The sequence below is a fragment of the Photobacterium kagoshimensis genome (assembly GCF_050337045.1).
GTDB lineage: Bacteria > Pseudomonadota > Gammaproteobacteria > Enterobacterales > Vibrionaceae > Photobacterium > Photobacterium kagoshimensis.
Genome location: NZ_JAKJSO010000009.1, coordinates 288358 through 346028, shown reverse-complemented (window position 1 = coordinate 346028; position 57671 = coordinate 288358). Strand labels below are relative to the sequence as shown.

Sequence of the window (57671 nt, the reverse complement as noted above, 5' to 3'; positions counted from 1 at the left end):
GACTGACTGCTGTTTTTTCTCCAGCAATGCTTGTTCTTCATTTTCTTGGTTATCTTGGCCGATACCCGCTTCTGCTAACAATTGCTTCATGCGCTTGTTCGATACACGTCTATGTTTCATTCAACCCTCCAATGTTAAACGGCGCTAGACTATTTTTGTCCAACACTAATAAGCATGGCACAATTTGTGCGTGTCTCAGCCCACTTTTAATAACAAAAAAGCATAAAAAAAGTTTCAATAGATTAACTTTTCACATTGCTGTTTTTCTGTGAAATTCAAGTACCTGCAGCTACTCAATAACGCTACTATCAAAACTGAGAGTCGCATTAAGAGTTTTCCTGGCTTTTTCTGCCTTTTCTCATTCCGTTCCCGTTCCGAAAGTAGAAGTCGAGAGTTAACTATGAGACCAGCAGGTTGTTTCTCACGCCCGAGTCCTTCCCGTGTTCGTCATGGCTACGTGCCACCAGCACATAAAGCGAAAGACGAAGCAAACGGTGCTAAATAAGTTATTCATTAACACATGCAGCACAACCTCGTAGCCCCTGAATATCAGGGGCTATTTTTTGTAAGAAACACCAGCTCTCTCTACTCCAGCTTGTCAGGCACATACTCTAGAATATCACCAGGTTGACAACCTAGATGAAAGCAGATGGCTTCAAGTGTAGCGAGCTTTACCGCTTTGGCGCGCCCGTTCTTGAGTACAGACAAATTTTGCTCAGTGATCCCCACTCTTTTGGCAAGCTCATTTGAACGCATTTTTCTTTTGGCTAGCATGACATCCAGATTGATTATTATCGCCATTTAGATTGTTAACTCACTGTCTTCATGGAGTTCTACCGCCCTTTCCATAACCACTGCAATAACCCGTACGATCAAACCTATCACCATCATAGTAATATCCGCATCGTTGGTATTTGCTGATAATTTAAAGCCTTTATCATCAAGTGTTAAAGCTAAGCTCACAAGCACATCACTAAAAATGCTGGCAAATGGCGAGGCGATCAAAAGGTAACTTAGCTTCTTATAGCAATCTACATTTTTACGCTCGAAAATCGCCCCTTGCTCGTATAGACGAAATAAAACAATAAGTTGCCACAACAATGCCATAGTCAAAAAGGCTGAAAACATACTTGGGATAAACCCTAGTAAAGAGCGCATCACAGGTAAGGGTAAAGTCACCTCGACAGGAAATGTAACTGTAAGCCAATCAAATTTATCCCCCACTAAAGTAGGAATGAACCAAAACGCAGTGTTCAATACCGCAACAAATATTAAAGAAAACCAGAATAAAATAAGTAACTTGTGGCTAAATCTGCTTATCGAGAGTTGCGACATAATACACCTAACACCAACATAATTTGCGTTTATCTTACAAGAAGAACATCAAATAACAATAAAAACTTATCGCAAAACGATAAGTTTTTATTGACTGAAGTGACGCTAATTATTAGCCTAATAAATAAACAAGTAAGAAGAACCTAAGATTGCCCTATGAAAGTACTCACTTTATTGTTAGCTATTACATTCATGACACCTTTAACGGTATATGCATCTATTCTGGATTCAGGTGAAATATCAAAAGAGCAATACTCTGTCACTCTCCCCTTTAAACTCGTTAATAACATGATGATTGTCTCTTTACCGATTAAGGGCAAAAACTACCATTTCATGTTTGATACAGGCTCTGCAAACGTACTCAGCAATCAAGCCATTAAAGAACTCGGTCTAAATAAACGCAGTTACACCATGAAGTTTCATGATATTAGTGGTGAAGAGCGCAAATCAGAATTGTATCAAGGGCCAGATTTGCACATAGGTGATGTCTCTTTTACAAATTTCGACTTTATTGCACTCGATACACTAAATGATTTTCCTATGTCATGTTTTAAACTCGATGGAATACTTGGGTATAACTTACTACGCCACTCTGCAGTGGCTATCGATTATCAAAAAAAGGAAATTACCTTAAGTAATACCTACAAAGGAAACCCAGTCTCAGAAGGCTATAACCCCATAGGGTTCTCTTTCTATAATGATGACGCCCTTCAAGTAGCAATATTCCATCAGTTCGGTGATCTTCTTCTTGGTATTGATACCGGCAAAAATAGCGGCATTACTTTAAGTCATCCTAAAATGCTATCGGTATTAGAAGACCTTGGATATAAACCAGACAATAGCTATACAGAAAATACACTTGGTCTGTATGGCTTAAAAGAGTATGAAGTACGTGACTATACATTAAGTAATATGAGTATCGGTCGTGTTGTGTTAAACGACACAAAGGTCACAGTTGAAGCAAAAGAAGGGCTATCTCTCGCTGGTGTCGGCTTTCTCAGCTACTTTAAAACCATTATTGACTTTCCATCCCGAGTGCTATGGCTCAAGCCCATCAATAAAGAAGAAGATGGGCTTTCATTGCCCAGTTATGGCTTCAACTTAGATCTAACACCGAATGGCAAACTATTAACCTCACAAGTTGCTGAAGGAATGCGAGCTCATCAAGCTGGACTGAAAAATGGCGATCAGATCATCGCTATCAATGGTTCGCATAAGTCTATTTTCTCTCAAGATGATTACTGCAACACCTACCTAGATAAGTCCAATAGCCTGTATATCAACCGAAGCAAAAGATTAAATTTAACCATTCTTCGAAAAGGTAAACAAAAAGACATTAGTATTTCTTACACAAAATAGTATCGGTAAAAAGTATTAACAATACAAAAGTGTTAGAGCGACTTAATTACACCTACTCACTGGTGCCAAACCTTTACCTAATAAAAATAAACCCAAGGAACACCTATGAAAACACACACTTTATTAGCCTTGTATTTAGCACTATCGACCTGCCCTACTTTTGCTGGTGAAACATTTCTAACAGCGCTAAGCAGTCCAGCTACAATTGCAAAACCCAAAGAGCTTGTAGCATTAAGCAATCAAACGCTAGCCGCAGAATCCACAGACTGGCAACCTTCTGCGTATTCAACCAGCACGACACCAACGCAGCAACAGCTCAGTGGCGATGACTGCGTATACATCACAAGAGATCAATTAAGCACTAAACATAGCCAACAGAAAAAAAATGATAGCGCATGTTATATCACCCAATTTCCGGGCCAAGGTATAGAAACTCACATGCAATCAAATCAAGACGGTGAAATGAGCATGGGTGTGACATGGGAGTTTGACTAAAAGACTTTGGCTATATTGTTTCCAAAAAAAAGGCCGAATAATCGGCCTTCTTTATATAGACAGAGTCCCGCCCTAAATAAGGCTGGCGCTTTAATGCACAGGGATCTTAGCAACCCATATTTCATGCTTATCTTGAATAAACTCATTATTCTCAGATAAGTTCTTTAAATAGGCGAAACGGTGATGCCCTTCCAGCAAGTTAAATGGCGCTTTCAGTACACGACCATTGGTTGCGTATAAATCGCGCTCATACTCAAGCACAATCGGTGCGACAGGCCAAGTTCCTGTGTCTTGCATATTCTGCACAAGCCAGCTGCGCTGAAAAATAGGATTACTCATTCGACGTGAGAGTTTATCAATTACATCGTTATGTGGCGTACAGATCTCAGATAAGATCTTATCACTGCTCCATGACTGCTTAGTAAAACTCATCGCGTTGAAATCTAGCCATCCCCAATTACACAATACCCCTTTCCAATGACGGTATAACCATTGCTCTAATACTTCATCAGGAAACTGTGGCAGCATGGTATGTGCTCGCACGCGCCAAGTATCCCAAGATTCACAATGACGTTCACCAAAGCCTTCTGGGGCAATGTCGTAGAGTAAGCGATCGCTCCTGATCATAATATCTCTCCTTCTATTGCATGATACTTAATCACGTAACACATTTAACACACTCGAATAAAATATAACCATTCATATATACAGGTTATTTATGCTGTTAAATTGAACATAGCACAGTGTTTTGTGAAACAAAACCCGAATAAACAAGAAAGATTATTCACACATGTAATTCCACCTTCAAAAGGCCATAAACAGGGGTTTGCGGGCGCAAACATAGAGCCTTGAATAAGCGTAATAAATCATCTAAAAGCGTCTTATCTATTCATAAAGCGTGTAAAAGTGAAATGAATGGTTATCTAAATAACAGTTCAGATCATTTTCCACAGAAAAAGAAACAAATGAAAATATAGTCAAAATAACATTCAAAAATTCGCTGACTAAGTCGCTTCGACTCAGGTTTGGATATGCTTAGGAAGGAAAATAAAACAAAAAAAGGAGCCATAGGCTCCTTTCTCAATGTAGCAGATAACGGTTAGTCTTGGTTCCAGCGATCCGCTGCACTTGTATCAGTATCACGCGCATCAACCCAGCGTGTTGCTTCAGTTGTACGTTCTTTTTTCCAAAATGGCGCTTGTGTTTTCAGGTAGTCCATAATGAACTCACAGGCTTGGAAAGCAGCACCACGGTGAGCACTGGATACACCAACAAAAACAATTTGATCGCCAAGCTCTAAATCACCAACACGGTGGATGACGCGCGTCGCTAATAATGGCCAACGCGCATTCGCTTGCTCCACAATCTTTTCTAACGACTTCTCTGTCATACCAGGATAATGCTCAAGCGATAAGCCAGTCACATCGTCACCTTGGTTAAAGTCGCGTACTTTACCGATGAAAGTCACAACCGCACCCGCGCTAGTACCTTGCGCTAAACGTTCGTATTCTTCAGCAACCGAAAAATCAGCTTCTTGTACTGAAATCATGCTTAACCCCCAGTAACTGGAGGAAAGAACGCAACCTCATCACCATCTGTAATTGCACTGTCTAGCGCACAGATAGTTTGGTTAACAGCAACTAACAACTTGCCTTTCTCTAAAGCCAGTTCCCACTTATCACCACGCTGTGATAAATGTTCACGCAATGCGTCAGCAGTGGCAAATTCAGCCGCTACTTCAAGTTTATCTGTACCCACAAGTTCTTTCACTTGGGCAAAGAAAAGAACGTTAATCATGCTTCCACCTTAAAATGACCTGATTTACCGCCTGTTTTCTCAAGTAGACGCACCTGATCAATCACCATGTCTTTCTGAACGGCTTTACACATATCGTAAATGGTCAGGGCAGCAACAGACGCCGCTGTTAGTGCTTCCATTTCCACACCGGTTTTACCCGCTAACTTACAGCACGATTCAATGCGCACTTTGTTTTCCGCTTCAATCGCTTCTAACTGTACTTCAACCTTAGATAGCAGCAATGGGTGACAAAGTGGGATCAAATCCCAAGTTTTCTTCGCCGCTTGAATACCTGCAATACGTGCCGTTGCAAATACATCACCCTTGTGATGATCGCCAGAGACAATAAGGGCTAAGGTTTCAGGAGCCATGTGGACAAACGCTTCTGCGCGCGCTTCACGTACGGTGTCAGTTTTCGCAGAAACATCCACCATATTTGCTTCGCCTGAAGCATTGATATGTGTAAATTGAGTCATGTTTTGAGTTCTCAGAATGATGTTCGCACAGAGTAAGCCATCACTTACTCTGTGAAAGAATTAACCGCCAATAGAGGCTAAGTGCGGGGTCATACCCGTGTTTCCGTCTTGCAAAAAGTGACTTACCGATTTTTGTTGTAAGCCGCCCTGAATACGGGCAATTAAAGCATCACGTTGTTCGTCTTGCTCTAATAAATCACGTAAATCGATACCCTGATCACCAAAGAGACAAAGGTGAAGCTTACCTTTTGCAGAAACACGTAGACGATTGCAGCTTTGGCAAAAGTCTTTTTCATACGGCATGATGAGGCCAATCTCACCCATATAGTCTGGGTGACAAAAAACCTGTGCGGGGCCATCATTGCTACTTTTGAGCTTCAAAATCCAGCCATTCGCAATCAGGTGATTACGAATACTTACCCCAGAGACATGATGTTTTTTGAACATGCTGTCCATTTCACCGGTTTGCATCAGCTCAATAAAGCGTAATTGAATTGGACGCGTTTTGATCCAATCAAGAAACTTAGGCAGCTCTTGTGAGTTGAGGTCTTTCAGTAAAACGGTATTGATTTTCACTTGCTCAAAACCAGCATCAAAAGCAGCATCGATCCCTTCCATCACCTGATTAAACATGTTCTCCCCAGTGATCTGGTAGAACATTTTAGGATCAAGACTATCAACACTTACATTAATGTTAGTTAAGCCAGCTTCACGCCATTCATGCACATGCTTCGCCATGCGGTAACCATTGGTTGTGGTAGCAACTTTGGTAATACCAGGCTGATTGGCAACAGTACGAATAATATCGGTAAAATCACGGCGCAAACTAGGTTCACCACCAGTGATTCGGACTTTACTGGTACCACACTGTGCAAACGCGCCAGTGACACGCTCGATTTCATCAAGCGTTAAGAATGAGGGTTTCTTATGACCTTCCGGACGGTAACCGTCAGGCAGGCAATAAGTACATTTAAAGTTACACACATCGGTAACAGACAGGCGTAAATAGTAAAATTTACGCTGAAAACTATCTTCAAATTGTATTGCCATTGGACACCTTTCCAAATACGGGAGGCCGTTTCATTTCTAAAACGACCCTGGTGACATTCCGTCACTGGCATTGATCACTTATCGCACTGTGTCCGTAGAATCCAAAGTAACGCTATTCATCGAACTAAAACAACTTAGCAATCAATGCTCGGAGCTATGGCTGCTACCGCAGAGTAAAGAACCAAGCAAAATCAGGTTCAAAAGTGAGCGATAACGGCTAAATCTTATTATTAAAAGTATCAGAGATTTTGTGTTATTGACAAAACCAATGAAAAAAACGTGCTGCATTCTACCTTTCATGATGATTCACGACAATACTACTAAAGTGAATATTGACAAATTTTCTTAGCAAAAGTGAGGTTATTATGGTCAACATTATTGAGTCTGCGACACTGGACGACATCGCGCTCTATTTACAGCGGGAAGATGGCATCGAACCACAAGCGGCCTATCGCGAAGCACAAGGCATTATCAACAACTTTAATGACATGATGGACAAGGGACTTATCAAGGGGTGGTATTTTGATGAATTAGGCCACCTTGAACTATTACCCACTGAAAATGCGATGCGACTCATTGGTAATAATAAATAGTTCGCATTATGCATAAGCTTTCTTAAATTGCGATTGCACGTTGAGAATAAAAAGGATTTTTATGGGCTAAATAACCGCTAAGAGAGGGAATACCGCTTTTAGCCGTTTCGGCATCACTTATGCATTGTCTTTAATATCTAGAATTAATAATAAGAATTGGAGCAGACAATGACTAATTTAATCCCTTTATTATTTCAAAAACGTCATGTATTACCAAAAGGCAAAATGCCAATGCGAGTTGCTCCAGGATCGCAAATGGAAGCCTTTAAACACGCGTTAAACTCCGATATTGGTTTTGGTGTATGCATGATAGATGACAGCAAGTCATCGCACTGCAGTCAAATTGGCACCCGCGTAACAGTAGAAGACCTAGATACTTCTAAAAATGATGGAGCCTTGATCGTTACTCTTTATGCCCATGAAAACTTTGGCATTAAATCACTTGAACAACACAGTAATGGTGGCATATTTGCCGAATTTCACCCCTTACCGCTGTGGCCTGAAATCAAAATTGATAACGACCAACAATTACTGGCTGACAAACTGCAAATTATGTTCGACAAATATCCTGAACTTGCGGGTCTTCATCAGCACAAAGAATTTAATAACCTAAGTTGGTTATGCCAGCGTTGGCTTGAAATATTGCCCGTACCCGCGCAAGAGAAGCAAGCGCTGATCAACACACCCAACTGCTTCAATACCTGTGACTACTTAATGAGCATGATGTTGGACCCGCACTAACCTCTGCCCAAGCGTCATTACTGCTGCTCTTATATCTAGCGACTACCAATACCCTTTCTGCTAGCCCCCCTCCATGGGGGATTTTTTTGTTCTTTTTACTCCACTTCACCGCAATCAGTGACACCATTATCATATTAAAGACAGCAAGATGTATTCTGCTCAAGGATTAGGTACACTAATTTACGTTTATGATCACAATTAAATGCAACACTATGACAAATACAAGACTTAAAAATTCTACTAAGATCGTTGCCATTGGTGGCGGCCATGGTTTAGGCCGCATGCTATCAGCGTTATCGGATCATGGTTCTCGCGTAACAGGTATAGTAACAACAACCGATAATGGCGGTTCTACGGGTAGGATCCGAGCTTGTCAGGGTGGTATTGCATGGGGAGATACCCGTAATTGTATCAACCAATTAATTACAGAACCGTCTGTGGGTTCAATGATATTTGAATACCGCTTCAAAGGGACGGGGGAACTAAGTGGTCATAATTTAGGGAATTTAATGCTAACCGCGTTAGGTAACCTGAGCATCCGCCCGCTTGATGCCATTAACCTTATCCGCGACATGCTAAAGGTAGAGACACAGATAGTCCCTATGAGTGAGCACCCAGCCGATTTGTCAGCAATGACACCGACAGGTGAAGTGATTTATGGCGAAACCAGTGTTGATGAATTAAAAGAAGTACCACAACGTCTTTACGTTGAACCTGCGGTGCCTGCGACTAAAGAAGCAGTATCAGCTATTGAAGCCGCCGATTTAATCTTACTTGGCCCAGGAAGCTTTTTAACCAGTGTGATGCCTCCGCTACTGCTAAAAGAAATTGCAGCCGCATTGAAAGCCTCTTCAGCACGCATTGTCTTTGTTACAAACTTAGACAAAGAAAAAGGTCCAGCAGGAATGATGAGCCTAGAGACAATGTTGCACTGGTGCGAACGCGCAATGGGTGGACGTTATGTTGATGGGATCATCACTGAAAAACAACTAACAGATATTGAACCCCGCTATGAACAATTCATAGAAGAGCTGGCGGCCAGTAACCATAACTGGCGACATGACCGCACCAAACTAAAGGATGCGATCAATAAGCTGCTCGTCTGCCGCTAACGCTTTATATTCTATCGCCATGCCTTGCACCATTTGTCTGAATTCAGGCAAATGGTCATTCATCCACTCATCTTGACCTTGCTTAACCCGCGATTCGCACTCTTGTGCCATTGCAGCTAACTCATCAGCACCAAAACTAGCAGCACTACTTTTTATTGCATGGCTGATTTCGCCTACCTGACTCACAGACGGCTTATCAGAAAGTTGGTGCAAATATTGATGTAATTCATCACTGAATACATTGAATAAGAGCGAGACAGTTTCCTGACCGACTTCATCAGCTAGTCGCTTAATTGTTTCTGCATTAATTGCTGTCGCCATAACTCGCTCCCTATTTACTGCCCGCGACTTCTTGCCAGGTCTGTAATTTTCGATAAATGGTAGAAGGACTTACTTCCAGTAAGCCTGCTGCGCGTGGAATATTACCATTACAAGCATCAATAGCAGCTTCAATGGCTCTTTTCTCAACAATCCATAACGGTTCAATGGTTTGCCGTTCGTCACCACTCGCGGGCACTGTTGGCTGTGTTGCCATAGATGCTGGCGATACGCTTTCATGAACTGATGCAATTTCAACGCCATTTCTCAATTTGAGTTGTGGTGGCAACATCTCAAGTGTCACCTCATCACTGTCATTAAGTACCACAATATTTCGGATAACATTCTGCAACTCACGAACATTACCTGGCCAGTTGTATTGATTGAAGAAATTTGTCACTTGATCAGCAAAGCGGCTAAAGTTTTTACCTTCCTCTAGCGACATTAACGCCAATAACGCATGTGCAATTTCAATCACATCCTCCCCTCGCTCACGTAGCGGTGGCAAGGTTACTGGGATCACATGCAAACGATAATACAAATCCTCTCTAAATCGCCCTTCTTGTACTTCAATCCAAGGATCACGATTAGTTGCACAAACAAAACGTACATCAACGGTTTGTGTCTTTGACGACCCTACTTTTTGGTACGTCCCCGTTTGAATAAAGCGAAGCAACTTACTTTGCAAATCCAAATCCATTTCACACAGTTCATCAAGAAAAAGTGTTCCTTGATGTGCAAGTTCAACCGCACCTTGACGCTCGGTTGAAGCACCAGTAAATGCACCTTTCATGTGGCCGAATAATTCGCTCTCAATCAGCTCCTTTGGGATTGCTGCACAATTTAATGCTACAAAGGGCTTATCGTTACGCGGGCTCGCAGCATGAACGGCTTCTGCACACACTTCTTTACCCGTACCGCTTTCCCCAGTAATAAATACCGTTGCTTTACTTGAAGCGGCAGATTCAATCACTCGATAGACGGCCTGCATCGGTAAACTATTACCAATAAAACCTTGGTACTGAGCCCCCCCCTGTTTGGATTCAGTGCTCTTAGATGTTTTTTGTTCTTGCTTAAGTGCGTTATTTACTGTGATACGTAATCGGTCAGCTTCGCATGGCTTAATTAAAAAGTCCTGAGCACCATAACGCATCGCTTCAACAGCGACGTCAATCGAACCGTGTGCCGTCATGATCACAACCGGGATGTCATCATAATCGCGCCGTACCGATTCAAGTACTTCCATCCCGGTCATATCGGGTAATCGAAGATCAAGTAAAATAAGGTCTGGAACGGTTGACGCGATCATCTCCAGCGCTTCTTGCCCTGTTCCAACGATATCAACCTGAAGGCCAAGTGGATTAAGATATGATTTATATAAGGCAGCGACTGATGCGGTATCTTCAACCATAAGCACCTGACGCTGTTTATTTTTGCTTTCCATTGCGACCTCCTAACGTCCTTAAATTAATTGTAATCAAAACCAAAAAACTATGACTATTAATTTTTTGGTTTCCAAAATTCTCATTTCAGTTTGCAATTCAATTCGCAAAATGCGAATGCAATTAGGAGTGTAGAATAAATTTAGGCTAAAAACATTACAAACCCCCTGAAAAAAGTACATTTCCATGTCCACAAAAAAATTGGCACAAAGTCTGCAATAAATACTATGACTCGTAAGAGTCAACCTAGCCAACTGACGTTGTTTGTGAATACTTTCACTAAAACAATGACGCCAACCGAATTCATTACGGTTGGCTTTTTTTTACCTACTATTTATGAAAACGGCTTAAGCTTAGCCTACCATCGAACCGAAAGTTGAAAAATAAAGCGCTAAAAAGAAGAGAGATAGGGTTAGAACAATAAGAAAAGCTACCCGCCAATTTGTAAACTAGCGGGCATAATGCATTAGCTATTAGCAATAAATTGCTGACGTAATGTATGAATTTTATCGCGGGTTTCAGCCGCTTTTTCAAACTCTAAGTTCTGGGCGTAATCATACATAACAGATTCAAGCTCTTTGATTTTAGCATCCAGCTCTTGAGGGGATAATGACGAATAATTCCCTTTTTGTTCTGCAACTTGATGAAGTTTAGCGGCTTTATTCGCCGTCTTGCTTTGGCCCAATTCCAGAATATCAGCAACCTTTTTATTCAGTGCTTTAGGCACAATGCCATTTTCTTCATTATAAGCTTGCTGCTTTTCACGGCGACGGTTTGTTTCGTTCATTGCGCGATCCATCGAGCCCGTTATACGATCAGCATACAGGATCGCTTTACCTTCTAAGTTACGAGCTGCACGACCAATAGTTTGGATCAGAGAGCGCTCTGAACGCAAAAAGCCTTCTTTATCAGCATCTAAAATCGCCACTAACGAGACTTCAGGCATATCAAGCCCTTCTCGTAACAAGTTGATACCTACCAGCACATCAAACTCACCCAATCGAAGATCGCGAATAATCTCAACTCGCTCTACGGTATCGATATCTGAGTGTAAATAGCGCACTTTCACACCATGCTCAGCTAAGTATTCGGTCAGATCCTCAGCCATGCGCTTGGTCAAGGTTGTTACTAAAACACGCTCACCTTTCGCTTCGCGTATCCGAATCTCTGACAGTAAATCATCAACTTGCGTGGTGACAGGCCTCACCTCAATTTCAGGATCAAGTAAACCTGTCGGGCGCACCACTTGTTCAGCAATATCCGTGTCACATTTTTCAATCTCGTAATTGCCAGGCGTCGCTGAAACATAAATGGTCTGAGGCGCTAACGCTTCAAACTCATCGAATTTCATTGGGCGATTATCCAATGCTGATGGCAGACGGAAGCCATACTCCACTAAGTTTTCTTTGCGCGAACGGTCACCTCGATACATAGCACCTATCTGTGAAACAGTGACGTGTGATTCATCAATGATCAGCAAGCCGTCTGCTGGCAAGTAATCAAACAAGGTTGGAGGCGGCTCACCTTCTGCACGTCCACTCAAGTAGCGGGAGTAGTTTTCAATACCAGAACAAAAGCCCAGTTCGTTCATCATCTCTATATCAAACTGTGTACGTTGAGAGATACGCTGCTCTTCTACTAGCTTATTGTTGTCCATCAATTGCTTACGACGGTCAACAAGCTCTTCTTTAATGCTCTCTATCGCTTCGAGAATACGTTCACGAGGCGTCACGTAGTGCGTTTTCGGATAAATAGTGCAACGCGGTAAATCACGCTGAATAATAGCGCCAGTGAGCGGGTCGAAAGAGCTAATGCAATCCACTTCATCATCGAAAAGCTCAATTCGAATAGCATCTTTCTCTGATTCAGCAGGAAAAACATCAATCACTTCACCACGGACTCGGAAAGTACCGCGCTCAAAGGCCATGTCGTTACGCTTATATTGCAATTCCGCCAAGCGTGTTAATACATCACGCTGATCAAGCACATCACCACGACGCACATGCAGCATCATTTTCAGGTAGGAATCAGGATCGCCCAGACCGTAAATCGCAGAAACAGAAGCAATAATAACGACATCACGGCGCTCTAATAGTGCTTTTGTCGCAGATAATCGCATTTGCTCAATATGCGCATTCACTGATGCATCTTTTTCAATGAACGTATCCGTTGTCGGGACATATGCTTCAGGCTGGTAGTAGTCATAGTACGAAACAAAATACTCCACCGCATTTTCAGGGAAGAACTCTTTCATTTCGCCATAAAGCTGAGCGGCGAGGGTTTTATTGGGTGCTAAAATCAAAGTTGGACGATTACTCTCAGCAATCACATTTGCAACAGTGAAAGTTTTACCCGACCCCGTCACGCCAAGTAAAGTCTGATGAGCTAGACCTGAATCAAGCCCGTCTAATAATTGATTGATGGCTGTCGGTTGATCACCTGATGGTGAAAAAGGCGACGAAAGCTTAAACAGTTTACTCATCTTCACTACTCGAACTGAAATGATTGAAAGACATTGTCCGCGCTCTCCTATTGAAGTCAATCCATTGAAGCCAGCCCATGAGTATCAATATTGGCCATAGTGATAAGCAATGCAACTAGTATCATTAAAATAAGCGATCTTGAAGGATTGACTTTATATAATGGATCGCGTAAATTTCACGCCCCTGATGACAATAACGCCATCAGCCCTCTCTTTTTGCTAAAACAGCGCTAGCCATTAACTTTGGTTAATCATGGACAAATTTTATCCTGATAATTTGTCATAATGCGTTCTTAATCCACAGTTTATTCAAGTTTTGATGTAAATCAATTCACATACTTATTTTTGCTACTTTTCCTGACTTATCCAGCATCGCAACTTGTGAATGAAACCTGATTATTATTCTGTAATAACAAGTGATATCAGCGTATTAGTCCCTCACGCCCAATCGAACAAAAAACAATCAAATCGTGACAATCGCTCTCATTTTTTGACTTCCTAAACATCCATCAACACACTTATCCACAGTTTTTGTGGGTAAGTCATGTAAACCCTTGCTACGTCTGGGTTAGCGGAAATCAAGAATTATTTTCATCACTTTTTAGCTGCTATTGTACACATTGTTAAAATTGGCTCGCCCTTAATCACCCCGAACAAAAAACAACCAGCCTGGTTTCATTTGCAAGCCTAATTGCACTGTTTCAACGTTACCGTTACTATTTAACGCTATTTTCTTATTTCAGACATCGCATGCAAACGTTGAAGTATCTACAAGGCTACCCTGCTCACTTAACTGAACAGGTCAATCAGTTAATCGAGAAAGAACAACTCGCTGGACTGCTACTGAAAAAGTACCCGAAACCACACGCCGTTACGACAGAGAAAGCACTTTATGATTATGTGGTCGAGATTAAAAATCAGTATTTAAAAAAGTCAGCGCCAATTAGCAAGGTCGCCTTTGATAATAAAATCAATGTGATTCATCACGCGTTAGGGCTACATACTTTCGTTTCACGCGTTCAGGGCGGTAAACTTAAAGCAAAACACGAAATCCGTGTTGCAGCAATTTTCAAATCTGCACCTGAAGCTTTTTTAAGAATGATTGTGGTGCACGAGTTAGCGCACTTAAAAGAGAAAGAGCATAATAAAGCGTTTTATCAACTTTGTTGCCACATGGAACCCAATTATCATCAACTTGAGTTTGATATGCGTTTATACCTGACTCAACTCGACAAGTTTGGTTCTATCTACAAATAGACTCTTTCTTAACTAGATCGAGAATTTTCTTTGCTTTCTCAAAATGATCGAGCTGGTGTGTCTCTATCCACCAGCTTGCTGCTTCCATCAGTAAAGCAGGATCATCGTTCTTATTTGCAAAAAAAGCATAAAACGATACTCCTACATTATCCCCTTTTTGCGCTATCTTCTTATTACAGACCTGAATCACTTTTTCTCTCAAAGACACCCTCATCGTGCTCCTCCTTCAGCATTCGCATCATCTTACTGCCTCATTGTTTTTACGTCCACAAAATACTGGGTATTTAAACAGCCTGTTTTTATGCCCAGCCCTCTTTTTTGATTAAGCTATTGTTATTAGTGAAATTACATTTAGATACGAAAAAGCCAGCAATTAAGCAGGCTTCTTTGAATATAGCGGAGTGCTTTGGGTTTAGAGGATTTGGTACAAATCCCTTACCTTTAACCCAGACGAAAAAAAACCGCTGAATGTCAGCGGTTTTCTTAAATGTGGCGGAGCGCTGTGGGTATGGCGGATTTGATACAAATCCTTTTCACGTTTGCTCAAACGTAAAAAAGGCGCTAATAAATTAGCGCCTTTTCTGAATGTGGCGGAGAGATAGGGATTTGAACCCTAGATACGCTACAAACGTATGCCGGTTTTCAAGACCGGTGCTTTCAACCACTCAGCCATCTCTCCTAATTTGTCATCACCTTAAAAGATGATGGCGGTGAGGGAGGGATTCGAACCCTCGATACGTTGCCGTATACACACTTTCCAGGCGTGCTCCTTCAGCCACTCGGACACCTCACCACATTTCTGTTAAGCATGTCGCTCAACAGGACGGCTACTATAGTGCTAAGCCGTTATTGGGTCAATAAAAAATATCAATTACTATCACGACCGTTCAAATTTACAACAATAACCTTATTTAATGATTTTATGCCTCTATTACTGCTGATAGCATTTAGGGCTACTGATACAATGTAAGCATCAACAAAGAAGGTGCGGCGGTAGTATCCGCAATCTACTAATAACTGAGAGTGCATTATGTCTTCACAATTAAGTGTGATCCTCGAAAACCCAGAACTAGCGGAACAATTGCTACCAGAAGCGCAAACTCGCGGTTTTGTAACAGCAATGGCAGCTGCCCCACACGTATTAGATCCTGCTGAATGGTTAGCTTTCTTATGGGGTGGTGAAGAAGTATCACCATTTACTCGCCAAGAGGATCTTGAAAGTTATGCCAATGCTATCATCAATCTTTGGAATGAAAGCAGAGAAGCACTGCTACTTAATACTTGGGCCTGGCCTGAAGGCTGCGCACTAGACGATAAAGAGTTAGTAACAGAGTCGACTCGTGACTTCTCTGAAGGTTTACTACAAGGCTGGCAACTGGCTCGTGATGATTGGGAAACTATCATGCCAGAAGACACTGAAGACAGCGCCTTGCTTGGCGGTGTCTTACTGTCTATCAGCCTGCTATATGATCCAGAAAATGCGATGCAAGCATTATCAGATGAAGGCGCTGATGGCCTCGCACAATTTGAAGAAATCTTCAAATCTGTGCCTATGATGCTTTGTGGTCTATCGCAGCGAGCGCATGCATTAGTGAATAACTAATTAGCCTATCACTATTACGAAAACGGCAGTCTCATGAGGCTGCCGTTTTTTATTCGCGGTATGTTGCTAGGACTGACTCACCGAATCAACCCTCTATCCGTGCACTTCTTTACACTGCGACTTTGGGTTGTTGCGCGCGGTGCCAATAAATAAGAGCGAAGGCTGGAATATTCATTAAGATCCCATAAAGCAAAGGCGTTATCGCAAATTCTGGGCGCCCAAGTAATATCACTGCAGCAAAAATTGCCGTACCCGCATTTTGCACACCAACTTCAATAGCAAATGTTTTGATTATCGCGACTTTTTCACCCAGTACTCGCGCAATCAAGGCTCCAAGCACCATCCCTGACACACACAACACAATAACGGCAATTGTCGCTTTCGATGCAAACAAGTGGAACACTTCTGTATTAGCACTCACAGTGATGATAACGGTGAAACATAACGCCCAAAGTGCGCTTTTACCCGCCTTTTCAGCAAAAGGTGTAAACCAAGACTCATCCGTATAATGTCGCAATGCCATACCTAATAACACAGGTAAAATAGTCACTGCGGTTAACTGCAAAATAGCCGTTTTTAACGGTATCGCTAATGACAATTCAGGCATAAATACACTGAGTAATACTGGCATAGAAAAAGGTATTACCAGACTACTTATCGCCGTAATGGTAATAGACAGTGCAGAATCACCACCACTCAAGTGTGTTATTGCATTTGATGATGCGCCACCAGGCGCAAGCGCTAATAGCCAAAGGCCAACGGCTATCGGTTCGGGAAGGCCAAGCAAAGTGATAATGGCATAAGCCAGCAGTGGTAGCCCAACAAGTTGCGCAAGTAATGCAGCAATAACTTTAAAAGGATACTGGGACACACGTTGAAAATCAGAGAGTTTCAATGTCATACCGACGCACAGCATCATCCATGCAAGTGCCATTGGCAGTCCAACAGTCAATAAAATTTGGCTCATGCTATTTCCTTAGCGGTTATTTTATTTATCAGTAGTGGCTTGATTTATATTTACTAAGAGTCGCAGATAAAAGTATTACTATACTAAAAAAAATAGCGACCCTAAGATCGCTATTTCTTTAATTAGTGCCGCTTTATTTATGCGTTGCCTTTTACTTTCAATTGCAGTTCAGCCGCAAAATCAAGCATACGGTTTAATGGAATCAGTGATTTTTCACGCAGTGCTTCATCCACAAAGATTTCATGCTCACTGCCACCATCACGAAGTGCTTGCTCAATCGCCTTCAAGCCATTCATTGCCATCCAAGGGCAATGCGCACAACTACGACAAGTCGCCCCCGCACCAGCCGTCGGCGCTTCAACCAACTCTTTCTCTGGTACCAACTGCTGCATTTTGAAGAAAATGCCTTTGTCTGTCGCCACGATCAGTTTCTGATTTGGAAGCGCTTTCGCAGCTTTGATGAGCTGGCTAGTCGAACCGACTGCATCCGCTAATTCCACTACACTGGCTGGCGATTCAGGGTGAACAAGAATAGCCGCTTCCGGGTGTAAGTGCTTCATGTCGCGCAGTGCTTTAGCGGAAAACTCGTCATGAACCACACACTCACCTTGCCATAACAGCATTTCAGCGCCTGTTTGATTAGCAATGTAAGACCCTAAGTGACGGTCTGGGCCCCAGATAATCTTCTTATCTTCACTATCAAGGTGCTCGACAATTTCAAGAGCAATACTTGAGGTAACAACCCAATCTGCCCGCGCTTTTACCGCCGCGGACGTATTCGCATACACTACGACAGTATGGTCGGGATGAGCATCACAAAACTCGGTAAATTTATCGGCAGGACAACCCAGATCAAGTGAACACTCAGCTTCAAGTGTTGGCATTAATACGTGCTTTTCTGGGGTCAGGATTTTTGCAGACTCGCCCATGAAGCGTACGCCACAGATAATCAAGGTTTTAGCAGGATGTTGATTACCAAAGCGGGCCATTTCAAGAGAGTCGCCAACAAACCCACCTGTATTTTCAGCTAGGGCCTGAATTTCGGGATCGGTATAATAGTGGGCAACTAAAACCGCATCTTTTTCCTCAAGAAGGGCTTTAATTTTTGCGATGTATTCCTGCTTTTCACTGTCACTTAATGGCACAGGTTTGGGCGGGAATGGATAGATTGTTTCTGACGGATCGAATGTTAAGCTCATTACTCACTTGCTCTATCAGCTAGTCCTTACTATCCGAACATTATACACAGCAGCGTACTATTTTCCCTCTTTTCTTGTTAAGGCTAAACGTGCTACTGCGCATCGCTAACAAAAGTTACTGATAGATAAACAAAAGGCCAGCATAGTGCTGGCCTCTAGAAGTCTGACACGGATTATTTCCCGAGTTTTTTCAAGCTTGCTTGCGCTTGTCGCGAGCTGGTTGAATCAGGGTATGTTTTCACAATTTCCTGATACATTTTCTTCGCTTCTTCAACGTTGTTACTGCGCTCAGCAATCACACCGAGTTTAAGTAAGGCATCGGCGCGCTTATTGGAATCACTGTAATTCGCAACGGCTTTAAACTGCTCACCGGCTTGCTTCAGTTGATTCTTAGTAAAGTAAAGTTGTCCCAGCCAATAATGGGCATTCGGTCTGTAAGCCGATTGAGGATACGCAACTAAAAAGCCCTCAAACGCTTTAACTGCGCCATCGTAATCCTTTTCTTTAAGAATAAGGTTTACCGCTTTTTCGTAGTCAGCGTTCTCGCTAACATTACTTGTATACGTTTCTGTGGATTTTGGTTTGCTATCCGCAGGCTCTGCTGCTTTTTGCGGTTGGCGGCTAAGTGCATCGACTTCACGGTATAGTTCACGTTGGCGCTCTAACATCTGACTTAAGTCATACGAGTTACGCTCAACAACACCGCGAAGTTCATCCATTTCAGAAGCCAATTGTTCAAGTTGACGTTGCATGTCAATCTGAATTTGGTTTCTAGCCTCAAGCATCCGCTCCAATCGCTCAAGGCTATTTCCCTGAGCACTGCTACTGTTTAGCTCAGTAACGGGAGCAGGAGCGGCGACCACTTGGGTCGCCGCACCAACCAGCAACGCCAATGCGGCAACGCGCATCTTGTTACTGTTCATAATCATGTACCTATTACTTGTACACTAGAACCGAACGACGGTTCTTCGCGTAATCTGCTGCAGTGTGACCAAGCACTAGTGGCTTCTCTTCACCGTAGCTAACGATTTCAAGTTGAGATGCAGATACACCTAGCGCTTGTAGGTATTTCGCTACAGCATTAGCACGACGCTCGCCTAGGGCGATGTTGTACTCTGGCGTACCGCGCTCATCAGCGTGGCCTTCAACAGTCACTTGCTGACCTGCGTTGTTACGTAGGTATTCAGCGTGAGCTTCTAGCATCGCTTGGTAATCTGGTTGGATTTCTGCGTTATCAAACTTAAAGTAAATAGTTTGTTCTTGACGCAATTCTTGGCTACGTAGCTCTTGCTCAGAAAGAACAGGCGTCGTGTTCTCTACTGGCGTTGCTACTACTGTTTCTTCAGCTGCCTTGTTTGTTGTATCAGAAGCAGATGTTTCAGTACCTTCAGTAGAGCTACAAGCCGCAAGAGTCATCATTGGCAGCGCAATTGCCAGCCCCTTTAAAACTTTATTAAGTTGCATTTTATTTTCCTTGTTTGCTAATTACGTGAACGTTAGAGGTATGGGCCCCAAGAAGGAGCTCGTACTCGCCCGTTCGTCGCAGGTAAACGTGCTTTAAAGCGCCCGTCAATCGACACTAACGACAGTTCGTTTGATTTATTATTCACTGAACTGTAGATCACCATGCCGCCGTTCGGTGCAATGCTTGGAGACTCATCCAAAAATGTTTTGGTTAAAATTTGAAGAGCTCCAGTCTTCAGGTCTTGCTTAGCAATGTTGTACCCAGAATCAGATCTGTGCACCATCACTAAGTAGCGACCGTCAGGTGTAAGCTGACCACCAAGGTTTTGACTTCCCTGCCAAGTCAAACGTTGGGTTTTGCCATCAGCTAAATTTACTCGATATATCTGAGGTTTACCACCTCTGTCTGAGGTAAATACCAAAGACTGCCCATCAGGATCCCAAAATGCTTCGGTGTTATTCGCACGTCCTCGGGTGATCTGCGTGAGTGCCTTAGTTTCTAGGTCTTTTACATAGATCTGTAAGCTACCACTTTTGGATAGTACGATAGCTAACTTCTTGCCGTCAGGTGAGAAACGTGGCGATCCATTATGACGCGGGAAAGACGTGATCATTTCACGCGTTCCCTTATAGATGTCCATCACAAAAACCTGAGCTTGTCCGTTTTCAAAGCTAACATACGCTAACTTACTACCATCTGGTGACCATGAAGGTGACATCAGCGGTTGCTGTGATTTCAGCACTAAACGCTCGTTAAAACCGTCATAATCCGCCACGCGAAGCTGGTATGGATACTTCGCTTTATCATCGATAACAACATAAGCAATACGCGTTAAGAATGCACCACGTTCACCGGTTAGTTTTTCGTAGACATAATCAGAAATAAGGTGCGCAAAATGACGCATGCGCTTACCTTCAACTTTTGCACGGTTATTCAGTAATAAGTGATCTTTTGTGAGTACCAACTCACCACCACTCAAACCACGGCTTTGACCACTCGTCAGTTGACCACGAACGATATCAACCAGCTGATATTCAACAATATAGTTGCCATCTACATCTTGGCGGATCTTACCTGTAACTAAGGCATCAACCCCCATCGATGTCCACGCATCGTAATCAACTTGCGATTCATCGTACGGAGTCTGCGGCATTTTACTGGCTGCTATTGGGCTGAACTTGCCACTGCGCTGCAAATCAGAAGCTATTACGCTTGAAATATCTGCAGGTAACTTGCCATCACCATCCCACTTAAAAGGTACAACACCGATTGGGCGTGCTGAGTTAACACCTTCGGTTATAACAAGTTCAAGCTCAGCATGTGCTAACTGGCTAAACCCCAGAAAAGCAACAAAGAGCCCTATAATCCAACGTTTCATAATTCTTCCTTCTACTCTGGGCTTACTGTTAGGCGGATTGCACGTAGTTTCTCGATAACTTCAGGATCTTCAGGCATAGGGAACTGGCTCACTTTTACTACCGCTGCTTTTGCCGCGCGGCACAGTGTTCTTTCTCCCCCATCCTCTGTTGCATCTAACAATAAACCATTCGCCGACAAGCGCATGCGAATGACACACTCTTTGCCTGAAAAGCTTTGATCAACTAAGAGGTTCTGCTGGATCATTTGGGTAAAGATCGCACTGTATCGTGCCACTTCATCACTCACAAATTGCCCTCTAGCACCACCTCGTTGCTCCGTTTCAGCTTCAAGACCTGCGAACATATCATTCAATGCGGCTTCTTGCTGGCGCTGCAATGCTTTTGCTTCTGCCGCTTTACGTTCAGCTTCTATGCGAGCTTTTTCTGCTTTTTTCGCAGCGGCCTCTGCCCGTTTTTGTTCTGCGACTTTCGCTTTACGCGCTTCTTCAGCCTTACGAGCAGCTTCTTCCGCTTGGCGTTGTTGTTCAACTTTACGCTGACGCTCTTGTTCCGCTTTTCTCGCTGCTTCTTGCTTAGATTTGCGCTCAGCCTCTGCTTTCGCCGCTTGTGCTTTAGCCACTTTAGCTGCGGCATCGGCTTTACGTTTTTCTTCCGCTACTTTTTGCTTTTCAGCCGCAACACGTTGGCGTTCTTTTTCCGCTATACGTGCTTCTTTTTCCGCTTTCAGTTTATTGGCTTTTAGCTCGCGTATACGCTTCTCTTCAGCTTGACGCTGCTTCTCTAATTCTTCAGCTTGTTGCTCTAAACGACGAAGACGATCACGTTCAGCTTTTTTCGCACTCTCACGCTCTTGACGAATACGTTGTGCTTGCTGATTCACTAAAGCAGGATCAACCACTACAGCTTGAATCGTATTGCCTGATTGCTTAGGTTTAGACATGGAAAAGTCTGCGCCCCAAAGCAACGCAACGAGTAGTAAAGCATGAAGTAATAACGAAACGATGACAGCGACGCTGTAGTTATTATTTCTCATCTGCTTTATGGCTCCTACTGCTCTAACGGTTCAGTCATTAGACCTACCGAAGCCACACCTGCACGGTTTAACGCATCGAGTGTTTCTATGATGTAAGCATATTGCGCACGGCTATCACCGCCAACTAACACGGTTGATTTAGGGTTTAACTGCAACTCGGCACGCACACGCGTCAACATGGTGTTCATATCAAGGCCACGAATCACATCGGCATTATTAACGCTGATCCCTAAATTGCCATGTTGATCGACTTCAATAATGATCGGTGCACCGCTGTCATCTTTAGATAATTCAGCAACCGTTTTTGCCGTTGTTGTACCTGGTAACTCGACATCTACCCCTTGGGTCACAAAAGGTGCAGTAACCATAAAGATGATGAGCAGTACCAACATGACATCAATATAAGGTACGACATTAATTTCAGCCGTCATCTTACGTTTCTTAGGTTGGTAAGCCATGGCTTATTGCTCCTGATTACCAGCGAAAGCTTGGCGGTGCAAAATGCTAGAGAACTCTTCCATAAAGGTCGCGTAAGTGTGCTCTAACTTAGATACTTGGTTTGTCAGCTTGTTATAGAACATAACCGCTGGAATCGCCGCAAACAGGCCCATCGCGGTTGCAACAAGTGCTTCAGCAATACCCGGTGCAACCATAGCAAGTGTTGCTTGTTTAACCGCACCTAGTGCAATAAATGCATGCATGATGCCCCAAACGGTACCAAACAAGCCGATATATGGACTGATCGAACCGACTGTCGCTAAGAAAGGCAAGTTAGTTTCTAAGCCATCAACTTCACGAGACAGCGATACACGCATCGCGCGGCCAGTCCCTTCCATCACAGCTTCTGGTACTTTGCCATTACTACGATGTAAACGAGCGAACTCTTTAAAGCCCGCGTAAAAAATCTGTTCTGTACCAATCAAGCTATCTTTGCGCGCTTGAACTTCTTGGTATAACTGTGACAAATCATTTGCAGACCAGAAGCGATCTTCAAAGCGAACAGCTTTTGAACTGGCTTCTGATAATACTTGCGAGCGTTTAATGATCATTGCCCACGAGACCACCGACATGCCCAATAAAATGAGCATTACGATTTTTACCAACAGGCTGGCCTGTAAAAACAGGTCTAGAATTGATAATTCAGCAGTCACTAGATATCTCCGACTTAATATTTTCTGGAATGGCTGTTGGTTTCATGGTGCTTGAACGGATACAGGCTACCTTAACCACGGCTTTACACAAGATTTGGCCTTCATTGTTAACTAAATCCTGACAAAATTCGATAGATGCGCGACGTAATTCGCTGATTTTTGTACGAACTATAAGCTGATCATCCAACTTAGCACCCTTGATATAATCAATCGCAAGGTGGCGAACGACAAACCCTAAATCGCACTCAAGCAATGCTTGTTGACTGACACCAATATTTCGCAAAAGTTCCGTTCTTGCGCGTTCGAAGTATTTGAGATAGTTGGAATGGTACACCACCCCACCAGCGTCAGTATCTTCATAATAAACAGTGATAGGCCAATTAAAGGTTTGAGCTGTTTCCATGGTTTTTCTCATATTAAACGGCGAACTTTACTATACCTAACTTAATGAGTTTTATGAAATTAAGCTGCATAAATTTGATGTTGGTATACGGTGAATTGTAAATAAGTTCGTCGGTGGGCTAGCGATTATCGAGGTCGCATATAGACGATGATTATAACTCGCGCGGCTTAATAAAAAAAACGGCCTACTGTGTTTCCACAATAGGCCGTTATTATGCTGGGATGCGCTTAATAAAAACGCAACCAGTAGATGTAGGTTAATACAGGCAATGATATGTATGGCGTGAAAAACACTTGCCAATACCAATTACGGGGAACAAAGCCCACACCGTAAATCATTGTTGTACAGATCGCCCAAATCAATGCTGGCGAAATAACAGGGCCGAAACCACCGATTGCTTGCGCAAACAAGGTTGGATCCCAGACAACAAGGGCGGTCAACCCTAGTCCTGCCAGCATAGCAACAAGGCGTAAAGCCCCGATATCCAAATGCTGGTGTACTGCTTTAACCCACGAATCTATCTTACTCACCAGACTCATCCATGTTTTCGGTTGTCTCTAACCAAAGTGCATTAATAATGCCGAATGAACACGCAAGTAGAACACCTAAAATCCAAGCAAAATACCACATGGTGTCGTCTCCTTAGTACAGTGAGTTTTTGTTTTCTTCGATGAACTTGTCATCAAGACGGCCAAACATTTTGTAGTAAGTCCAGATAGTGTAAGCCAAGATAATTGGCACCATCACGAACGCTACACCAGTCATAATGTTCAAGGTTAGCTCAGAAGACGTCGCATCCCATACCGTTAGGCTGTGACCCGGGATCAAGCTTGAAGGCATAATGAATGGGAACAGTGCGAAACCAAATGTCAAAATAACGCCAGCCATTGTTAGGCTTGATGTTAAGAAGGCAAACGCACCACGGTCAGCTTTGGTTGCAACTACAGTAAGCAGTGGCATCACAACGGCTAATACAGGCGCAATCCAAAGTAATGGGTAAGCCTCGTAGTTAGCAAACAGTGCGCCAGATAGGCGTGCTACTTCTTTGGTTAATGGGTTAGACGGTGCATTCGTTACGATTTCAGATGTAATCACGAAACCTTCAATGCTTTGTGCCCATACACCCGCAATAGCAAACAATACCGCTGTAGCAATCGCTGTAATTACAGTGACGTTACGTGCACGAGTGTGAAGTTCACCGGTTGTTTTCATTTGCAGGTAAGTTGCGCCTTGCGTGATGATCATCATTGAACTCACTAAACCACAAACAAGTGCAAATGGGTTTAGTAGACCAAAGAATGAACCTTTGTAGGTTGGTACAAGGAATTCATTAAGCTCAAACGGCACACCTTGCAGCAAGTTACCGAAAGCAACACCAAAGATCACTGGCGGTACAAAGCTACCTACAAAGATTGCTTTATCCCATGCGCCACGCCATTGCTCATTCGGCAGTTTAGAACGGTAGTCAAAACCGATCGGACGTAGCCATAACGCCGCAAGTGTTAGGATCATGGCTAAGTAAAAGCCCGAGAATGCCGTTGCGTAAACCAAAGGCCACGCAGCAAACAGTGCACCACCAGCAGTGATAAGCCAAACTTGGTTACCATCCCAGTGTGGGGCAATCGAGTTAATCATTACACGGCGTTCGTTATCAGTTTTACCGATAACAGGTAATAATGCGCCAACACCCATATCGAAACCATCTGTTACTGCAAAACCGATGCAAAGCACACCAATTAATACCCACCAGATGAATCGCAATACTTCATATTCAAACATTGCTTAATCTCCCTATTACGCTTCAACCTGACGAGATACCACGTTTTGTGGTGCGTCATTTTGTTCAAAGTGGTAGCGACCTGTTTTCAGGCTGCTTGGACCTAGACGAGCAAACTTGATCATCAGGTACATTTCAGCAATCAGGAATACAGTGTATAGGCTGATAATTGCAACTAGCGACGTAATAATATCAGACGCGGCTAAGTTAGAGGCTGCCATTGATACAGGTAGGATTTCACCAACTGCCCATGGTTGACGGCCATACTCTGCAACGAACCAACCCGCTTCAATCGCAATCCAAGGAAGTGGAATCGCGTAAAGCGATGCTTTAAGCAGCCATTTCTTCTCGGTGATTTTGTGGCGGCATGTTTGGATAAATGCAGCACCGATGATCGCTAGCATGATAAAGCCCGCAGCAACCATGATACGGAAGCTCCAGAATAGCGGCCATACGGTAGGGATTGAATCATCAGCAGCTTGAGCAATGTGCTCTTCTGTTGCATCTACAACGTTGTCAGCATAAGGCTTAAGCAAGAAGCCGTAGCCCAAATCGTGTTTTACTTCATCGAACGCTGCAATGTTCTCTGGTGTTTTGTCACCCGCACGCAGTTTTTCAAGCAGACCGTATGCAACCATACCGTTACGGATACGTGCTTCGTGTTCAGCTTTCAGATCACGTAGACCCGTTACTTCGGTGTCCAATGATCGCGTTGCGATAATACCCATAACATAAGGGATCTTAATCGCGTAATCCGTTTCCATTGTTTCTTGGTTTGGAATACCAAAAGCCGTAAAGGCTGCTGGTGCTTCTTCTGTATGCCATTCAGCTTCGATTGCTGCTAGTTTAGTTTTTTGAACATCACCTAGCTCGTAGCCTGACTCATCACCAAGGATGATTACAGAGATGATTGCTGCCATACCGAATGAAGATGCAATTGCGAAAGAACGACGGGCAAATGGAATGTCACGGCCTTTCAGCAAGTAGTAAGCACTGATACCCATTACGAACATTGCGCCACATACGTAACCCGATGCTACTGTATGAACAAACTTCACCTGCGCTACTGGGTTTAGGATAACTTCAGCGAAGCTCACCATTTCCATACGCATGGTTTCGAAGTTGAACTCAGCGCCAACAGGGTTTTGCATCCAGCCATTTGCGATCAGAATCCAAAGCGCTGAGAAGTTAGAACCTAACGCAACTAACCAAGTTACGGTTAAGTGCTGGCGCTTTGATAGGCGATCCCAACCAAAGAAGAACAGACCAACAAAAGTGGATTCTAAGAAGAATGCGACCAGTGCTTCAATCGCTAGTGGGGCACCAAAGATGTCACCAACGTAGTGGGAGTAGTAAGCCCAGTTTGTACCAAACTGGAACTCCATGGATAGGCCAGTTGCTACACCAAGAGCAAAGTTAATACCAAAAAGCTTACCCCAGAACTTAGTCATGTCCTTGTAGATTTGCTTTCCAGTCATTACATAAACAGACTCCATGATGGCTAGTAGGAAAGCCATACCGAGAGTCAGTGGGACGAACAAAAAGTGATACATCGCAGTTAATGCGAACTGTAACCGCGATAGTTCGACGATATCAGTGAACATTGTGAACTCCTTTTTTCACCAGGCTGAGTGGTGACAGTACTTCGTATGTGTACCTATGATTGGGCTTAGCAAAATGTAGCGAGCAACATATGGCAACTCATAAATCTTCCTGATTACCACAAACTACATGGGTCCTCTCTCATGTTGCGATTATGTTTTTATTTGGTTGCCTTATTGTTAAGCTACAGCTAATAAAGTCATTGCTAATATTACTGACAATTACCTCGAGCGGCAAAGGTTTTATCAAACATTTTGCTTTGATAAAAATCAATAAACACTGCTCATTTTTTAACCCACACAAGAGCAGTTGATATAGATCAAGTTTTGCGCCCTTTTATGCATGAGGGAATAAGGTAAAAAAAGACATTATCTTTCGGTTCAATTCAAAGAAGATCACACTTATTCACATTCTGTTTTTAACTACTCACACCCATTGCTATTACACTTAGAAAAAAGAAGGATATTACTCACATCTCTGTGCCTATAAGGTTGGGATGAAGCGAATAAACTCTTTTATAGGTATGAATCCCAGCCTTAACTCCATCAGATAATGCATTATTTTTTCTAATCCTAAACTGTAATTTTAATCGCTTTTTCTTAATGAAAATATTCCTATAATCAGCGTCAGAAGATTGATAAACACCCCACGCTGTAAAATATGTGTTTGGCTGAATAAACGCGAGATTACAGCTTTGCTCTTAACTTGATTGAGGTTGTCGTTATGACACGTATTTTTGAAAAAATTATCGCTTTATACCAACCAAGTTTCTCTGAACTGTATAAACGCGCTTACTAAAACACGTTTTTAATGCGTCACAATTGCAGCTTTTTTTATATTGCTGCCATAGCAATTGGTGATATTGTCATAAAGATGTAAATAGAAACCTGTTTATAGCACTATGATCAACGGCTACTTTGGTCGTTTTTATTGAGTGATAAAAAAAAGCGAGGCTAATTAGCCTCGCTTTTTTACATTTAATTTACGCGTTACTCCGCGAATACATGTGATATTGCGGTTTATCGCTCACACTCTTATTGCATTAACTTTCAGGTAAATCTAAACCAAAGTGTAAATATGCACGATGAGTGGCAATTCGCCCTCTCGGTGTACGCTGCAAATACCCTTGCTGAATCAGGTAAGGTTCTAACACATCTTCAATCGTGTCTTTCTCTTCACCAATCGCTGCTGCTAAGTTATCAAGCCCAACAGGCCCACCCATGAACTTATCAATAATGGCCATTAATAACTTACGGTCCATATAATCAAAGCCACTGCTGTCGACATCTAGCATATCAAGCGCTTTCGCCGCCACATCTGGGCAGATATGGCCATCAGCCATCACTTCAGCATAATCTCGGACACGGCGTAGTAAGCGATTGGCAATACGCGGCGTACCACGCGCACGGACAGCGACTTCCATCGCCCCTTCTTCTTCCATCGAAAGTTCAAGGCAATTAGCACTGCGTTTTACAATGTCTTTCAGATCTTCAACTTTGTAATACTCTAAACGCTGGGTAATACCAAAGCGGTCACGCAGTGGTGAAGTTAGAGAACCTGCACGCGTTGTTGCGCCGATTAGGGTAAATGGTGGCAAGTCGATCTTAATTGAGCGAGCAGCAGGTCCTTCCCCGATCATGATGTCCAACTGATAGTCTTCCATCGCTGGGTAGAGCACCTCTTCGACTTGAGGGCTTAAACGGTGGATTTCATCGATAAACAACACATCGTTTTCTTCAAGGTTCGTCAGCAATGCCGCAAGATCACCGGCTTTCTCAAGCACAGGTCCTGACGTTGTACGAATGCTGACACCCATTTCATTCGCGACAATATTGGCTAGCGTTGTTTTACCTAAACCCGGAGGGCCAAAGATCAATAAGTGATCCAGTGCTTCATGACGAAGCTGCGCCGCTTTGATGAATATTTCCATTTGGCCACGAACATGATCTTGGCCTTGGTAGTCTTGCAGCAATTTAGGGCGAATAGCTCTGTCTATCACATCTTCATCACGGGATGGTTCAAAGTTATTCGAGATAAGGCGATCTGCTTCAATCATTATTTAGCTATAACCTTTCTTAAACCATAGAACGCAGTGCATCACGAATAATCGCTTCACTTGTCATCTCTGGTTGAGCAACTTGTGATACCACTTTCGATGCTTGCTGTGGTTTGTAACCAAGCGCAACTAACGCACTTACTGCTTCATCTTCAGCACGTGCTGATGATTGTGCCGCGATCGCTTGTGACGCTGCTGTATCTTGTGCTGGCGTAAAGAGATCACCTTCACCCCACCCTTTCAAGCGATCTCGCATTTCAATCACTAAACGTTCTGCAGTTTTTTTACCAACACCAGGGATTTTCACCAGGGTTGTGACATCTTCGTTTTCAACACTCAATACAAATTGACTTGCTGTCATCGCAGAGAGAATAGCAAGACCCAGTTTAGGGCCAACGCCATTAGCTTTAATCACTTCGCGGAACAATTCACGTTCGCTCTTTTTATTAAAGCCATACAGTAATTGTGCATCTTCACGTACAACAAAATGCGTAAAGATAACCGCTTCTTGGCCGACTTCTGGCAGCTCATAAAAACAGCTCATTGGCATTTGAATTTCATAGCCCACACCACCACTTACTTCAAGTAAGACTTCAGGCGGTTGTTTTTCAAGTACGGTTCCACGTAGACGACCAATCACAGCTTCATCTCTATCTTTGAATCAATAATTGGCACTAGGATAGTCAAATACTGGATGGACATCCAGCTATTTATACGGATTGAAATAGGTTGCAGGCACAAAAAAAGCAGCCTCGGCTGCTTTTCCTAAATATAACGGCTTAGCGATAACGGCCACGGCGGGCACCACTCGCACGTCCAGCCATCGCAATTAATGTTTTATGCGTATGGGCATGACAAATTGCCACTGCCAATGCATCGGCTGCATCCGCTTGAGGTTTTCCCGGTAATTTCAATACCGAGCAAACCATGTGCTGCACTTGCGCTTTATCTGCGCCACCAGTACCAACAACGGCCTGCTTAATTAATCGCGCGGCGTATTCACTCACAGGTAAATCTGCATTAACCGCAGCCACAATGGCACTGCCTCGCGCCTGTCCCAGCTTAAGTGCTGAGCTGGCATTTTTTCCCATGAAGACTTCTTCAATCGCAAAGGCGTCAGGCTGAAATTGAGTGATCACTTCAGACACGCCTGCGTATATCTGCTTTAGCCTTCCAGGAATATCCTCAGAAGAAGTACGAATGCACCCACTGCCAAGGTATTCAAGATGTCGACCTTGTTGACGTATCACACCATAACCTGTGATACGAGAACCAGGGTCAATACCCAAGATAATGGACATATTTCGCCTTTATACAAACAACTTATAGCTGCTCTGCAACCTCATCCGAAATTTCACCGTTATGGTAAACTTCTTGAACATCATCAAGGTCTTCGAGTGCATCAATCAAGCGAAGTAACTTAGGTGCTGTTGTTGCATCCAGCTCAGCTTTGGTCGACGGAACAAGTGTTACTTCAGCGTTTGCAGCTTCAAAACCTGCTGCATCTAATGCATCTTTCACGGTTCCAAAATCAGCCGGTGTGGTGTACACATCAGTAGAGCCATCATCGTTGGTTTCAACGTCATCAGCACCACCTTCAAGGGCCGCTTCCATGATCGTGTCTTCATCTAGGCCAGGAGCGTAAGAAATCACCCCCTTTTTATCAAACAAGTAGTTAACACTTCCGTCAGTCCCTAGGTTACCACCCGCTTTGCTAAATGCATGACGCACACCTGAAACCGTACGGTTACGGTTGTCTGTCATACACTCAACCATGACAGCAGTACCTGCAGGGCCATAGCCTTCATAAATAACGGTTTCAACACCTTCGTCACCTTCACCACCCGCACCGCGGCTAACTGCACGGTTAATAGTGTCACGTGTCATATTATTTGAAAGTGCTTTATCAACAGCCGCACGTAAACGTGGATTATTTTCAGGTTCTGCGCCGCCTTCTTTAGCTGCAACGACGATTTCACGAATTAACTTAGTAAAGATTTTACCGCGCTTGGCATCCTGTGCCGCTTTACGGTGTTTGATATTGGCGAATTTACTGTGTCCAGCCATGATCTACTCCGAATTAGTCCCAATGAGTAAGCGCTACTTGCTCCCTCTGGGTAACGTCATAAAACGTTATTCCAAAAAAAAAGCTGATCAGATCTGGGCGATCTGATCAGCTTATCAAAACAATTAAGCGTTGTTAGCTTGGTCTTTCTTTGCAATCGCAACAGCAATTGATAGCTCTTCAAGCGCAGCAGGGTTTGCTAGGCTTGGTGCATCAGTTAATAGGCAAGATGCCGCTGTTGTTTTAGGGAATGCAATAACATCACGGATGTTATCTGTACCACAAAGCAACATCACTAGGCGATCAAGGCCGAATGCTAGACCTGCATGTGGTGGTGTACCGTACTTCAATGCTTCAAGTAGGAAACCAAACTTCGCTTTTTGCTCTTCCGCTTCAATACCTAGAATGCTAAATACCGCAGATTGCATTTCTGCGTTGTGAATACGTACAGAACCACCGCCCACTTCGTAGCCGTTGATAACCATATCGTAAGCATTTGAGTTCGCCGTTGCAGGGTTAGCCGCAAGCTCTTCTGGCGTCATACCTAGTGGCGATGTGAATGGGTGGTGCATCGCGTGCAGGTTGCCTTCGTCATCTTCTTCAAACATTGGGAAGTCGATAACCCATAGTGGTTTCCATGCTGACTTATCAGTCAGTTCAAGGTCTTCACCCAGTTTAAGACGAAGTGCGCCCATAGCTTCTGTTACAACACGCTTGCTGTCAGCACCAAATAGGATGATATCACCCGTTTCAGCAGCTGTACGATCAAGGATTGCGTTAACAACGTCTTCGTTTAAGAACTTAGCGACTGGAGATTGAACACCTTCTAGGCCCGCTGCGCGGTCGTTCACTTTCATCCATGCTAGACCTTTCGCACCGTAGATACCAACGAACTTAGTGTATTCGTCGATTTGCTTACGAGACAAAGATGCACCGCCTGGTACACGAATAACCGCTACACGGCCTTTTTCGTCGTTTGCAGGGCCAGAGAATACTTTGAATTCAACATCTTTTAGGATGTCAGCAACATCAACAAGCTCAAGTGGGTTACGTAGATCTGGCTTATCAGAACCAAAACGACGCATCGCTTCTTCGAACTGCATAATTGGGAATGCGCCAAGATCTACGTTTAGTAGCTCTTTCCACATTTCAGTGATCATACGCTCTGTCACTTCACGCACTTGAGGTGCGGTTAGGAAAGAGGTTTCGATATCGATTTGAGTAAATTCAGGTTGACGGTCAGCACGTAAATCTTCATCACGGAAACATTTAACGATTTGGTAGTAACGGTCAAAGCCAGACATCATTAGCAGCTGCTTAAATAGCTGTGGTGATTGTGGCAGTGCGTAGAAGTTACCTTTATGAACACGGCTAGGTACTAGGTAATCACGTGCGCCTTCTGGCGTCGCTTTTGTTAGTACTGGTGTTTCGATATCTAGGAATAGGTTGTCATCTAGGAAACGACGAACAAAGCTAGACGCTTTAGCTCGCAGCTTGATGCGATCGCTCATTTCTGGACGACGAAGGTCGATGTAACGGTACTTTAGACGTTGCTCTTCAGAGTTCGTTTGGTTGAAATCTAGAGGAAGTGCTTCAGAACGGTTAATGATCTCAAGACCTGTTGCTAGTACTTCAACTTCGCCTGTTGCCATGTCTTTATTTACTTGGCTCTCAGGACGAACGCGTACTTCACCGGTAAAACGAATACAGAATTCGTTGCGCAGTTGGTTCGCGACTTCGAATACTTCTTTCATATCCGGATCAACGACTACCTGAACAATACCTTCACGATCTCGCATATCAACGAAAATTAGACCGCCTAAATCACGGCGACGGTTAACCCAGCCGCATAACTCTACTGTTTGCCCTGCTAGGGACTTGTTCAGGTGACCACAATATTGGGTGCGCATAAGAAATTCCCGATCTGTTTACTTAAATCCTGTGAGCGATTTTAGCAAGCGGCTTATTTCGCTTGCACAGGTTGACTCATCCCGACCGCAAATCGCTCAAAATTCATCCAAAACTGATGATTAGGTGTGGTCGAGAGACAAAAATAACGCGTTATTATAAAGCAAAAGTTTTAATGTAGGAAAAGAGGACGGTCGAAATCAAGTAAAAAACACGAACAAAACGTGTTCCGTTGGTTAGATTCACACATTTTGTTGAATCCGTGCGCAGTGACGCACGCCATAATTGCCAAGTAAAGTCTGTTTCACCTATAACGTAAGCTAAAAAGGAAAATATATGTTAGCCGCTTCAACCGAACATCACTTCCCTATTCGGCTAGGTTTAGCCATGTGGTCACATAACCACTGGCAGTCTTCGTTATATGGCAGCGGCTGTAAAAATAATGACCGCTTGGCACGATATGCCGAAGTGTTCTCTACAGTTGAAGGCAACACGACCTTTTATGCTACGCCTGCAAGTACCACAGTGAAGAAGTGGCACGATGCTACGCCCGATGATTTTCGCTTCACCTTCAAACTACCCTCAACCATTACCCACCAGCACCAATTACAACATTGCGATCAACTGATCACGGACTTCTTTAGTGTGATGTCGCCGCTAGAAAATAAAATCGGACTGTGGAAAATTCAGCTTCCTGCGCATTTCGGGCCTCAGCACCTACCACTACTGGCGACTTTTCTTGGTCGTTTACCCAAGCATTATCCTATTGGCGTTGAAGTACGCCACCCAGCCTTTTTTACTAAAGGAGAAGAAGAAAAAGCACTGAACCAGTTACTCATCGCGCACCATGCTAATCGCATTATTATGGATAGCCGCCCCGTATTTGCCGCACCGCCTACCACGGAAGCGGTTATTGATGCGCATCAGAAAAAGCCCAAAGTCCCCGTTCATGCCATCGCCACCAGCAACTCGCCTATGGTGCGCTTTATTGGTCACCCTGAAGATTCAAGTAATGATGCTTTCTTTGCCAATTGGTTATGTCGATTACCCAAATGGATAAATGATGGGAAGCAGCCTTATCTGTTTATTCATACCCCAGATAATAATCATGCCCCCGAACTGGCAACTCGCCTGTATAAGAAGCTTCAACTCAAAATGGCTGAAACAGATTTTCCCAATGTTGAGCTACCCAAAGCCGAACCAAATCCGCAGTTTAAGCTCATCTGACAACTTCCCTTCTTTATATTGCAGGTTGGTAGAAGTTCGCGGCTAAATTATGGCTTTCACGGGTTTTGCCCTCTCCAAAAATCCCTAAAGACAAACGGCCGCATTTTTTCTACAATACGCGCCTTTTTAGAGGATGATGGATCATGCCTCGTGCCTGTTTATATTCAGGCTAACTGCATTATGCATACCATTTCCTAAAGTTTAAGAGGTTCGTGAGAATGGCTGGCCACGACAATATATTTGCAGCGCCGATTGAAAAGATGGGGGACTTCACATTTGACGCCCGCGTTGCTGAAGTTTTCCCTGATATGATCCAACGCTCTGTACCGGGTTACAGCAACATCATATCGGCGATTGGCATGCTTGCTGAACGTTTTGCAAAGCCGCATTCAAATATTTACGACCTTGGTTGTTCATTAGGGGCTGCAACCCTATCTATGCGTCGTCATATTCAACAAGAAGGCTGTGCCATTATTGCCGTGGATAACTCTTCTGCGATGGTTGAACGCTGCCGCTTACATATTGACGCATACCGTTCAGACACCCCAGTGACTGTGATTGAAGCCGATATCCGTGAAATTGAGATCACTGACGCTTCTGTTGTAGTGCTGAACTTTACCTTGCAGTTCCTTTCACCGCACGACCGCCAACAGTTACTTGAAAAGATCTATGCAGGCCTTCGTCCTGGCGGCATATTGATCCTTTCGGAAAAATACATCTTTGAAGACGATTGTTCGAACGAGTTATTAATAGACCTTCACCACGACTTTAAACGTGCTAATGGTTACAGCGAGTTGGAAATCAGCCAAAAACGCAGTGCGATTGAAAACGTGATGCGCCCAGACAGTATTGATACTCACCGCGAACGTCTCGCAAACATTGGTTTTAGCAGCTCTGAAGTCTGGTTCCAGTGCTTCAACTTTGGCTCTATGTTTGCGATTAAATAAGGTTTTAAGTTACACATGTTTAGTTTTTCAGAATTTTATCAGCTGATCGCACAACACGAGACGCTACGCCCTTGGCTTAACACACTGCCAAAACAACTTGATGAATGGGAACGTGCACAACACGGTGATATGGGTCGTTGGACACGTGCTTTGCAAAAATTCCCGACCGATAAACCCGATACCATAGATATTAAGAACGCCGTCAGTGTTTCTTATGAAGACGGTATTGCGGATGGCGAACAAAAGCGCTTAGAAAGCCTACTACGTTTGCTTCACCCGTGGCGTAAAGGCCCGTACCATGTGCACGGTATTGATATCGATACTGAGTGGCGCTCTGATTGGAAATGGGATCGTGTATTACCACACATTTCACCACTGAAAAACCGAACCGTTCTAGATGTTGGCTGTGGTAATGGCTACCACATGTGGCGCATGCTAGGTGAAGGTGCAAAACTCACCGTTGGTATCGACCCATCAAACCTATTTTTAGTACAGTTCGAAGCTATTCGCCGCCTAATGGGCAACGATGAGCGCGCATTCTTACTTCCTCTTGGTATTGAAGAACTACCTGAACTGAAAGCATTCGACACCGTATTTAGCATGGGGGTGCTTTATCACCGCCGCTCACCACTAGACCATATCATGCAGTTAAAAAATCAACTTCGTAAAGATGGTGAAGTGATTCTTGAGACTTTGGTGATCGAAGGTGATGAAAACACAGTATTAGTCCCGACTCACCGTTACGCACAAATGCATAATGTCTACTTTTTCCCATCAGCTAAAGCACTGAAGGTCTGGATGGAAAAATGTGGCTTTGTTGATGTACGTATTGTTGACGAAAATGTCACCACCACCGATGAGCAGCGATCTACTGATTGGATGACCAATAACTCACTACCTGAATACTTAGATCAGAATGACCCAAGTAAAACGGTGGAAGGTTACCCAGCACCACGTCGTGCAGTCTTGGTGGCTCGAAACCCAGATTAAACCACTATAAAGTCATTTTTTGGTTATTTGTTGCCTACCTGCCTTCGCATTAATAACAAAATGATTAAAAGATGACTTCATACTGACATTGGGGTGCTATTCGCTCCCCCTTTTGTACGCTAAACTAGCGTCGTTTATAGAAAAACAATAATTATTTACCGGAGATATGATGCTTCGCCGTAGTTTTCCCTTATTGGCCCTCGCCTTGCTTTCTGGATGTGCGCTAAATCAGCCTGAACAGCATCAAAAAACCCTACAAGCTATTAGTGCAATGGAAGTCAACGTTAATAGCCAGCTCTTAACAATGTCTGATCAAATAGATCAACAAAATGAACATATTGCAAATCTAGAAAAAGAGCTATTATCATTATCAGAGGGAGTTAATAACGCACCTATCCGCACTATTATTCAACCTCAACAAATCGTGACTGAACAACCTAAAAAGGTCGTACCGATTCAAATGGAAGCACCAAACCCTAAGATTGCTCACGGTAAAGCGATTCTAGGTGAAGAAGAATGGGTGTGGTTAGACTCTGTGCAATCTCACTTTAAAGCGCGTATTGATTCAGGTGCAACAACGTCCTCGCTAAATGCTGTTGACCTACAAGTTTTTGAACGTAACGGCAAAGAGTGGGTGCGCTTTAATTTGAACCATCAGCTCACTGAGGTAGCCGAAGAACCTGAAATATTTGAGGCTCCTGTATTGCGTTGGGTGAAAATCCGTCAATCAACTAGCCAAGAAGCGGTTCGTCGCCCTGTGATCGAAGCTTGGGTTCAATTAGGCTCATTACACGAGAAAGCACAGTTTACACTCGCAGACAGAACACAAATGACCTACCCAGTTTTACTTGGGCGAGAATTCTTTAAAGATATCGCTCTTGTTGATGTCGGTAAAAAATATGTTCAAGGCAAGGACGAACCCGAACAACTAACACAACGATAATGATGAGGATGTCATGACATCAAGAATACCTTTTTATTTTCTCGTCACCCTGCTCATCATTGCGGGTGTTGGCCTTAGCCAATACCGTCATGAAGTGTATGGTGTACCATGGACGCCAGGAGAGAAGCGTGCACTTTGGGAGCTTGAAGCGCGCGTAGAATTCGATGCTATTGGCGATCCTGTCAAAGTATCAATGGCTGCGCCAGAAACGCAGAAAGGCTTTACGCTTATCGATGAAAGTACCTCTTCACCAGGTTACGGTGTGGCACTGATCGATACCGATAAAGGCCGACGTGCTGAGTGGTCAATTCGAGAAGCCACCGGCAAGCAAATCCTCTATTACAAAACACAAATGCTGGTTGATGACCAAGCGCAGTTTGACCAATCACCGCCTAAAGGTGAGACGGCAGCCGTGAGTTTAGATAATCCACAACAAACTGCTGCGACGGCCCTACTCGATCAAGCGCGTACTCTGTCTTCAGATAATCTGACGCTAACACGCGAGCTTATTAAGCAATTTAACGATAAGCAAAATCAAAATGCCTCCTTGCTACTCAATAACTTGAGCCGTGAAGATGCCATTATCAGCTTACTATCGTTGGAAGGCATCCATGCGCGAATGGTCGGTGGGCTGGTGCTTGAAGATGGTCGTCGTCGTCAAAGCATTAACCCCTTAGTCGAAGTATGGAATGGCGAACAGTGGTTGCTGTTTGATCCACAAACAGGCGAAGAAGGTAAACCGGAAGACGTCTTAGTATGGAACCAAAAAGGTCACTCCATGCTCGATGTTGTCGGTGGTCGTAACTCAAATGTGAGTTTCTCTATCATCGCGCAAGATATCACCCCACAACGCGCCACCAGCGAAAAAGTAAAAGCAGAAGATCTACTTAACTTCTCGATCCACAGCTTGCCGGTTGAAGAACAAGCCATGTTCAAAACCATCATGCTAGTACCAATTGGTGCGCTTATCGTGGTCTTCCTTCGCGTAATTATTGGCTTAAAAACCTCAGGAACCTTCATGCCAGTCTTGATTGCGGTGGCCTTTGTGCAAACCCAATTAGTCACAGGTATTATTGGCTTCTTGTTGATTGTCGGTACCGGTTTGATCATTCGAAGTTACCTCTCGAAGCTCAATCTCTTGCTCGTCGCCCGAATATCCGCGGTTATCATCACGGTCATTATGATTATCTCGGTATTTACCGTTGTCGCCTTTAAGATCGGTTTAGTTGAAGGACTTACCATTACCTTCTTCCCGATGATCATCTTGTCATGGACTATCGAACGTATGTCGATCCTATGGGAAGAAGAAGGGGCGAAAGAAGTCTTTATTCAAGGTGGTGGTTCACTGCTAACCGCGATTTTAGTCTACTTAGCTATGACCAGTGAAGTCATTCGCCACTTAACATTCAACTTTATCGGTGTGCAGTTAATTATTCTGGCTGTTATTTTGATGCTAGGTAACTACACAGGCTACCGCTTAAGTGAATTACGCCGCTTTAAGCCCCTAACGGAGGACTAAGCTATGTCTTTATTGTCACAGTTTACCTCACCATTCAGGCTTCGTGACCGTGGCATCATGGGCATGAACAAGCGTAATCATAGCTACATTGGACGCTACAATGACCGCAGCTTGTACCCTCTTGTGGATGACAAGCTCAAGACTAAAAAGATCGCACAACAAGCAGGGGCTACCGTACCTGAGCTGATTGGTGTTATCGATAGCCAAGTGTATGTAAAACGCGTCCACGACATGGTAAAAGACTGGCCGGGCTTTGTAATTAAACCCGCCCAAGGTTCTGGTGGTAAAGGCATCCTCGTTATCGTCAAACATAAAGACGGTGTCTACACCAAACCATCAGGTGCTGAAATTTCAAAGCAAGATGTCGAGCGTCACATCACTAACACCTTAGCGGGACTGTTCTCGCTAGGGGGCAAAAATGATGTGGCTATGATTGAAAACCTGATTCAGTTTGATGATGTTTTTGACGGCTTCAGCTACGAAGGTGTGCCAGATGTGCGGGTGATTGTGTTTAAAGGCTACCCTGTAATGGCGATGATGCGTTGCTCAACAGCCGCATCTGATGGTAAAGCAAACTTACACCAAGGTGCGGTGGGTGTCGGTATCGACATCGCGACAGGTAAAGCCGTTCGCGCGGTACAGTTCAACCAACCGATTGAACGCCACCCTGACACAGGACGTTTGTTGAGTGAGCTCGCTGTACCTAATTGGGACCGGTTGCTGACTCTCGCTGCGAGTGCGTGGGAAATGGCAGGTCTTGGTTATATGGGGACCGATATGGTACTCGATAAATCCAAAGGCCCTATGGTACTAGAATTAAACGCTCGTCCTGGTTTAGCGATTCAAATTGCCAACGGCTGTGGCTTATTACCTCGCCTGCAGCACATTGAACACATGGGCACCCCTAATGATATTCCAACACCAGCCGAACGCGTTGCTTATGCCGCAGATCAGTTTGGTGTAAAGCCAATGGCGAAGTAACGCTAAAGCCTTCGTTAATACATAATGTGAACGCAAGCAGCTCTGATAAATAATCAGGGCTGTTTTTTTATGCCACGCTTTCCTTATACTGCTATTACTGTCCTCTTTCACATAGCTATTTGATTATGCCTGAGCTACCGAGTCACCCTCTTTTCGATCCTATTATTGAACGTCGTCACTCCAATAGCATTAAATGGAGCAAATACGCAGACCAAGACATACTTCCTATGTGGATTGCTGACAGTGACTTTGCCGTACCGACAGCAATTACCGAGGCGCTTCACCAACGCGTAGACCATGCGATTTTTGGTTATAGTCATGCCCCTGAACGCCTTACCCAGCTAATTGTCGAGCGTATGTCCACCCGCTTTAATTGGCAGATAGAACCAGAATGGATTGTGTATTTACCCGGATTAGTCTGTGGCATAAATTTATGTGTCCGTGCATTTACCGATGATCAGCAAGGTGTAGTGACACCCAAGCCAATTTACCCCCCTTTCATGTCATCGATAAAATTGGCAAAGCGCACCTTATCAACCATGCCTGTGACCTTGCAGGATCAGCGCTGGCTGCCAGACTTATCGCAGACAGAGCTCGCCACGAACACCAAACTAATGCTGCTTTGTAATCCCTTAAACCCAGGGGGAACCGTTTATCGCCATCAAGAATTAGCGCAAACCTTGGCATTTGCACAACAGCACGACCTGATAGTATGTTCAGATGAAATCCACAGTGATTTAATACTCGATGAACACGCAAGGCATATCCCATTTGCCAGTTTAAACCAGCAAGCCGCACAGTGTAGCGTCACCTTGATCGCCCCAAGTAAGACCTTTAACATTGCGGGCCTTGGCGCCTCTATGGCCATTATTCCTAACCCAGAACTTCGTCGTCGGTTCAATAAAACCAAACTCGGCATTGTTCCTGATGTTAACGCTCTTGCTTATACCGCTGCACAAGCGGCTTATGAGTATGGTGAAAACTGGCTCACTCAGCAAATTGGCTATTTACAGGAAAACCGATCGCTACTCACGGCTGAAATTAACGCAATGCCTTACCTCAAACTTCATCCCATCGAAGCGACCTATCTAGCTTGGATTGATGCATCCGCCCTTCCCGTACCAAACCCACACACCTTCTTTGAACGAGCTGGCGTGGGTATGTCACCCGGTGCCGATTTTGGTAATAAGCAATTTGTTCGCCTTAACTTTGCCTGTAGCCGTGCGTTACTTGTTGAAGCACTGAATCGAATGAAAACAGCCATTACCCAGCTAAGTGCTCAGCCAGAATAAAGTCGCGGAAAAGAAAACCATCAGGTTTTAATAAAAAACATTAAAGAATTCAATTCGTCATCCGATAAAAGAGGTATCACATAACAGAGCCTCTTTTTATTCAGATGCAAATCCATACGTTAGACAAAGCGCTGCTGATAAACGAAGTACAGCTAGGTAACCAACTCAACCACGCGGTTGAAACGGGTCGCCGATCTGACTTCGCCTTGATGCTTGCCATGCTATCGCCGGATTATTTGGAAAAGACCCCGACGGAGCTTCCCCCCGCCGAAGGAAAAACAGAAGAAGAGCTTCGTGAACACTTTGAACTTGCTCGTCCTCAGCCGCTAACAAGTACCGAGCATTGTTACGAGCGTGCGGCTTTGCAAGCAGATGCTTTCCATCGCGGTGGCTTACGTAGTTCACAGTTTTTACATGAGTTACAGCCAGCGGCCCTGACTTTCCCACCACAAGGGACCAAAGGCATGCCCGAAGAGTTGTACCACAACTTATCGGGCCATGAACGACGCCGCTTGCCACCAGCTGAAGAAGCAAAGCTCCAAGTTTCACCACAAGACTTATACTTATCGCTGGTCCATGCTAAACGCTTTGCCGAAATGCATCACGCAGCGTGACCCTCTTCAAACATCCATCCTGAATGACACCGTCTTTAGTGACCCTAATCATACCTTTGTAGATATCCCTCTTTATCACTGACACAATTGACTAACATTTGAGCATGACCTGCAAAGTCTTGTTGTATTAAATGCAGCTTTCGACCATAGCAAGTCACTCTAGGCGTCATGCTATACATAACAATTCACTTTCTAAAAGTATGTACAAATAATCGCCTATAGCAGTCAAGCGTATAAATACGTACTCACTCAAGAACTCAATAGTCATTAATACGGATGGTCGCCATGGAAATTGTGCAATCTGTCATACTGATCACTGCCGCAGGTAGCCCAATAGGTAAAGCCATTTCACTGCACTTTGCTTCGCTGGGAGCAAAATTGGCGCTTGTTGACATAGATAAAGTCCAGCTGGATCAGACCTACCGAGCATGTAAAGCCTGCGGGGCTCAGTGTGAAGCCTATAATCTGGCTCAACAAGATGAGGCCAGTATTAAACACATCTTCGATTCAATTAACCAGCGATTTGGTTCGATTGACGTTTTGATCAACTACACTTTAGGGGCTGAATTACCAGCCCTTTTCTCACCCGCTTCCGTAGACAAATTCAGTCACTCCATGATTGAGCTCGCAACGACTTTTTTTGCTTTTGGCAAACAAGCAGCGCACTACATGCGAAGTTGTAATCGCAAAGGCGTCATTGTCAATCTCATCACTCAACCCCAAGACAGCGATCAGCTCCTCAATTTTGATAGCACTAAAGCCATGGTGTCAGGCTTAACACAAAGTTGGGCGAAAGAGCTCTCAGATTTTAATATCCGTGTCGGTGGGGTTGTGCCTATTACGCTAGGTTGCGACTGTAGTGATTGTTCAACCAACCACGTAATAAACCAACATTTGCAGTATGAAATTGTACGAAGCGCAGAATATATTGTGACCAATGACTATTTCAACGGTCGGATATTAGAAGCAGAAATATAGAATATAACGATAATCGCCACATATAAAAAAACCCGCCAATTGGCGGGTTTAAACATTACAGTGTGCTAGCAATCAAGATTAAGCTTTCGCTTTTTCTTTTTTTGCTTTTGGTGCTTTAGCTGGCTCTGACTTTTTGATTACAGTTGTACCTTCAAACGTCTCACCTTCAACGTATGCTTTACCGTAGTAAGCCGCTGTTAGAACATCTTTCAGCTCGCTGATTAGTGGGTAACGTGGGTTAGCACCTGTACATTGGTCATCGAACGCTTCAACAGACAGTTCGTCTAGTTTCGCTAAGAAATCAGCCTCTGGAACACCCGCTGCTTGGATAGACAATGGGATCTCTAGGTTGATTTTTAGTTCTTCTAACCAAGCTAGTAGACGCTCAATTTTCTGAGCTGTACGGTCACCTTCGTGAGATAGACCTAGGTGGTCAGCAACTTCTGCGTAACGACGACGTGCTTGTGGGCGGTCGTACTGAGAGAACGCAGTTTGTTTCGTTGGGTTATCGTTCGCGTTGTAACGTACAACGTTAGAGATAAGCAGTGCGTTAGCTAGACCGTGTGGGATGTGGAACTCAGCACCCAACTTGTGCGCCATTGAGTGACACACACCTAGGAAAGCATTCGCAAACGCGATACCCGCGATAGTCGCAGCATTGTGTACTTTCTCACGAGCGATTGGGTCAGCAGCACCGTTCGCGTAGCTTGATGGTAGGTATTCTTTTAGCATCTTAAGTGCTTGAAGTGCCTGACCGTCTGAGTATTCGTTCGCAAGAACAGATACGTATGCTTCTAGTGCGTGAGTAACTGCATCGTAACCACCAAATGCTGTTAGCGACTTAGGCATGTTCATGACTAGGTTCGCATCAACGATAGCCATTTGAGGCGTTAGCTCGTAATCAGCTAGTGGGTATTTTGCGCCCGTTTTGTCGTCGGTAACAACGGCAAATGGTGTAACTTCAGAACCCGTACCAGATGTAGTAGTGATACATACAAGCTCAGCTTTCTTACCCATTTTAGGGAACTTGTAGATACGTTTACGGATATCCATAAAGCGCATTGCTAGTTCAGCAAAGTGAGTTTCTGGGTGCTCGTACATTACCCACATGATCTTCGCAGCATCCATTGGTGAACCACCACCAAGCGCTAGAATAACGTCAGGCTGGAAGCTCTTCATCGCTTCAGCACCTTTTTCAACAACAGATAGCGTTGGATCCGCTTCTACGTCGAAGAAAGTTTGAACTTCGATACCTTGTGCTTTCAGTAGTGATACAACTTCGTCTGCATAGCCGTTGTTGAATAGGAAACGGTCAGTTACTAGGAATGCACGTTTCTTGTCTTCTAAATCGCTCATTGCGATTGGAAGGCTACCACGACGGAAGTAGATAGATTTTGGTAGTTTGTGCCACAACATATTCTCAGCTCGCTTCGCTACTGTCTTCTTGTTGATAAGGTGTTTAGGACCTACGTTCTCAGAGATAGAGTTACCACCCCATGAACCACAACCAAGCGTTAGAGAAGGCGCTACGTTAAAGTTGTAAAGGTCACCGATACCACCGTGAGTAGTTGGGATGTTTACAAGAATACGTGCAGTTTTTAGTTTGTCACCGAAGTAACGAATACGGTCAGCGTTAACATCTTGGTTAGTGTAAAGACCAGATGTGTGGCCGATACCGCCAAGCTCTACCATTTTAACCGCTTGGTCTACCGCGTTCTCGAAAGAAGACGCACGGAACATACCAAGTGTTGGAGATAGTTTTTCATGTGCGAATTCGTCTTCAACACAAACTTCTTCACCTTCACCGATAAGGATTTTGGTGTCAGCTGGTACTTTAACGCCTGCCATTTCAGCAATCTTAGTTGCTGGCTGACCAACGATATCTGCGTTTAGTGCACCGTTGATAAGTAGTACTTTACGTACTTTTTCAGCTTCAGACTTAGACAGTACATAACCGTTGTGAGAAGCAAAACGCTCTTTCACTTCGTCGTATACTTCATCCATAACGATGACTGCTTGCTCAGAAGCACAAACAACACCGTTATCGAATGTTTTAGACATAAGTACAGATGCTACTGCACGCTTGATGTCAGCAGTTTCATCAATAACAACAGGAACGTTACCTGCACCTACACCGATAGCTGGTTTACCTGAAGAGTAAGCCGCTTTAACCATACCTGGACCACCAGTCGCAAGAATAAGGTTAATATCGTCGTGCTTCATTAGCGCGTTAGAAAGCTCAACAGAAGGTTGGTCGATCCAACCAATGATGTCTTTTGGTGCACCAGCAGCAACAGCAGCGTCTAGTACTAGCTTAGCAGCATCATTTGTTGAGTTTTTAGCACGTGGGTGTGGCGAGAAGATAATCGCGTTACGTGTTTTAAGAGAGATTAGAGATTTGAAGATTGCAGTAGATGTTGGGTTAGTTGTCGGTACGATACCGCAAATAATACCTACTGGTTCTGCGATGGTCATTGTACCTAGGTTGTCATCTTCATCTAAGATGCCACAGGTTTTTTCATCTTTATATTTGTTGTAGATAAATTCTGAAGCGAAGTGGTTTTTAATAACCTTATCTTCAACAATACCCATACCAGATTCAGCAACAGCTTGTTGAGCTAGAGGAATACGCGCATTGTTAGCCGCTAGGGAAGCTGCACGGAAGATTGCATCTACCTTCTCTTGAGAGAAAGTCGCAAACTCTTTCTGAGCCGCTTTAACACGTGCAACCATTGCATCTAGTTCAGCCATATTTGTTACAGGCATAGTTAACTCCTAACTTAATATTGAAAACTTTTTAGTAAGGATACGTCTCAAATCCTATTTGAGTTTGAAACAGCAACGAATTTCCATTACATCGCTGCAACACTCATACTTAGTAAATTGCTTTCAAAACTGATTATATTATTTCACACCTCGAAAGAAATTGATTCAGATCACTTGTAACCCATTTGAGGTATAAATTGTCAAAATCCGATTTACATCATGTAAAATCAACAGGTTAATCGTAGATTATGCGACCAAGTCGCTATCTTTTACAACCTAGTGCCAAGAATCCTCAATTTCCACAAAGTGAAATATTACGTAATAAACCTACAAATATTACACATATAAGTATCAATTGTGACTCCCCTCACAAAAAAAATACCACTTAGCTCAAACTTTGTTTCATAAGTGACTAGCACGTTATTCACCCCTTAAGGGTAATACGTAAAAAACCGATTAACAATGACATAACAGGCGGACGCAGTTAATCCCTGTTAACTCTCATAATTACTTTTATTTCATTGGTGATTAACAATTGTTTGGCTTAAAATATCGTCAATTAGCTGCTACGTTCTATTTCGTTTCTTTTAACATGTGCACCAAAATGCATTTATAAGCAGATTAATCACGTTGGATTCGCCACCTCACCATCACTTGGTGACACCGTTCCAGTAGTTCTTACTCTCGTATGATGATTAACCTATGCAAACAATCGAATTTGCTATTTTCCTTCAGTTTTTTGTCGGCTTAATTGCTGCCGTCAACCCCATCGGTATCATGCCGGTATTTGTGTCCTTAACAGCTCATATGAGCCCTGAAGAACGCAATAAAACCGCCTATACCGCCAATATTGCTGTCACTGTGATCTTGACGGTTTCATTACTTGCTGGGCAGTTCTTACTGGATATGTTCAGTATTTCGCTGGATTCATTTCGCGTCGCGGGTGGCTTGCTCTTAATGAGCATCGCTTTTTCGATGATGAGCGGGAAACTCGGTGAAGATAAACAAAACAAACAAGAAAAGTCTGAATCAGTCAGCCGTGAACAAATTGGGGTTGTGCCGCTCGCAATGCCACTCATGGCAGGGCCTGGTGCAATCAGTTCTACCATTGTTTACGGTGCGCGCTACCCAGGTCTATCAAACACCGTCGGTATCGCGGTGACGATTTGTCTATTCGCTTTTAGCTGTTGGCTGCTATTTCGTAGTGCACCGATTATCGTACGCTTCCTCGGTCAGACCGGCATCAACGTTATCACCCGTATTATGGGTTTGATCCTAGCGGCTTTAGGTATCGAATTCATCGCAACAGGTTTACGCGCCCTATTCCCCGGCCTGAGCTAAACGCTAAGCTTAACCAAGCATAAAAAGGGGAAGCCACTGTAATGGCTTCCCCTTTTGTTTATAACGACAACCAAAAATATTAACGTCTTGCCTATATAGGCTTTGCCATTATTAAAACAAATCTGATAATTTCATAGCAGCAGTATTATGATGGCAGCTATGACCACTTTCTATAGCTCGCTATCAACCAGCTATCTAAAAAGCAACTTTACTAAGCTGTTGATCATATTGATATAAATATTGGAAAAGCCAAAATTAGAATCAACTTATGTCTAAATCACCACTAAGAACTAAACTGTATAACATCATCTTTGGCACTCAAACCAAAGGCGGACAAAACTTTGATATTGCCTTAATCATCGCCATCATCAGCTCTGAAATTGTCTTAATCCTCTCTTCTGTCGCCAGTATTGAGGCACGCTTTAGTAGCTACCTTTTTTATATCGAATTGGGTTTTACGCTACTCTTCACAATCGAATACTTATTACGCCTGTACTGCTCGCCTAAACCGCTCGCTTATGCACGTAGCTTCTATGGTATTGTTGATTTAATTGCCATTGTGCCTGCTTATATCGCGTTCTTTGTACCTGGTGCGAATTACTTACTTATTATTCGATTAATCCGTGTTTTACGGATCTTCCGCGTACTCAAATTAGTACGATACTTACGTGATTCCAATATCTTGCTACGCTCTCTCAAGCACGCTCAGCGAAAAATACTGGTGTTCTTCAGCTCTGTATCGATCTTAGTGACGGTATTTGGGTCGTTAATGTATGTTATCGAAGGGCCAGATAATGGTTTTTCAAGTATTCCGCAAAGCATTTACTGGGCGATAGTGACAATCACGACTGTGGGATACGGCGATTTAGTGCCACATACTGTGTTAGGTAAATTTGTGGCGTCTTTAACCATGTTGCTGGGCTACTCGATTCTTGCGGTACCCACAGGGATTATTACCGCAGAATTAAACCAAGAAATGAAAGTAAGTCGCGAACTGATCCGCTGTCCAAACTGTGCCACCAGCGGCCATGAAACCGATGCCCATTACTGTAAAGAGTGTGGTACCCACCTGCCCGAAAACGTATAACGATATTTGGTGGTGCTATAACAACGAAAAAAGGGAACATGCCGCTTGCTAACATCAGCACTGCATAGTTCCCTTTCGTAATACCAACCCCATTAATTATCAAATAATTCTTACTGGTAATTAACGGTATTGGTATAAGTCAAAAAACGATAAACCTAGCCAATAGTTTGATCATTGTTTGCCTCGGTATGATTTTATTCATGCTCCGAAATAAACTCTACAGCGATGTCAGGGAAGTCAGTAAACACCCCATCAACATTGGCTGTGTTATAGAAAATATCGAGCATATCTTCAAAGTTTTCCGCATAGGCAGGAATACGACCTTCATCTTTACGGAAGGTATATGGGTGAACCGCCATGCTTTCGGCATGCGCCGCTTTCACTAACCCCGTCAGCTTAATATTCCCTTTGGTGGATGCATCTGAAACCACCATAGGTTTCCATGGACCAATACCATCAGCATATTTACCGACAGTTTTCATTCCACCCTTTTCAAACATCCAATCATAGTCATACGGCTGCGCTTTACCTTTCGCATCGTAAACCATGGTTTCGTTCCAATCGGTATACGCCATTAGCTGAACCAATTTTAGATCCATATTCATCGCAGGCATCAGCTCATCATGAATACGTTTTAGCTCATTGAAATCAAACGTCTGTAGATATACGTTGCTGTTTTTGTCGGTATAGCCGTACTCTTTTAGTACTTTGAGCACAGCTTTACTGATGTCTTTACCTTCATGGCGATGGAACCATGGGGCTTTAATTTCAGGGTATAAGCCAATATCGTAGCCCAGCGTCTTATTTAGCCCTTGGATCATTTCAATTTCTTGCTGGAAGGTCGGCACTTTAAAGTCAGACTTCCACATCGGGTAACGCTCAGGGAAGCCTTGTACTTGCTTACCGTCTTTGATGTTAAAACCTTCTGTTACGCTTAATTGCTTAATTTCAGCCAAGGTAAAATCAATCGCATAATAGCGGCCATCATCACGGGCGCGATCAGGGAATAGCTGAGCAACGTTCGTTACACGATCCAAATAATGGTCATGTAAAACAACCAGCTGATCATCTTTGGTCATTACAACATCTTGCTCGATGAAATCAGGTTTCATCGCGTACGCCATCGCTTTGGCAGGCAGGGTATGTTCAGGTAAGTAACCCGATGCACCACGGTGTGCAACGACAATTTTATCAGAGTCTGTTTGCGCCACTGTTAAAGGGGAAAGAAGTGCACAGCCCACTGCTGCTGCAAGACACAGTTTATTCATTATTATTGTCCTTAACTTTTCGTTATTGGATTTTGATGCTCGTTAGAAACAAGCAACAACATAATAATGGTTAATTGATATTGAATTTGGTGAATATATGATTTCTGTGAGCAATTGCGCGCGAACTCGCTCATTATTTTTTCGATTAATGACACAAGATCAAATTTTATAACTAAATTCAACAACCTAATGATTGCTCGCGCAGCAAGTCACAGGACATAAATAGGCGGATCTACCGTCTTTACTCTTCATCAGATATAAAAAAACCGCCCATCAAGAGCGGTTTAATCAGTATAGAGCAGAAAAGTTACTGATTACTTACGACGCCACGTTGTACCTTGCGGGCCATCTTCAAGGATGATGTTCATCGCCAGTAATTTATCACGCGCTTCATCGGCCGCAGCCCAATCTTTTGCAGCACGAGCATCTAAGCGTTGTTGAATTAGTGCTTCAATTTCAGACACATCTTCTTGACCAGCAGCACCACCTTGTAGGAAAGCTTCTGGCTCTTGAGAAAGAAGACCAAGTACGTCGGCCAATTCACGCATACGCGCACCCAGTACAGATGCTGCAGCAAGATCGTCTGTTTTCAGGCGGTTAACTTCACGCGCCATATCAAACAGTACTGAATATGCTTCTGGTGTGTTGAAATCATCGTCCATTGCTTCTTTGAAACGCGCAACAAACTCTTCGCCACCTGCGGCAACAGCATCTGTGTCTAGACCACGTAGTGACGTGTATAGACGCTCAAGTGCCGAACGCGCTTGTTTCAGGTTATCTTCACTGTAGTTCAGTTGGCTACGGTAGTGACCAGACATTAGGAAGTAACGTACTGTTTCACGATCGTAATGTGCAAGTACATCACGAATAGTGAAGAAGTTATTTAGTGACTTCGACATTTTTTCGCGATCGATCATTACCATGCCGCTGTGCATCCAAGTATTCACATACTTAGAACCTGTCGCACAGCAAGATTGTGCAATTTCATTTTCGTGGTGTGGGAACTGTAGATCAGAACCACCACCGTGGATATCAAAGTGATCACCAAGAATTGCAGAGTTCATCGCTGAACATTCAATGTGCCAACCTGGACGGCCTGCGCCCCATGGTGATTCCCAAGTAGGTTCACCCGGCTTAGACATTTTCCACAATACAAAATCAAGTGGACTACGTTTAGCAGATTCGATGTCAACACGCGCACCCGCTTGAAGTTGATCTAGGTCTTGCTTAGAAAGCTTGCCGTAATCATCGTATTTGCTCACTTCGAACATCACATCGCCGTTATCAGCAACGTAAGCAAAGCCTTTTTCAATCAAGCGCTCACATAGTGAGATAATTTCAGCAATAAATTGCGTTGCACGAGGCTCAACATCTGGACGTTTCATGCCTAGCGCATCAAAGTCTGCGTACATTTCACCAATTAAACGCTCTGTCAGTGAATCACAGCTTTCGCCATTTTCTGCTGCACGTTTGATGATTTTATCGTCGATATCAGTGATGTTACGTACAAATGTTAGATCGTAACCAGAGTAGCGTAAGTAACGTGATACAACATCAAAAGAAACAAACGTACGACCATGACCGATGTGACACAAATCGTAAATGGTCACCCCACAAACGTACATGCCCACTTTGCCAGGCTGAATTGGTGTAAATTCTTCTTTTTGTCGTGTGAGTGAGTTATAGATCTTTAGCATGTCTTGTCATTACTCATGTTGAGGGGTTACAGATTTATAGCAATTACACCTTTTATGCGTTATTAAGGCAAGGAAAAATAAGTCTTCATATTCGTTCGAGCGCGAAGTTACTACCTAACGCACTTTATTTAATGCTATCTCATTAAAATCATTAACAAAATTAAAGCAATTTAGAATCATACTCGTAGTAATCATCTTCAATTAACGATTCACGCCCTCTCTTTTATGGTGTCAATAGCGGCGGTGAACGGCATGCTTGTTCGTAATTTAACCAGCGTCTTGTCGTGATACCTTCGACGTTATTATCACCTATAGTTAAATGATATTGACGGCATCCCTTAGTACGATAAAATTCAATACTTAAACGCAATAAACATCCAGTTAAAGGACAATCTCATGGTAACGCTTCACACAACGTTTGGTGACATCAAAATTCAACTTAACGAAGAACAAGCACCAGAAACATGTGCTAACTTCATGCAGTACTGCCGTGACGGTTTCTACAATGGCACTATTTTTCACCGTGTAATTGACGGTTTCATGGTTCAAGGTGGCGGTATGGCATCTGGCATGGAAGAAAAAGAGTCTCGTGCACCAATCAAGAACGAAGCTAACAACGGCCTAAGCAACAAAGTCGGTACACTAGCAATGGCACGTACAATGGAGCCGCATTCAGCAAGCTCTCAGTTCTTCATTAACGTGAACGACAACAAATTCCTAGACTTCAAAGCTGAAACACCTGATGGCTGGGGCTACTGTGTATTCGCTGAAGTTGTTGAAGGTATGGATGTAGTTAACAAAATTAAAGCTGTTTCTACTGGCAACTGGGGCTACGTACACCAAGACGTACCAGTTGAAGAAGTACTGATCAACGACGTAACTATCGAAGAGTAATCTTCTATTAAGGGTGGCTTAGCCGCCCTTACTTTTATCTATGACAACTCTTTTTATTGCTGATCTTCACCTTAGTGCCGACCGCCCTGATATCACCGACTGTTTTTTGCGATTTATGGCAAATGAAACAGCGAATATTGATGCCTTGTACGTGCTCGGTGATCTTTTCGAAATGTGGATAGGCGATGACGACAACTCCCCTTTCCACCAGCAAATCAAGCACGCATTTAAGCAACTCACCGACAGCGGCACCCCTTGTTTCTTTATTCATGGTAATCGTGATTTCTTAATTGGAAAAAGATTCAGTGAAGAAACAGGTGTACAGCTATTGGCTGAGCATACCGTGGTTGATTTATATGGCACACCAACGCTTATCTTGCATGGTGACACGCTGTGTATTCAAGACCTAGATTATCAACGCTACCGTAAAAAAGTACATAACCGCTTCATTCAATGGCTATTTATGTGCTTGCCACTTAGCCGACGATTGAAGATTGGCGCTAAAATTCGTGGTAGTAGCAGTGAGAATAATCAACGCAAAGATGTTCAAATCATGGACGTTGATGCAAACGCTGTTATTGATATGCTTCAGGCCTACCACGTCAACCACATGATCCATGGCCACACTCACCGCCCAGACGTTCATCCGCTGGATCTTAATGGTCAGGCAGCCACTCGTACTGTGTTGGGTGATTGGTATGATCATGGCTCGGTTCTGGTTGTAACACCAGAATGCAGCCAACTACAAACTCGTCAGTTTAGCTAGCTCTACCATAGTTAGGACGAGTAAAAGAATACAAAAAAGGTACGCCTTGCGTACCTTTTATATCTCACTCATTTTCTGTCTTAGCGAGTATGCCTTGCTAAATAGCAAACATTACGCTGTCGCGAATGCTTGCCGACCTTGCAACCAAGAGCGGAACATAGTGACCGATGTATACAAAACAACACCAATAACCAACCAAGCTAATATATGCAAATCTAACGATTTCACTAAATAAGCAGCAATCATCACGGCAATTGGTCCTGTAATAGCCACAGCCACCGCAGCACGTGAATTCACCCGCCCCATACGAATAAAGCTACCTGCAGAGAAGAAACTTAAAAAGGCACAAGAGCACATCATGATCGGAAAAGCGGCTAATGGGTGCATTCCCAGTAAATAAATCATGGTCATACAGGGTGCATATAAACCAATGCCAACCGTCATTAATGCACCAAATAAAAAATTACCGACAATCGCGACAGCTAATTTCCACCCATGTAAGCCTAATTCTAAGCCACCCAATGGAAATAGTTTAAGCTGTCCAGCAAGCATTAAGGTTGCAACCACCATAAGGGCGCACCCCATGACTAATCGGATTATTTGGCGATCCCAATTAGACACAATACGCGCGCCGATAGTGGCCCCTAAACAAGCGGCAATCACTAAACTTATCAAAGTCACAGGATCCACTTTTACAGCCGTTAAAAATATAAGCGATTGTGTTACGGTTGATAATACCGCCTGACAATTTAATGTGCCGGGTAAAAGTTTATCATCGACTAACTTGAACTGTTTGTAACCAGCTGTTTTTATAGCAAAACTACCTATGCCTAGCGTGTCACAAAAATTGGCGAAACCACCAATCAATCCAATAGGTAATATTTTCGTTTCAGCTTCCTGCTTTCGATTTTTACGCCATGAATGAAAAAGCATAGCAACAAAAACCGCACCACCTACAAGCAACCCCGCTTGTATCATAGTTAAGAGAGACATATTTAATACGGTTACAAATACAAAAACGCATTATTAATCATAATAAAATGAGTCGCTATGCTTAATATCAAATTTATCATTACCTTGAGTGATACCAGTCAACTCTTTACAGTCACGTATTCACTAAAAGCATTATAAACGCTATGCGTAATTGGTTTTTTTCGCTATAATTTTGCAAATTCTCAGCCTTGTTTACCAGATACTCTCAATGTATTCATACCTCGCTCGACAGCCGATACTTAATAAAGACAAAGTGACTATTGGTTATGAGTTACTTTTTCGCGATGGTCCTGAAAACAGCTTCCCTAATATCTGCGATGAAACAGCAACCAATCGTTTGCTAATTGATAATTTCTTCTCATCTGGAAGCAATCAGGTGACTGGCGGCAAACGGGGATTTGTAAACTTTCCTCATAAAAGTTTAATTCAGCGTGTACCTCTGCTTTTTCCAAAGAAAAGTTTTATTATTGAAATTTTGGAAACATGCGAGCCTAACGATGAATTGTTAGAAGCCGTCGTCGAACTCAACCAAAAGGGTTATACGTTGGCATTGGATGATTTCATTCCTTCGCCAGAATGGAACCGATTCATTCCATACATTCATATCATTAAGTTTGATATTCGCGTTACCCCAATTGAAAAATGCATGCTTTTTATTCGCCTGCATAAAACCAGTAAAATTAAATACCTTGCTGAAAAAGTAGAAACACATGAAGAATTCATTCAGGCTAAAGAGGCTGGATTTGATTTCTTCCAAGGTTACTTCTTTAGCAAGCCTGAAATGCTTCAACGCAAATCATTAAGCCCATCAAGTTTAACCACGCTGCGCTTATATCAAGAGATTTGCCAATCCGAAGTTGATTACAACAAGATCGAAGAAATCATAGCCACTGACGTATCACTGTCTTATAAACTGCTACGTCATGTTAACGGTATGTTTGTTATCCGTGCTAAACCTATTTCATCTTTCAAACAAGCATTGGTGTATTTGGGTGATGAACGATTACGTCGATTCGTTACTTTTGTAGCAACGTCGCATGCGTTAGAAAATAAGCCGCAGTGTTTATACAACCTATCGTTACAACGGGCACAATTCTGTGAACGCTTGGGGGCGCGATCTCCGCTCAATATCTCAAGTAATCAAGCCTTCTTAATGGGATTGTTTTCATTACTCGATTCCTTACTGGATCAACCATTAGACGAATTATTACGTTTATTACCGCTTAATAACGATATAAAAGAAGCATTAGTCGATCAGACCGGTTCACTTGGCCTTCTGCTTAAATTAGCCATCGCATACGATTGTGCTGATTGGGACTTGGTTAACCGTTGTTCCTCTGCATTAAAGTTAAAAGAAAGCGATGTCGTCGATGCTTACATGAGCTCGGTTAAGTGGGCGACTGCTTTTGAAAAAACAATGGCCAAACCCGATGCCTAATACTCTCTGTCCTTGTGGCAGCAACCAGCTATTTTCACACTGTTGCCAGCCGATTCATCAGAATCCAACCCTTGCGACGCATCCCGAGCAGCTTATGCGCTCTCGCTACAGCGCACACGTATTAGGGTTGGTTGATTATGTCGTAGCAACCTATCACCCGAGTTGCCATGCTGAAGACTACCGCGATGCGATTGCCGATTCCGTCAACTCACAATGGTTAGGTCTCAACGTTATCAGCAGCGAAATCACCTCATCAGGTGAAGGATTTGTTGAGTTTGAAGCTTATTACCAAGATGAAAGCGAGCAGTTTTGTTTAGCTGAACGTTCTCGTTTCTTACAAGAAACGATTGATGGTACGGCTCAATGGTATTACATCGACGGTGAATACCCAGCGCAAACTGCCGAGCCAGAATTACCATCAAGCACAATTTCTCAGCCAACCATAAACACCGATAAAGTCGGTCGTAATGACCCATGTGTATGTGGCAGCGGGAAGAAATATAAAAAGTGTTGCGGTTAAATCCCTTAACTGACGCCTCCCATCTTTTAACATGAGTGAAATCACCCATTAATTTCACTCTGTTTCACCTTTGCGTGAGCAAACTCCCACTCCCTTATCTTGTCATAAATAAACGCTCAATAACCCCTCACTCATTGTCGATAAAATAATCATCATTTCTGATGTAGAGACAATGCTATGATCAATCCAAATAATCATCTGCCTTACCCTACTCGCGACCTGCTGGAGAAAACGAAGAAGTCACCCAACATTGATGAGCGTAAACAGCGCATTATCGAACACGAAAAGAAACAGTCTTCAGACCAAGAGCAGCCGGAAAAAAAGAAGCCACCGCATAAAGGCTTACTAGATATTTATGTCTAATTGCATTTTAACTCACTGCTTTACAGCTACTTATAGATTATTTTTTAAATATTCGTTTTTTCTTTAAAAACCATGTTGCAAATTCTAATGAGCTTCGTTAGTGTAAATGACAGGCAACAATTAAATATCAATTTATTCAGAGTTCATAATTATGCGTATCGAAATGATTAACCTACATCATCATCACCATCCTGATTAGTCTTTCGGGAGGATACGCCTCACTCTGGAAGACGAAGAACACCTCTTCCAGTGGTCAATGAGAATACAGAATTCAAGACCCTTGGAAGCCAAAGTTTCCAAGGGTTTTTTCGTTTTAGCACAATGGATTAGATCAAAATTAGTAAGCACTCGCTTTAAAAAAATAGGGATAGCAGCATGCAAACACAACGACTTCGTATCGCAATTCAAAAGAAAGGCCGCTTAAGCAAAGAGTGCCAAGACCTGCTTAAACGCTGTGGGGTTAAATTCAACATGGTTGGCGAACGCCTCGTGGTTCACGCAGAAAATATGCCAATCGATTTGTTACTGGTTCGTGACGATGATATCCCTGGCCTGATCATGGATGGTGTTGTCGACTTGGGTGTGATTGGTGAAAATGAACTGGAAGAAGTGGCCCTTGAGCGCGCGGCTCGTAACGAACCCAATGAATACCTCAAACTACGCCGCTTAGACTTTGGGGGCTGCCGTCTATCTATTGCGATTAACAAAGATGACGCTTACAACGGCCCACAAGATCTACAAGGAAAACGCATTGCGACCACTTATCCCCAATTGGTAAAGCGCTACATGGATGAGCAAGGGGTTAAATTTAGTACCTGTATGCTTAATGGCTCTGTCGAAGTGGCGCCACGCGCCGGTCTTGCCGATGCGATTTGTGACTTAGTGTCGACAGGCGCTACGCTAGAAGCCAATGGCCTAAAAGAAGCCGAAGTTATCCTGCGCTCAAAAGCGGTATTAATCCAATGCACTAACCCACTGAGTGATGAGAAACAAGCCCTGATCGAGCGCCTATTAACGCGAATGCAAGGGGTGATCCAAGCCAAAGAGTCAAAGTACATCATGCTGCACGCGCCCACTGACCGCCTTGACCAGATCAAAGCACTATTACCCGGCGCTGAAGATCCAACGGTTCTATCCCTGTCGCAAGATAACAACCGTGTTGCGGTTCACCTCGTGAGTTCAGAGAATTTGTTCTGGGAAACCATGGAACAACTGAAAGAACTTGGTGCTAGCTCGATTCTAGTACTGCCAATCGAAAAAATGATGGAGTAATCATCATGAAAACATTGGTTTGGCAAACATTAAGTGAATCACAGCAAGAAGGGTTATTGCAACGCCCTGCGATTACTGAAGGTGCAAACATTACCGCGACTGTTGCTCAGGTCATTGCCGATATTCGCCAACGCGGTGATGAAGCGCTAACTGAATTAACCGAAAAGTTTGATCGCATACGCCCTGAATCTATCGCCATCAAGCAATCACAAATCGATGCGGCGAGTGAACGTTTAAGCCCTGGGATGAAACAAGCCTTACAACAGGCTTACGACAATATTAGCTGCTTTCACAAGGCGCAGAAAACCAAGACATTACGGGTAGAAACACAACCAGGGGTTGTGTGCGAACAAGTCACACGACCAATCAATTCGGTGGGTTTATATATTCCCGGAGGCAGTGCGCCGCTTCCGTCTACCGTTTTAATGCTAGGTATTCCCGCGCAAATTGCAGGGTGTCGCCAAGTCGTGCTGTGTTCTCCGCCGCCGATTGCAGACGAAATCCTTTACGTTGCCAAACTGTGTGGCATTACGGAAGTGTATAACGCAGGTGGCGCTCAAGCCGTTGCCGCGATGGCTTATGGCACAGAAAGTGTCGCAAAAGTGGATAAAATTTTTGGCCCGGGTAATGCCTATGTGACCGAAGCAAAACGCCAAGTCAGTAATGATTTTCGTGGTGCAGCCATTGATATGCCAGCGGGGCCTTCTGAA

General features: G+C 43.5%; 58 protein-coding genes, 2 tRNA genes, 1 pseudogene, 1 riboswitch and 1 other annotated feature (2 of these 63 only partly in view). Of the genes and pseudogenes, 25 read left to right on the top strand and 36 right to left on the bottom strand.

All coding sequences use genetic code 11. The features are described from left to right. The 3 genes from L4C35_RS04975 to L4C35_RS04965 all read right to left on the bottom strand — a co-directional run. On the bottom strand, nt 1-120 hold the 5' portion of the coding sequence (locus tag L4C35_RS04975; protein WP_162489931.1) for a hypothetical protein. 45 nt of this gene lie to the left of the window's left edge; 120 of the gene's 165 nt are visible here — the first part of the coding sequence; the start codon lies at nt 118-120; the stop codon falls past the left edge of the window. A gap of 465 nt (nt 121-585) precedes the next feature. Next, nucleotides 586-801 (bottom strand): helix-turn-helix domain-containing protein, encoded by a 216-nt coding sequence (locus L4C35_RS04970; RefSeq protein WP_428461827.1) that lies wholly within the window; start codon nt 799-801, stop codon nt 586-588. Continuing rightward, on the bottom strand, nt 802-1335 hold the full coding sequence (locus tag L4C35_RS04965; protein ID WP_428461826.1) for a DUF2975 domain-containing protein: 534 nt from the start codon (nt 1333-1335) through the stop codon (nt 802-804). A gap of 156 nt (nt 1336-1491) precedes the next feature. On the opposite strand from L4C35_RS04965, the gene L4C35_RS04960 reads away from it, so the two are divergent. After that, a complete protein-coding gene (locus tag L4C35_RS04960) occupies nt 1492-2694 on the top strand; it encodes an aspartyl protease family protein (protein ID WP_428461825.1) in 1203 nt (400 codons plus the stop codon). Nucleotides 2695-2799: 105 nt separating this feature from the next. After that, complete coding sequence (locus L4C35_RS04955; protein WP_428461824.1) at nt 2800-3189, top strand: hypothetical protein; 390 nt, start codon at nt 2800-2802, stop codon at nt 3187-3189. A gap of 90 nt (nt 3190-3279) precedes the next feature. Here the strand turns inward: L4C35_RS04955 and L4C35_RS04950 are convergent, their stop codons facing one another. The 5 genes from L4C35_RS04950 to moaA all read right to left on the bottom strand — a co-directional run bounded on the left by L4C35_RS04950 (nt 3280) and on the right by moaA (nt 6512). Beyond that, nucleotides 3280-3816: a hypothetical protein gene (locus L4C35_RS04950; RefSeq protein WP_428461823.1), complete on the bottom strand. Its 537-nt coding sequence runs from the start codon at nt 3814-3816 to the stop codon at nt 3280-3282. A 472-nt stretch (nt 3817-4288) separates the two neighbouring features. Continuing rightward, nucleotides 4289-4738, bottom strand: a complete 450-nt coding sequence (gene moaE, locus L4C35_RS04945; protein WP_048896952.1) for a molybdopterin synthase catalytic subunit MoaE — start codon at nt 4736-4738, stop codon at nt 4289-4291. Between the two features lie 2 nt (nt 4739-4740). Further along, nucleotides 4741-4986 carry a molybdopterin synthase sulfur carrier subunit gene (moaD, locus tag L4C35_RS04940; protein WP_428461822.1) on the bottom strand — a complete coding sequence of 82 codons (246 nt, stop codon included), beginning with the start codon at nt 4984-4986 and terminating at the stop codon, nt 4741-4743. Then, entirely contained in the window at nt 4983-5462 is a 480-nt protein-coding gene (gene moaC / locus L4C35_RS04935; protein ID WP_048896950.1) for a cyclic pyranopterin monophosphate synthase MoaC, read from the bottom strand. The genes moaD and moaC overlap by 4 nt, the downstream gene beginning before the upstream one ends. Before the next feature lie 60 nt (nt 5463-5522). Continuing rightward, nucleotides 5523-6512, bottom strand: coding sequence for a GTP 3',8-cyclase MoaA (gene moaA / locus L4C35_RS04930; protein WP_428461821.1), 990 nt, complete (start codon nt 6510-6512; stop codon nt 5523-5525). Next, nucleotides 6502-6678: riboswitch (molybdenum cofactor riboswitch) on the bottom strand. It overlaps the preceding gene by 11 nt. Before the next feature lie 199 nt (nt 6679-6877). Between moaA and L4C35_RS04925 the strand changes: the two genes are divergently transcribed. The 3 genes from L4C35_RS04925 to yvcK all read left to right on the top strand — a co-directional run bounded on the left by L4C35_RS04925 (nt 6878) and on the right by yvcK (nt 8958). Further along, a complete protein-coding gene (locus tag L4C35_RS04925) occupies nt 6878-7105 on the top strand; it encodes a hypothetical protein (RefSeq protein WP_428461820.1) in 228 nt (75 codons plus the stop codon). Between the two features lie 168 nt (nt 7106-7273). After that, complete coding sequence (locus L4C35_RS04920; protein ID WP_428461819.1) at nt 7274-7846, top strand: LON peptidase substrate-binding domain-containing protein; 573 nt, start codon at nt 7274-7276, stop codon at nt 7844-7846. Between the two features lie 212 nt (nt 7847-8058). Next, complete coding sequence (gene yvcK / locus L4C35_RS04915; RefSeq protein ID WP_428461818.1) at nt 8059-8958, top strand: uridine diphosphate-N-acetylglucosamine-binding protein YvcK; 900 nt, start codon at nt 8059-8061, stop codon at nt 8956-8958. On the opposite strand, the gene L4C35_RS04910 is transcribed toward yvcK, so the two are convergent. The 3 genes from L4C35_RS04910 to uvrB all read right to left on the bottom strand — a co-directional run bounded on the left by L4C35_RS04910 (nt 8920) and on the right by uvrB (nt 13200). Then, entirely contained in the window at nt 8920-9279 is a 360-nt protein-coding gene (locus L4C35_RS04910; protein WP_428461817.1) for an Hpt domain-containing protein, read from the bottom strand. The genes yvcK and L4C35_RS04910 overlap by 39 nt on opposite strands. Nucleotides 9280-9289: 10 nt before the next feature. Further along, entirely contained in the window at nt 9290-10687 is a 1398-nt protein-coding gene (gene luxO / locus L4C35_RS04905) for a quorum-sensing sigma-54 dependent transcriptional regulator LuxO (RefSeq protein ID WP_428461958.1), read from the bottom strand. Nucleotides 10688-11184: 497 nt separating this feature from the next. After that, entirely contained in the window at nt 11185-13200 is a 2016-nt protein-coding gene (uvrB, locus tag L4C35_RS04900) for an excinuclease ABC subunit UvrB (protein ID WP_428461816.1), read from the bottom strand. Between the two features lie 750 nt (nt 13201-13950). Between uvrB and L4C35_RS04895 the strand changes: the two genes are divergently transcribed. Further along, nucleotides 13951-14457, top strand: coding sequence for a M48 metallopeptidase family protein (locus L4C35_RS04895; RefSeq protein WP_428461815.1), 507 nt, complete (start codon nt 13951-13953; stop codon nt 14455-14457). Here L4C35_RS04895 and L4C35_RS04890 read toward each other — a convergent pair. From L4C35_RS04890 to L4C35_RS04880, 3 genes are all read right to left on the bottom strand, one after another. After that, entirely contained in the window at nt 14444-14671 is a 228-nt protein-coding gene (locus L4C35_RS04890; protein WP_428461814.1) for a DUF6500 family protein, read from the bottom strand. The genes L4C35_RS04895 and L4C35_RS04890 overlap by 14 nt on opposite strands. A 374-nt stretch (nt 14672-15045) precedes the next feature. Further along, nucleotides 15046-15136 (bottom strand) — tRNA-Ser (locus L4C35_RS04885). A gap of 26 nt (nt 15137-15162) precedes the next feature. Then, nucleotides 15163-15250: transfer RNA gene (locus L4C35_RS04880), tRNA-Ser, on the bottom strand. A gap of 237 nt (nt 15251-15487) precedes the next feature. On the opposite strand from L4C35_RS04880, the gene L4C35_RS04875 reads away from it, so the two are divergent. Then, the gene (locus L4C35_RS04875; protein ID WP_428461813.1) at nt 15488-16060 is read left to right on the top strand and encodes a UPF0149 family protein; all 573 of its coding nucleotides are present in this window, start codon (nt 15488-15490) and stop codon (nt 16058-16060) included. Between the two features lie 109 nt (nt 16061-16169). Here the strand turns inward: L4C35_RS04875 and L4C35_RS04870 are convergent, their stop codons facing one another. The 18 genes from L4C35_RS04870 to aspS form a co-directional block, all read right to left on the bottom strand. Beyond that, the gene (locus tag L4C35_RS04870; RefSeq protein WP_428461812.1) at nt 16170-17027 is read right to left on the bottom strand and encodes a bile acid:sodium symporter family protein; all 858 of its coding nucleotides are present in this window, start codon (nt 17025-17027) and stop codon (nt 16170-16172) included. A gap of 137 nt (nt 17028-17164) precedes the next feature. Next, the gene (gene nadA / locus L4C35_RS04865; RefSeq protein WP_048898765.1) at nt 17165-18226 is read right to left on the bottom strand and encodes a quinolinate synthase NadA; all 1062 of its coding nucleotides are present in this window, start codon (nt 18224-18226) and stop codon (nt 17165-17167) included. Nucleotides 18227-18399: 173 nt separating this feature from the next. Then, on the bottom strand, nt 18400-19149 hold the full coding sequence (ybgF, locus tag L4C35_RS04860) for a tol-pal system protein YbgF (protein WP_428461811.1): 750 nt from the start codon (nt 19147-19149) through the stop codon (nt 18400-18402). Nucleotides 19150-19162: 13 nt separating this feature from the next. Further along, entirely contained in the window at nt 19163-19690 is a 528-nt protein-coding gene (pal, locus tag L4C35_RS04855; RefSeq protein ID WP_428461810.1) for a peptidoglycan-associated lipoprotein Pal, read from the bottom strand. A gap of 32 nt (nt 19691-19722) precedes the next feature. Further along, the gene (gene tolB / locus L4C35_RS04850; RefSeq protein ID WP_428461957.1) at nt 19723-21072 is read right to left on the bottom strand and encodes a Tol-Pal system beta propeller repeat protein TolB; all 1350 of its coding nucleotides are present in this window, start codon (nt 21070-21072) and stop codon (nt 19723-19725) included. An 8-nt stretch (nt 21073-21080) separates the two neighbouring features. Further along, nucleotides 21081-22103: a cell envelope integrity protein TolA gene (tolA, locus tag L4C35_RS04845; protein WP_428461809.1), complete on the bottom strand. Its 1023-nt coding sequence runs from the start codon at nt 22101-22103 to the stop codon at nt 21081-21083. A gap of 14 nt (nt 22104-22117) precedes the next feature. After that, nucleotides 22118-22561: a protein TolR gene (gene tolR / locus L4C35_RS04840; RefSeq protein WP_428461808.1), complete on the bottom strand. Its 444-nt coding sequence runs from the start codon at nt 22559-22561 to the stop codon at nt 22118-22120. A gap of 3 nt (nt 22562-22564) precedes the next feature. Further along, nucleotides 22565-23254 (bottom strand): protein TolQ, encoded by a 690-nt coding sequence (gene tolQ / locus L4C35_RS04835; RefSeq protein ID WP_428461807.1) that lies wholly within the window; start codon nt 23252-23254, stop codon nt 22565-22567. Further along, nucleotides 23244-23657 (bottom strand): tol-pal system-associated acyl-CoA thioesterase, encoded by a 414-nt coding sequence (gene ybgC, locus L4C35_RS04830; RefSeq protein ID WP_428461806.1) that lies wholly within the window; start codon nt 23655-23657, stop codon nt 23244-23246. Before ybgC ends, tolQ begins: the two co-directional genes overlap by 11 nt. Nucleotides 23658-23884: 227 nt before the next feature. Then, nucleotides 23885-24187, bottom strand: coding sequence for a cyd operon protein YbgE (gene ybgE, locus L4C35_RS04825; protein ID WP_428461805.1), 303 nt, complete (start codon nt 24185-24187; stop codon nt 23885-23887). Continuing rightward, the gene (gene cydX, locus L4C35_RS04820; protein WP_068329067.1) at nt 24180-24287 is read right to left on the bottom strand and encodes a cytochrome bd-I oxidase subunit CydX; all 108 of its coding nucleotides are present in this window, start codon (nt 24285-24287) and stop codon (nt 24180-24182) included. Before cydX ends, ybgE begins: the two co-directional genes overlap by 8 nt. A gap of 12 nt (nt 24288-24299) precedes the next feature. Continuing rightward, nucleotides 24300-25436 carry a cytochrome d ubiquinol oxidase subunit II gene (gene cydB, locus L4C35_RS04815; protein WP_428461804.1) on the bottom strand — a complete coding sequence of 379 codons (1137 nt, stop codon included), beginning with the start codon at nt 25434-25436 and terminating at the stop codon, nt 24300-24302. Nucleotides 25437-25451: 15 nt separating this feature from the next. Then, nucleotides 25452-27038: a cytochrome ubiquinol oxidase subunit I gene (gene cydA, locus L4C35_RS04810; RefSeq protein ID WP_428461803.1), complete on the bottom strand. Its 1587-nt coding sequence runs from the start codon at nt 27036-27038 to the stop codon at nt 25452-25454. A gap of 1040 nt (nt 27039-28078) precedes the next feature. Then, nucleotides 28079-29092, bottom strand: a complete 1014-nt coding sequence (ruvB, locus tag L4C35_RS04805; protein WP_428461802.1) for a Holliday junction branch migration DNA helicase RuvB — start codon at nt 29090-29092, stop codon at nt 28079-28081. Nucleotides 29093-29111: 19 nt separating this feature from the next. After that, on the bottom strand, nt 29112-29732 hold the full coding sequence (gene ruvA, locus L4C35_RS04800; protein ID WP_428461801.1) for a Holliday junction branch migration protein RuvA: 621 nt from the start codon (nt 29730-29732) through the stop codon (nt 29112-29114). A 139-nt stretch (nt 29733-29871) separates the two neighbouring features. Continuing rightward, the gene (gene ruvC / locus L4C35_RS04795; protein ID WP_428461800.1) at nt 29872-30393 is read right to left on the bottom strand and encodes a crossover junction endodeoxyribonuclease RuvC; all 522 of its coding nucleotides are present in this window, start codon (nt 30391-30393) and stop codon (nt 29872-29874) included. Nucleotides 30394-30415: 22 nt separating this feature from the next. Beyond that, nucleotides 30416-31159, bottom strand: a complete 744-nt coding sequence (locus L4C35_RS04790) for a YebC/PmpR family DNA-binding transcriptional regulator (protein WP_428461799.1) — start codon at nt 31157-31159, stop codon at nt 30416-30418. A 123-nt stretch (nt 31160-31282) separates the two neighbouring features. Next, the gene (aspS, locus tag L4C35_RS04785) at nt 31283-33067 is read right to left on the bottom strand and encodes an aspartate--tRNA ligase (protein ID WP_428461798.1); all 1785 of its coding nucleotides are present in this window, start codon (nt 33065-33067) and stop codon (nt 31283-31285) included. A gap of 334 nt (nt 33068-33401) precedes the next feature. On the opposite strand from aspS, the gene L4C35_RS04780 reads away from it, so the two are divergent. The 9 genes from L4C35_RS04780 (at nt 33402) to L4C35_RS04740 (ending at nt 42556) form a co-directional block, all read left to right on the top strand. Then, a complete protein-coding gene (locus L4C35_RS04780) occupies nt 33402-34292 on the top strand; it encodes a DUF72 domain-containing protein (RefSeq protein WP_428461797.1) in 891 nt (296 codons plus the stop codon). 218 nt (nt 34293-34510) lie between these two features. Continuing rightward, on the top strand, nt 34511-35239 hold the full coding sequence (gene cmoA / locus L4C35_RS04775; protein WP_428461796.1) for a carboxy-S-adenosyl-L-methionine synthase CmoA: 729 nt from the start codon (nt 34511-34513) through the stop codon (nt 35237-35239). A 15-nt stretch (nt 35240-35254) separates the two neighbouring features. After that, entirely contained in the window at nt 35255-36229 is a 975-nt protein-coding gene (gene cmoB, locus L4C35_RS04770; RefSeq protein WP_428461795.1) for a tRNA 5-methoxyuridine(34)/uridine 5-oxyacetic acid(34) synthase CmoB, read from the top strand. A gap of 169 nt (nt 36230-36398) precedes the next feature. Beyond that, the gene (locus L4C35_RS04765) at nt 36399-37172 is read left to right on the top strand and encodes an ATP-dependent zinc protease family protein (RefSeq protein ID WP_428461956.1); all 774 of its coding nucleotides are present in this window, start codon (nt 36399-36401) and stop codon (nt 37170-37172) included. 13 nt (nt 37173-37185) lie between these two features. Continuing rightward, the gene (locus L4C35_RS04760; RefSeq protein WP_428461794.1) at nt 37186-38691 is read left to right on the top strand and encodes an inactive transglutaminase family protein; all 1506 of its coding nucleotides are present in this window, start codon (nt 37186-37188) and stop codon (nt 38689-38691) included. Nucleotides 38692-38694: 3 nt separating this feature from the next. Continuing rightward, on the top strand, nt 38695-39672 hold the full coding sequence (locus tag L4C35_RS04755) for an alpha-L-glutamate ligase-like protein (protein ID WP_428461793.1): 978 nt from the start codon (nt 38695-38697) through the stop codon (nt 39670-39672). Nucleotides 39673-39797: 125 nt separating this feature from the next. Then, nucleotides 39798-40964 carry a MalY/PatB family protein gene (locus tag L4C35_RS04750; RefSeq protein WP_428461792.1) on the top strand — a complete coding sequence of 389 codons (1167 nt, stop codon included), beginning with the start codon at nt 39798-39800 and terminating at the stop codon, nt 40962-40964. A gap of 104 nt (nt 40965-41068) precedes the next feature. Further along, the gene (locus L4C35_RS04745; RefSeq protein WP_428461791.1) at nt 41069-41578 is read left to right on the top strand and encodes a VC2046/SO_2500 family protein; all 510 of its coding nucleotides are present in this window, start codon (nt 41069-41071) and stop codon (nt 41576-41578) included. A gap of 285 nt (nt 41579-41863) precedes the next feature. Further along, the gene (locus L4C35_RS04740; protein ID WP_428461790.1) at nt 41864-42556 is read left to right on the top strand and encodes an SDR family oxidoreductase; all 693 of its coding nucleotides are present in this window, start codon (nt 41864-41866) and stop codon (nt 42554-42556) included. A gap of 78 nt (nt 42557-42634) precedes the next feature. On the opposite strand, the gene adhE is transcribed toward L4C35_RS04740, so the two are convergent. Next, on the bottom strand, nt 42635-45322 hold the full coding sequence (gene adhE, locus L4C35_RS04735; RefSeq protein WP_428461789.1) for a bifunctional acetaldehyde-CoA/alcohol dehydrogenase: 2688 nt from the start codon (nt 45320-45322) through the stop codon (nt 42635-42637). Nucleotides 45323-46024: 702 nt separating this feature from the next. Between adhE and L4C35_RS04730 the strand changes: the two genes are divergently transcribed. Further along, nucleotides 46025-46663, top strand: coding sequence for a YchE family NAAT transporter (locus tag L4C35_RS04730; RefSeq protein WP_428461788.1), 639 nt, complete (start codon nt 46025-46027; stop codon nt 46661-46663). A 268-nt stretch (nt 46664-46931) separates the two neighbouring features. Continuing rightward, nucleotides 46932-47750, top strand: coding sequence for an ion transporter (locus tag L4C35_RS04725; RefSeq protein ID WP_428461787.1), 819 nt, complete (start codon nt 46932-46934; stop codon nt 47748-47750). A 194-nt stretch (nt 47751-47944) separates the two neighbouring features. Here L4C35_RS04725 and glpQ read toward each other — a convergent pair whose 3' ends face one another. Continuing rightward, on the bottom strand, nt 47945-49018 hold the full coding sequence (gene glpQ / locus L4C35_RS04720) for a glycerophosphodiester phosphodiesterase (protein ID WP_428461786.1): 1074 nt from the start codon (nt 49016-49018) through the stop codon (nt 47945-47947). Nucleotides 49019-49332: 314 nt separating this feature from the next. Then, a complete protein-coding gene (gene cysS / locus L4C35_RS04715) occupies nt 49333-50715 on the bottom strand; it encodes a cysteine--tRNA ligase (RefSeq protein WP_428461785.1) in 1383 nt (460 codons plus the stop codon). 396 nt (nt 50716-51111) lie between these two features. On the opposite strand from cysS, the gene L4C35_RS04710 reads away from it, so the two are divergent. Both L4C35_RS04710 and lpxH read left to right on the top strand, forming a co-directional pair. Beyond that, nucleotides 51112-51609 carry a peptidylprolyl isomerase gene (locus L4C35_RS04710; RefSeq protein WP_428461784.1) on the top strand — a complete coding sequence of 166 codons (498 nt, stop codon included), beginning with the start codon at nt 51112-51114 and terminating at the stop codon, nt 51607-51609. Nucleotides 51610-51649: 40 nt separating this feature from the next. Next, on the top strand, nt 51650-52375 hold the full coding sequence (gene lpxH / locus L4C35_RS04705) for a UDP-2,3-diacylglucosamine diphosphatase (RefSeq protein WP_428461783.1): 726 nt from the start codon (nt 51650-51652) through the stop codon (nt 52373-52375). Nucleotides 52376-52486: 111 nt separating this feature from the next. Here lpxH and L4C35_RS04700 read toward each other — a convergent pair. Further along, nucleotides 52487-53386 (bottom strand): annotated as a pseudogene (locus tag L4C35_RS04700) (sulfite exporter TauE/SafE family protein); the annotation flags it as partial. A 190-nt stretch (nt 53387-53576) separates the two neighbouring features. On the opposite strand from L4C35_RS04700, the gene L4C35_RS04695 reads away from it, so the two are divergent. The 5 genes from L4C35_RS04695 to hisD form a co-directional block, all read left to right on the top strand. Then, nucleotides 53577-54806, top strand: coding sequence for an EAL and HDOD domain-containing protein (locus L4C35_RS04695; RefSeq protein WP_428461782.1), 1230 nt, complete (start codon nt 53577-53579; stop codon nt 54804-54806). Then, nucleotides 54799-55326: a YchJ family metal-binding protein gene (locus L4C35_RS04690; RefSeq protein ID WP_428461781.1), complete on the top strand. Its 528-nt coding sequence runs from the start codon at nt 54799-54801 to the stop codon at nt 55324-55326. The genes L4C35_RS04695 and L4C35_RS04690 overlap by 8 nt, the downstream gene beginning before the upstream one ends. 177 nt (nt 55327-55503) lie before the next feature. Beyond that, complete coding sequence (locus tag L4C35_RS04685; RefSeq protein WP_428461780.1) at nt 55504-55689, top strand: hypothetical protein; 186 nt, start codon at nt 55504-55506, stop codon at nt 55687-55689. Nucleotides 55690-55863: 174 nt separating this feature from the next. Next, nucleotides 55864-56001 (top strand) — a sequence feature (His leader region). Between the two features lie 63 nt (nt 56002-56064). After that, the gene (gene hisG, locus L4C35_RS04680; protein ID WP_428461779.1) at nt 56065-56961 is read left to right on the top strand and encodes an ATP phosphoribosyltransferase; all 897 of its coding nucleotides are present in this window, start codon (nt 56065-56067) and stop codon (nt 56959-56961) included. 5 nt (nt 56962-56966) lie between these two features. Next, a protein-coding gene (gene hisD, locus L4C35_RS04675) for a histidinol dehydrogenase (protein ID WP_428461778.1) crosses the window boundary here: on the top strand, nt 56967-57671 show its 5' portion. 621 nt of this gene lie beyond the right edge of the window; the window shows 705 of its 1326 coding nt (coding positions 1-705); it begins with the start codon at nt 56967-56969; its stop codon lies off the right edge, out of view.

Bases quoted from the DNA above. Each gene is read 5' to 3' on its own strand.
- L4C35_RS04970 (WP_428461827.1), bottom strand. From the start codon at position 801: ATGGCGATAATAATCAATCTGGATGTCATGCTAGCCAAAAGAAAAATG.
- L4C35_RS04965 (WP_428461826.1), bottom strand. From the start codon at position 1,335: ATGTCGCAACTCTCGATAAGCAGATTTAGCCACAAGTTACTTATTTTA.
- L4C35_RS04960 (WP_428461825.1), top strand. From the start codon at position 1,492: ATGAAAGTACTCACTTTATTGTTAGCTATTACATTCATGACACCTTTA.
- L4C35_RS04955 (WP_428461824.1), top strand. From the start codon at position 2,800: ATGAAAACACACACTTTATTAGCCTTGTATTTAGCACTATCGACCTGC.
- L4C35_RS04950 (WP_428461823.1), bottom strand. From the start codon at position 3,816: ATGATCAGGAGCGATCGCTTACTCTACGACATTGCCCCAGAAGGCTTT.
- moaE (WP_048896952.1), bottom strand. From the start codon at position 4,738: ATGATTTCAGTACAAGAAGCTGATTTTTCGGTTGCTGAAGAATACGAA.
- moaD (WP_428461822.1), bottom strand. From the start codon at position 4,986: ATGATTAACGTTCTTTTCTTTGCCCAAGTGAAAGAACTTGTGGGTACA.
- moaC (WP_048896950.1), bottom strand. From the start codon at position 5,462: ATGACTCAATTTACACATATCAATGCTTCAGGCGAAGCAAATATGGTG.
- moaA (WP_428461821.1), bottom strand. From the start codon at position 6,512: ATGGCAATACAATTTGAAGATAGTTTTCAGCGTAAATTTTACTATTTA.
- L4C35_RS04925 (WP_428461820.1), top strand. From the start codon at position 6,878: ATGGTCAACATTATTGAGTCTGCGACACTGGACGACATCGCGCTCTAT.
- L4C35_RS04920 (WP_428461819.1), top strand. From the start codon at position 7,274: ATGACTAATTTAATCCCTTTATTATTTCAAAAACGTCATGTATTACCA.
- yvcK (WP_428461818.1), top strand. From the start codon at position 8,059: ATGACAAATACAAGACTTAAAAATTCTACTAAGATCGTTGCCATTGGT.
- L4C35_RS04910 (WP_428461817.1), bottom strand. From the start codon at position 9,279: ATGGCGACAGCAATTAATGCAGAAACAATTAAGCGACTAGCTGATGAA.
- luxO (WP_428461958.1), bottom strand. From the start codon at position 10,687: ATGGTTGAAGATACCGCATCAGTCGCTGCCTTATATAAATCATATCTT.
- uvrB (WP_428461816.1), bottom strand. From the start codon at position 13,200: ATGAGTAAACTGTTTAAGCTTTCGTCGCCTTTTTCACCATCAGGTGAT.
- L4C35_RS04895 (WP_428461815.1), top strand. From the start codon at position 13,951: ATGCAAACGTTGAAGTATCTACAAGGCTACCCTGCTCACTTAACTGAA.
- L4C35_RS04890 (WP_428461814.1), bottom strand. From the start codon at position 14,671: ATGAGGGTGTCTTTGAGAGAAAAAGTGATTCAGGTCTGTAATAAGAAG.
- L4C35_RS04875 (WP_428461813.1), top strand. From the start codon at position 15,488: ATGTCTTCACAATTAAGTGTGATCCTCGAAAACCCAGAACTAGCGGAA.
- L4C35_RS04870 (WP_428461812.1), bottom strand. From the start codon at position 17,027: ATGAGCCAAATTTTATTGACTGTTGGACTGCCAATGGCACTTGCATGG.
- nadA (WP_048898765.1), bottom strand. From the start codon at position 18,226: ATGAGCTTAACATTCGATCCGTCAGAAACAATCTATCCATTCCCGCCC.
- ybgF (WP_428461811.1), bottom strand. From the start codon at position 19,149: ATGAACAGTAACAAGATGCGCGTTGCCGCATTGGCGTTGCTGGTTGGT.
- pal (WP_428461810.1), bottom strand. From the start codon at position 19,690: ATGCAACTTAATAAAGTTTTAAAGGGGCTGGCAATTGCGCTGCCAATG.
- tolA (WP_428461809.1), bottom strand. From the start codon at position 22,103: ATGAGAAATAATAACTACAGCGTCGCTGTCATCGTTTCGTTATTACTT.
- tolR (WP_428461808.1), bottom strand. From the start codon at position 22,561: ATGGCTTACCAACCTAAGAAACGTAAGATGACGGCTGAAATTAATGTC.
- ybgC (WP_428461806.1), bottom strand. From the start codon at position 23,657: ATGGAAACAGCTCAAACCTTTAATTGGCCTATCACTGTTTATTATGAA.
- cydX (WP_068329067.1), bottom strand. From the start codon at position 24,287: ATGTGGTATTTTGCTTGGATTTTAGGTGTTCTACTTGCGTGTTCATTC.
- cydB (WP_428461804.1), bottom strand. From the start codon at position 25,436: ATGTTTGAATATGAAGTATTGCGATTCATCTGGTGGGTATTAATTGGT.
- cydA (WP_428461803.1), bottom strand. From the start codon at position 27,038: ATGTTCACTGATATCGTCGAACTATCGCGGTTACAGTTCGCATTAACT.
- ruvB (WP_428461802.1), bottom strand. From the start codon at position 29,092: ATGATTGAAGCAGATCGCCTTATCTCGAATAACTTTGAACCATCCCGT.
- ruvC (WP_428461800.1), bottom strand. From the start codon at position 30,393: ATGTCCATTATCTTGGGTATTGACCCTGGTTCTCGTATCACAGGTTAT.
- L4C35_RS04790 (WP_428461799.1), bottom strand. From the start codon at position 31,159: ATGGCTGGACACAGTAAATTCGCCAATATCAAACACCGTAAAGCGGCA.
- aspS (WP_428461798.1), bottom strand. From the start codon at position 33,067: ATGCGCACCCAATATTGTGGTCACCTGAACAAGTCCCTAGCAGGGCAA.
- L4C35_RS04780 (WP_428461797.1), top strand. From the start codon at position 33,402: ATGTTAGCCGCTTCAACCGAACATCACTTCCCTATTCGGCTAGGTTTA.
- cmoA (WP_428461796.1), top strand. From the start codon at position 34,511: ATGGCTGGCCACGACAATATATTTGCAGCGCCGATTGAAAAGATGGGG.
- cmoB (WP_428461795.1), top strand. From the start codon at position 35,255: ATGTTTAGTTTTTCAGAATTTTATCAGCTGATCGCACAACACGAGACG.
- L4C35_RS04765 (WP_428461956.1), top strand. From the start codon at position 36,399: ATGCTTCGCCGTAGTTTTCCCTTATTGGCCCTCGCCTTGCTTTCTGGA.
- L4C35_RS04760 (WP_428461794.1), top strand. From the start codon at position 37,186: ATGACATCAAGAATACCTTTTTATTTTCTCGTCACCCTGCTCATCATT.
- L4C35_RS04755 (WP_428461793.1), top strand. From the start codon at position 38,695: ATGTCTTTATTGTCACAGTTTACCTCACCATTCAGGCTTCGTGACCGT.
- L4C35_RS04750 (WP_428461792.1), top strand. From the start codon at position 39,798: ATGCCTGAGCTACCGAGTCACCCTCTTTTCGATCCTATTATTGAACGT.
- L4C35_RS04745 (WP_428461791.1), top strand. From the start codon at position 41,069: ATGCAAATCCATACGTTAGACAAAGCGCTGCTGATAAACGAAGTACAG.
- L4C35_RS04740 (WP_428461790.1), top strand. From the start codon at position 41,864: ATGGAAATTGTGCAATCTGTCATACTGATCACTGCCGCAGGTAGCCCA.
- adhE (WP_428461789.1), bottom strand. From the start codon at position 45,322: ATGCCTGTAACAAATATGGCTGAACTAGATGCAATGGTTGCACGTGTT.
- L4C35_RS04730 (WP_428461788.1), top strand. From the start codon at position 46,025: ATGCAAACAATCGAATTTGCTATTTTCCTTCAGTTTTTTGTCGGCTTA.
- L4C35_RS04725 (WP_428461787.1), top strand. From the start codon at position 46,932: ATGTCTAAATCACCACTAAGAACTAAACTGTATAACATCATCTTTGGC.
- glpQ (WP_428461786.1), bottom strand. From the start codon at position 49,018: ATGAATAAACTGTGTCTTGCAGCAGCAGTGGGCTGTGCACTTCTTTCC.
- cysS (WP_428461785.1), bottom strand. From the start codon at position 50,715: ATGCTAAAGATCTATAACTCACTCACACGACAAAAAGAAGAATTTACA.
- L4C35_RS04710 (WP_428461784.1), top strand. From the start codon at position 51,112: ATGGTAACGCTTCACACAACGTTTGGTGACATCAAAATTCAACTTAAC.
- lpxH (WP_428461783.1), top strand. From the start codon at position 51,650: ATGACAACTCTTTTTATTGCTGATCTTCACCTTAGTGCCGACCGCCCT.
- L4C35_RS04695 (WP_428461782.1), top strand. From the start codon at position 53,577: ATGTATTCATACCTCGCTCGACAGCCGATACTTAATAAAGACAAAGTG.
- L4C35_RS04690 (WP_428461781.1), top strand. From the start codon at position 54,799: ATGCCTAATACTCTCTGTCCTTGTGGCAGCAACCAGCTATTTTCACAC.
- L4C35_RS04685 (WP_428461780.1), top strand. From the start codon at position 55,504: ATGATCAATCCAAATAATCATCTGCCTTACCCTACTCGCGACCTGCTG.
- hisG (WP_428461779.1), top strand. From the start codon at position 56,065: ATGCAAACACAACGACTTCGTATCGCAATTCAAAAGAAAGGCCGCTTA.